The organism is Lactobacillus sp. W8172 (assembly GCF_016102055.1).
Classification (GTDB): Bacteria; Bacillota; Bacilli; order Lactobacillales; family Lactobacillaceae; genus Lactobacillus; species Lactobacillus apis_A.
This window is the reverse complement of record NZ_JACFPG010000006.1, coordinates 1-57523: the sequence shown is the minus strand read 5'-3', so window position 1 is coordinate 57523 and position 57523 is coordinate 1. Positions and strand designations below refer to the sequence as shown.

Annotated in this window: 59 protein-coding genes and 4 tRNA genes (1 of these 63 cut by a window edge); 50 read left to right on the top strand and 13 right to left on the bottom strand. The window is 36.9% G+C overall.

The genetic code is table 11. From position 1 onward, the window contains the following. The 3 genes in view from H3R21_RS07340 to H3R21_RS07330 are tightly spaced (at most 27 nt apart) and all read left to right on the top strand, a layout consistent with a single transcriptional unit that may run on beyond the window. Window positions 1-250 carry the final stretch of a PTS mannose/fructose/sorbose transporter subunit IIC gene (locus H3R21_RS07340; protein ID WP_046306072.1) on the top strand. It extends 557 nt beyond the left edge of the window, so 250 of the gene's 807 nt are visible here — the last part of the coding sequence; the start codon falls outside the window, past its left edge; it ends in the stop codon at window positions 248-250. A 27-nt stretch (window positions 251-277) separates the two neighbouring features. After that, a complete protein-coding gene (locus H3R21_RS07335; RefSeq protein WP_198184133.1) occupies window positions 278-1192 on the top strand; it encodes a PTS system mannose/fructose/sorbose family transporter subunit IID in 915 nt (304 codons plus the stop codon). A gap of 3 nt (window positions 1193-1195) precedes the next feature. Beyond that, entirely contained in the window at window positions 1196-1558 is a 363-nt protein-coding gene (locus H3R21_RS07330) for a DUF956 family protein (RefSeq protein WP_198184132.1), read from the top strand. 122 nt (window positions 1559-1680) lie between these two features. On the opposite strand, the gene H3R21_RS07325 is transcribed toward H3R21_RS07330, so the two are convergent. After that, window positions 1681-3051 carry an amino acid permease gene (locus H3R21_RS07325; RefSeq protein WP_198184130.1) on the bottom strand — a complete coding sequence of 457 codons (1371 nt, stop codon included), beginning with the start codon at window positions 3049-3051 and terminating at the stop codon, window positions 1681-1683. A 149-nt stretch (window positions 3052-3200) separates the two neighbouring features. Between H3R21_RS07325 and H3R21_RS07320 the strand changes: the two genes are divergently transcribed. Further along, window positions 3201-3752, top strand: a complete 552-nt coding sequence (locus H3R21_RS07320; protein ID WP_198184128.1) for a GNAT family N-acetyltransferase — start codon at window positions 3201-3203, stop codon at window positions 3750-3752. Between the two features lie 25 nt (window positions 3753-3777). On the opposite strand, the gene galE is transcribed toward H3R21_RS07320, so the two are convergent. Next, window positions 3778-4770 (bottom strand): UDP-glucose 4-epimerase GalE, encoded by a 993-nt coding sequence (gene galE / locus H3R21_RS07315; protein ID WP_198184126.1) that lies wholly within the window; start codon window positions 4768-4770, stop codon window positions 3778-3780. A gap of 136 nt (window positions 4771-4906) precedes the next feature. On the opposite strand from galE, the gene H3R21_RS07310 reads away from it, so the two are divergent. From H3R21_RS07310 to H3R21_RS07290, 5 genes are all read left to right on the top strand, one after another. Then, window positions 4907-5671: an NADPH-dependent oxidoreductase gene (locus H3R21_RS07310; protein ID WP_198184124.1), complete on the top strand. Its 765-nt coding sequence runs from the start codon at window positions 4907-4909 to the stop codon at window positions 5669-5671. A gap of 119 nt (window positions 5672-5790) precedes the next feature. Then, window positions 5791-5863: transfer RNA gene (locus H3R21_RS07305), tRNA-Thr, on the top strand. 454 nt (window positions 5864-6317) lie between these two features. Further along, the gene (locus H3R21_RS07300; protein WP_198184122.1) at window positions 6318-7190 is read left to right on the top strand and encodes a DNA/RNA non-specific endonuclease; all 873 of its coding nucleotides are present in this window, start codon (window positions 6318-6320) and stop codon (window positions 7188-7190) included. 562 nt (window positions 7191-7752) lie between these two features. Next, entirely contained in the window at window positions 7753-10116 is a 2364-nt protein-coding gene (locus H3R21_RS07295) for an alpha-L-rhamnosidase (RefSeq protein WP_232352363.1), read from the top strand. A gap of 171 nt (window positions 10117-10287) precedes the next feature. Continuing rightward, the gene (locus H3R21_RS07290; RefSeq protein WP_198184120.1) at window positions 10288-11034 is read left to right on the top strand and encodes a hypothetical protein; all 747 of its coding nucleotides are present in this window, start codon (window positions 10288-10290) and stop codon (window positions 11032-11034) included. Between the two features lie 77 nt (window positions 11035-11111). Here H3R21_RS07290 and H3R21_RS07285 read toward each other — a convergent pair whose 3' ends face one another. Next, a complete protein-coding gene (locus H3R21_RS07285; RefSeq protein ID WP_198184118.1) occupies window positions 11112-11876 on the bottom strand; it encodes a MerR family transcriptional regulator in 765 nt (254 codons plus the stop codon). 129 nt (window positions 11877-12005) lie between these two features. After that, window positions 12006-12968 (bottom strand): D-2-hydroxyacid dehydrogenase, encoded by a 963-nt coding sequence (locus tag H3R21_RS07280; protein WP_198184116.1) that lies wholly within the window; start codon window positions 12966-12968, stop codon window positions 12006-12008. Between the two features lie 262 nt (window positions 12969-13230). On the opposite strand from H3R21_RS07280, the gene H3R21_RS07275 reads away from it, so the two are divergent. The 5 genes from H3R21_RS07275 to H3R21_RS07255 all read left to right on the top strand — a co-directional run bounded on the left by H3R21_RS07275 (window position 13231) and on the right by H3R21_RS07255 (window position 19078). Beyond that, the gene (locus H3R21_RS07275) at window positions 13231-14061 is read left to right on the top strand and encodes a DUF6574 domain-containing protein (RefSeq protein WP_255524816.1); all 831 of its coding nucleotides are present in this window, start codon (window positions 13231-13233) and stop codon (window positions 14059-14061) included. A 21-nt stretch (window positions 14062-14082) separates the two neighbouring features. Further along, the gene (locus H3R21_RS07270; RefSeq protein ID WP_198184112.1) at window positions 14083-15477 is read left to right on the top strand and encodes a zinc ribbon domain-containing protein; all 1395 of its coding nucleotides are present in this window, start codon (window positions 14083-14085) and stop codon (window positions 15475-15477) included. A 219-nt stretch (window positions 15478-15696) separates the two neighbouring features. Next, window positions 15697-16776, top strand: coding sequence for an AEC family transporter (locus H3R21_RS07265; protein WP_198184110.1), 1080 nt, complete (start codon window positions 15697-15699; stop codon window positions 16774-16776). 14 nt (window positions 16777-16790) lie between these two features. Beyond that, window positions 16791-17789: an NAD(P)-dependent oxidoreductase gene (locus tag H3R21_RS07260; protein ID WP_198184108.1), complete on the top strand. Its 999-nt coding sequence runs from the start codon at window positions 16791-16793 to the stop codon at window positions 17787-17789. Window positions 17790-18415: 626 nt separating this feature from the next. After that, the gene (locus H3R21_RS07255) at window positions 18416-19078 is read left to right on the top strand and encodes a hypothetical protein (RefSeq protein ID WP_198184106.1); all 663 of its coding nucleotides are present in this window, start codon (window positions 18416-18418) and stop codon (window positions 19076-19078) included. A gap of 81 nt (window positions 19079-19159) precedes the next feature. Here H3R21_RS07255 and H3R21_RS07250 read toward each other — a convergent pair whose 3' ends face one another. Continuing rightward, window positions 19160-19879 carry a GntR family transcriptional regulator gene (locus tag H3R21_RS07250; RefSeq protein ID WP_198184104.1) on the bottom strand — a complete coding sequence of 240 codons (720 nt, stop codon included), beginning with the start codon at window positions 19877-19879 and terminating at the stop codon, window positions 19160-19162. A 184-nt stretch (window positions 19880-20063) separates the two neighbouring features. Between H3R21_RS07250 and H3R21_RS07245 the strand changes: the two genes are divergently transcribed. The 16 genes from H3R21_RS07245 (at window position 20064) to H3R21_RS07170 (ending at window position 32338) form a co-directional block, all read left to right on the top strand. Continuing rightward, window positions 20064-21059, top strand: coding sequence for a sugar isomerase (locus H3R21_RS07245; RefSeq protein ID WP_232352362.1), 996 nt, complete (start codon window positions 20064-20066; stop codon window positions 21057-21059). Window positions 21060-21317: 258 nt separating this feature from the next. Further along, window positions 21318-21740 (top strand): hypothetical protein, encoded by a 423-nt coding sequence (locus H3R21_RS07240; RefSeq protein ID WP_198184102.1) that lies wholly within the window; start codon window positions 21318-21320, stop codon window positions 21738-21740. Beyond that, window positions 21737-22207: a PTS sugar transporter subunit IIB gene (locus tag H3R21_RS07235; protein ID WP_046306099.1), complete on the top strand. Its 471-nt coding sequence runs from the start codon at window positions 21737-21739 to the stop codon at window positions 22205-22207. Before H3R21_RS07240 ends, H3R21_RS07235 begins: the two co-directional genes overlap by 4 nt. 17 nt (window positions 22208-22224) lie before the next feature. Beyond that, window positions 22225-23013 (top strand): PTS sugar transporter subunit IIC, encoded by a 789-nt coding sequence (locus H3R21_RS07230; RefSeq protein WP_046306101.1) that lies wholly within the window; start codon window positions 22225-22227, stop codon window positions 23011-23013. 9 nt (window positions 23014-23022) lie between these two features. After that, window positions 23023-23859, top strand: a complete 837-nt coding sequence (locus H3R21_RS07225; RefSeq protein ID WP_109715159.1) for a PTS system mannose/fructose/sorbose family transporter subunit IID — start codon at window positions 23023-23025, stop codon at window positions 23857-23859. A 54-nt stretch (window positions 23860-23913) separates the two neighbouring features. Further along, a complete protein-coding gene (locus H3R21_RS07220) occupies window positions 23914-24891 on the top strand; it encodes an SIS domain-containing protein (protein WP_198184100.1) in 978 nt (325 codons plus the stop codon). Window positions 24892-25003: 112 nt separating this feature from the next. Then, window positions 25004-25981: an SIS domain-containing protein gene (locus tag H3R21_RS07215; protein ID WP_198184098.1), complete on the top strand. Its 978-nt coding sequence runs from the start codon at window positions 25004-25006 to the stop codon at window positions 25979-25981. A 21-nt stretch (window positions 25982-26002) separates the two neighbouring features. Continuing rightward, window positions 26003-26707: a GntR family transcriptional regulator gene (locus H3R21_RS07210; RefSeq protein WP_198184096.1), complete on the top strand. Its 705-nt coding sequence runs from the start codon at window positions 26003-26005 to the stop codon at window positions 26705-26707. Between the two features lie 145 nt (window positions 26708-26852). Then, window positions 26853-27911: an SEC10/PgrA surface exclusion domain-containing protein gene (locus H3R21_RS07205; RefSeq protein ID WP_198184094.1), complete on the top strand. Its 1059-nt coding sequence runs from the start codon at window positions 26853-26855 to the stop codon at window positions 27909-27911. Between the two features lie 101 nt (window positions 27912-28012). Further along, a complete protein-coding gene (locus H3R21_RS07200) occupies window positions 28013-28528 on the top strand; it encodes a GNAT family N-acetyltransferase (protein WP_198184092.1) in 516 nt (171 codons plus the stop codon). A 117-nt stretch (window positions 28529-28645) separates the two neighbouring features. Further along, window positions 28646-28717 (top strand) — tRNA-Gln (locus H3R21_RS07195). Window positions 28718-28882: 165 nt separating this feature from the next. After that, window positions 28883-30064 carry an aminotransferase class I/II-fold pyridoxal phosphate-dependent enzyme gene (locus tag H3R21_RS07190; protein ID WP_198184090.1) on the top strand — a complete coding sequence of 394 codons (1182 nt, stop codon included), beginning with the start codon at window positions 28883-28885 and terminating at the stop codon, window positions 30062-30064. Window positions 30065-30126: 62 nt separating this feature from the next. Beyond that, a tRNA-Tyr gene (locus H3R21_RS07185) sits at window positions 30127-30208 on the top strand. Window positions 30209-30215: 7 nt separating this feature from the next. After that, a tRNA-Gln gene (locus tag H3R21_RS07180) sits at window positions 30216-30287 on the top strand. A 155-nt stretch (window positions 30288-30442) separates the two neighbouring features. Beyond that, window positions 30443-31558 (top strand): hypothetical protein, encoded by a 1116-nt coding sequence (locus H3R21_RS07175; protein ID WP_198184088.1) that lies wholly within the window; start codon window positions 30443-30445, stop codon window positions 31556-31558. Window positions 31559-31639: 81 nt separating this feature from the next. Continuing rightward, on the top strand, window positions 31640-32338 hold the full coding sequence (locus H3R21_RS07170; RefSeq protein ID WP_046306117.1) for a GntR family transcriptional regulator: 699 nt from the start codon (window positions 31640-31642) through the stop codon (window positions 32336-32338). Window positions 32339-32412: 74 nt separating this feature from the next. Here the strand turns inward: H3R21_RS07170 and tagD are convergent, their stop codons facing one another. Next, window positions 32413-32799 (bottom strand): glycerol-3-phosphate cytidylyltransferase, encoded by a 387-nt coding sequence (gene tagD, locus H3R21_RS07165; protein WP_109715167.1) that lies wholly within the window; start codon window positions 32797-32799, stop codon window positions 32413-32415. 125 nt (window positions 32800-32924) lie between these two features. On the opposite strand from tagD, the gene H3R21_RS07160 reads away from it, so the two are divergent. From H3R21_RS07160 to trxA, 10 genes are all read left to right on the top strand, one after another. Beyond that, window positions 32925-33656: a WecB/TagA/CpsF family glycosyltransferase gene (locus tag H3R21_RS07160; RefSeq protein ID WP_198184086.1), complete on the top strand. Its 732-nt coding sequence runs from the start codon at window positions 32925-32927 to the stop codon at window positions 33654-33656. Between the two features lie 2 nt (window positions 33657-33658). Continuing rightward, window positions 33659-34759, top strand: coding sequence for a glycosyltransferase (locus H3R21_RS07155; protein ID WP_198184084.1), 1101 nt, complete (start codon window positions 33659-33661; stop codon window positions 34757-34759). Between the two features lie 71 nt (window positions 34760-34830). Further along, on the top strand, window positions 34831-36309 hold the full coding sequence (locus H3R21_RS07150) for a nicotinate phosphoribosyltransferase (RefSeq protein ID WP_198184083.1): 1479 nt from the start codon (window positions 34831-34833) through the stop codon (window positions 36307-36309). Next, entirely contained in the window at window positions 36306-37139 is an 834-nt protein-coding gene (gene nadE, locus H3R21_RS07145) for an ammonia-dependent NAD(+) synthetase (RefSeq protein WP_198184081.1), read from the top strand. Before H3R21_RS07150 ends, nadE begins: the two co-directional genes overlap by 4 nt. Before the next feature lie 326 nt (window positions 37140-37465). Then, complete coding sequence (gene alaS, locus H3R21_RS07140; protein WP_198184074.1) at window positions 37466-40102, top strand: alanine--tRNA ligase; 2637 nt, start codon at window positions 37466-37468, stop codon at window positions 40100-40102. A 52-nt stretch (window positions 40103-40154) separates the two neighbouring features. After that, window positions 40155-40412 (top strand): IreB family regulatory phosphoprotein, encoded by a 258-nt coding sequence (locus tag H3R21_RS07135; RefSeq protein WP_046306129.1) that lies wholly within the window; start codon window positions 40155-40157, stop codon window positions 40410-40412. Then, a complete protein-coding gene (gene ruvX, locus H3R21_RS07130) occupies window positions 40412-40840 on the top strand; it encodes a Holliday junction resolvase RuvX (RefSeq protein WP_046306131.1) in 429 nt (142 codons plus the stop codon). The genes H3R21_RS07135 and ruvX overlap by 1 nt, the downstream gene beginning before the upstream one ends. Window position 40841: 1 nt before the next feature. Continuing rightward, entirely contained in the window at window positions 40842-41147 is a 306-nt protein-coding gene (locus tag H3R21_RS07125) for a DUF1292 domain-containing protein (RefSeq protein ID WP_074426375.1), read from the top strand. Window positions 41148-41200: 53 nt separating this feature from the next. Next, entirely contained in the window at window positions 41201-43561 is a 2361-nt protein-coding gene (locus H3R21_RS07120; RefSeq protein WP_198184072.1) for an endonuclease MutS2, read from the top strand. 83 nt (window positions 43562-43644) lie between these two features. Next, window positions 43645-43956: a thioredoxin gene (gene trxA, locus H3R21_RS07115; protein ID WP_198184063.1), complete on the top strand. Its 312-nt coding sequence runs from the start codon at window positions 43645-43647 to the stop codon at window positions 43954-43956. 91 nt (window positions 43957-44047) lie between these two features. On the opposite strand, the gene mscL is transcribed toward trxA, so the two are convergent. Then, the gene (gene mscL, locus H3R21_RS07110) at window positions 44048-44422 is read right to left on the bottom strand and encodes a large-conductance mechanosensitive channel protein MscL (protein ID WP_074426378.1); all 375 of its coding nucleotides are present in this window, start codon (window positions 44420-44422) and stop codon (window positions 44048-44050) included. Between the two features lie 71 nt (window positions 44423-44493). Continuing rightward, the gene (locus H3R21_RS07105) at window positions 44494-44901 is read right to left on the bottom strand and encodes a YslB family protein (RefSeq protein ID WP_046306141.1); all 408 of its coding nucleotides are present in this window, start codon (window positions 44899-44901) and stop codon (window positions 44494-44496) included. A gap of 79 nt (window positions 44902-44980) precedes the next feature. Between H3R21_RS07105 and murI the strand changes: the two genes are divergently transcribed. After that, window positions 44981-45769: a glutamate racemase gene (gene murI, locus H3R21_RS07100; protein ID WP_198184061.1), complete on the top strand. Its 789-nt coding sequence runs from the start codon at window positions 44981-44983 to the stop codon at window positions 45767-45769. A gap of 12 nt (window positions 45770-45781) precedes the next feature. Continuing rightward, window positions 45782-46396: an XTP/dITP diphosphatase gene (locus H3R21_RS07095; protein ID WP_198184059.1), complete on the top strand. Its 615-nt coding sequence runs from the start codon at window positions 45782-45784 to the stop codon at window positions 46394-46396. A gap of 63 nt (window positions 46397-46459) precedes the next feature. Here the strand turns inward: H3R21_RS07095 and H3R21_RS07090 are convergent, their stop codons facing one another. Beyond that, window positions 46460-47275, bottom strand: coding sequence for a mechanosensitive ion channel family protein (locus H3R21_RS07090; RefSeq protein ID WP_198184057.1), 816 nt, complete (start codon window positions 47273-47275; stop codon window positions 46460-46462). A gap of 113 nt (window positions 47276-47388) precedes the next feature. Here H3R21_RS07090 and H3R21_RS07085 point away from each other — a divergent pair, with 113 nt between their 5' ends. Together H3R21_RS07085 and H3R21_RS07080 are read left to right on the top strand one after the other, a co-directional pair. Further along, window positions 47389-47820 carry a DUF948 domain-containing protein gene (locus tag H3R21_RS07085; protein WP_046306148.1) on the top strand — a complete coding sequence of 144 codons (432 nt, stop codon included), beginning with the start codon at window positions 47389-47391 and terminating at the stop codon, window positions 47818-47820. Between the two features lie 18 nt (window positions 47821-47838). Continuing rightward, window positions 47839-48216, top strand: coding sequence for a DUF1269 domain-containing protein (locus H3R21_RS07080; RefSeq protein ID WP_187158685.1), 378 nt, complete (start codon window positions 47839-47841; stop codon window positions 48214-48216). Window positions 48217-48289: 73 nt separating this feature from the next. Here H3R21_RS07080 and H3R21_RS07075 read toward each other — a convergent pair whose 3' ends face one another. Next, a complete protein-coding gene (locus H3R21_RS07075; protein WP_198184055.1) occupies window positions 48290-49396 on the bottom strand; it encodes an aminopeptidase P family protein in 1107 nt (368 codons plus the stop codon). A gap of 146 nt (window positions 49397-49542) precedes the next feature. Between H3R21_RS07075 and H3R21_RS07070 the strand changes: the two genes are divergently transcribed. Beyond that, window positions 49543-50544 carry a substrate-binding domain-containing protein gene (locus H3R21_RS07070; RefSeq protein WP_046306153.1) on the top strand — a complete coding sequence of 334 codons (1002 nt, stop codon included), beginning with the start codon at window positions 49543-49545 and terminating at the stop codon, window positions 50542-50544. A gap of 49 nt (window positions 50545-50593) precedes the next feature. Here the strand turns inward: H3R21_RS07070 and H3R21_RS07065 are convergent, their stop codons facing one another. Then, window positions 50594-51964 carry a glycerophosphodiester phosphodiesterase gene (locus H3R21_RS07065; protein ID WP_198184053.1) on the bottom strand — a complete coding sequence of 457 codons (1371 nt, stop codon included), beginning with the start codon at window positions 51962-51964 and terminating at the stop codon, window positions 50594-50596. 83 nt (window positions 51965-52047) lie between these two features. Here H3R21_RS07065 and H3R21_RS07060 point away from each other — a divergent pair, with 83 nt between their 5' ends. The 5 genes from H3R21_RS07060 to H3R21_RS07040 are packed head-to-tail and all read left to right on the top strand — an operon-like array spanning window position 52048 to window position 55729. Next, window positions 52048-52380 (top strand): hypothetical protein, encoded by a 333-nt coding sequence (locus H3R21_RS07060; RefSeq protein WP_074426388.1) that lies wholly within the window; start codon window positions 52048-52050, stop codon window positions 52378-52380. 10 nt (window positions 52381-52390) lie between these two features. Next, window positions 52391-53791, top strand: coding sequence for a bifunctional UDP-sugar hydrolase/5'-nucleotidase (locus tag H3R21_RS07055; protein ID WP_198184051.1), 1401 nt, complete (start codon window positions 52391-52393; stop codon window positions 53789-53791). Then, window positions 53766-54347: a YutD family protein gene (locus H3R21_RS07050; protein ID WP_198184049.1), complete on the top strand. Its 582-nt coding sequence runs from the start codon at window positions 53766-53768 to the stop codon at window positions 54345-54347. The genes H3R21_RS07055 and H3R21_RS07050 overlap by 26 nt, the downstream gene beginning before the upstream one ends. After that, entirely contained in the window at window positions 54348-55124 is a 777-nt protein-coding gene (locus tag H3R21_RS07045; RefSeq protein WP_198184047.1) for a TIGR01457 family HAD-type hydrolase, read from the top strand. Next, a complete protein-coding gene (locus H3R21_RS07040; protein ID WP_074426392.1) occupies window positions 55121-55729 on the top strand; it encodes a TIGR01906 family membrane protein in 609 nt (202 codons plus the stop codon). The genes H3R21_RS07045 and H3R21_RS07040 overlap by 4 nt, the downstream gene beginning before the upstream one ends. Window positions 55730-55741: 12 nt before the next feature. On the opposite strand, the gene H3R21_RS07035 is transcribed toward H3R21_RS07040, so the two are convergent. Together H3R21_RS07035 and H3R21_RS07030 are read right to left on the bottom strand one after the other, a co-directional pair. Next, entirely contained in the window at window positions 55742-56392 is a 651-nt protein-coding gene (locus H3R21_RS07035; protein WP_198184045.1) for a VTT domain-containing protein, read from the bottom strand. 11 nt (window positions 56393-56403) lie between these two features. Then, entirely contained in the window at window positions 56404-57405 is a 1002-nt protein-coding gene (locus H3R21_RS07030; RefSeq protein WP_198184043.1) for an NAD(P)/FAD-dependent oxidoreductase, read from the bottom strand. Between the last annotated feature and the right edge of the window lie 118 nt (window positions 57406-57523).

The window sequence follows — 57523 nt, the reverse complement described above, 5'->3', positions numbered from 1 at the left end:
TGCTATGGTCGTAGCTGTTGGTTATGCAATGGTTATTAACATGATGGCTAGCCGTGAAGTTTGGCCATTCTTTGCAATTGGTTTTGCTTTAGCTGCTATCAAGGACCTAACTTTAATTGCATTAGGTGCAATTGGTTTGGCTCTTGCCGTAATGTACTTAGCTCTTGAATCTAAGGGTGGTAATGGCAACAAGAGTTCAGATAATGAAGGTACCGGCGATCCACTCGGCGATATCATTGACGACTATTAAAGTGATATTTAAGAGGAGGATTTTATTATGGCTGATCAAAAAATCAAATTAAGTAAAGCCGACCGCTTCAACGTGATGTGGCACTCACAATTTTTACAAGCATCATGGAACTATGAAAGAATGCAGAACGGTGGTTTTGCATATTCATTAATTCCTGCATTAAGAAGGCTATATCCAAACAAGGATGATATGTCTGCAGCACTTGAACGTCACTTAGTTTTCTTCAACGTTCACCCTTACCTAGTTTCACCAATTTTAGGTGTTACGCTTGCTTTGGAAGAAGACAAAGCAAACGGTGCTGAAGTTCAGGACGAAGCTATTCAAGGTGTTAAGGTCGGAATGATGGGACCTTTGGCTGGTGTCGGTGACCCAGTATTTTGGTATACAGTTCGTCCAATCCTTGGCGCTTTGGGAGCATCAATGGCTATCCAAGGCAACCTTTTAGGACCTATTTTGTTCTTTGTACTTTGGAATGTCATCAGAATTGCCTTTATGTGGTACACACAAGAATTTGGTTACAAAGCAGGTTCTGCAATTACTAATGATGTATCTGGTGGTCTTTTACAAAAGGTTACTCGTGGCGCTTCAATGATGGGTATGTTTGTCCTTGGTTCGCTAATTGAGCGTTGGGTAAACATTCAATTCACACCAGTAGTTTCAAAAACACCGCTTCAAAAGGGCGCGTACATTGACTGGAATTCGATTCCTGCTGGTGCAAAGGGAATTCAACAGGCATTGATCGATCAAAGTAACGGATTGTCGCTTACTAAATTCAAGGTAACCACTTTACAAAACAACTTGGATACCTTGATTCCTGGTTTGGCAGGTTTGCTGTTAACTTTCTTATGTATGTGGCTATTGAAGAAGAAAGTTTCACCAATCGTTATTATTATCGCTATCTTTGTTGTTGGTGTTCTACTACACGTTTTACACATAATTTAAAAAATGGTTGAATCACAGAATACCAAAGTAGATTTGACGACTGACGCTACGTGGTTTCGGGCAGTTGCTTCATATGGCAACATCATGGTTGGAAATAAAGCAATTGAATTTTATAATGATCGCAATCTTTCTGACTATGTCCAAATACCGTGGAATGAAGTTACTTATGTAGTGGCCGACGTTCATTTTAAAGGAAAGTATATTCCGCGATTTGAAGTTAGAACTCGCGCTAGTGGAACATTTATTTTTACTACTAAAAATAATAAAAAGACATTACGGGCAATCCGTAACTATGTTCCGGCTGATCATATGCGACAGGCATTGAGTCTATGGCAAAATTTAAAGCGAAGATTTACACGTAATTAAAAAAGTTCCTAAGTAGATATCTACTTAGGAACTTTTTCTATTGGTTTTTAGTAAATGAGTTAATTTTATCCTCAATCCCTAAATAATCATGAATTTTATCATGTAATGAAGTTACTGCTGTTTCAGCACGCTTTTTCTTTTTGCCATATTTTGGCTACAGTGGATAAGAGAATAAAGATCAAAATTGCCGCAATCATTGATACACGATTATTTGGCAAGATGAGTAATAAAATAATCATCATGATAAAAAACAGTAAGGTTAAATAATCCAAATAGGGAAATCCTGGCATTTTAAAATCACCTAATTTGGCCTCTTGAGTCTGTTTGCGATACGCAATATGAGTTAAGAGCATTAAGCACCAGATGATAATAAACATGCTGGTAGAAGTAGAAAAAATGAAATTAAAAGCCTGGTTGCCAATTAAGATAATGACAAAGGGTGCAAGAGCCATTAGACAGGCGGATAAAATCAAACCGTTTTGAGGTAATTGTCTTCTTAAATGACCAAAGGTCTTGTTCCACTTGCCTTTTCCATTAAAGGTAACAGAAAAAAGTAATCGTCCCGCACTATACAAAATACTATTGGTTGATGAAACGGCCGCAGAAATCACAACGAAATTAATGATTGAGCCTGCGTTACGAATTCCAGTTGCTGCAAGAGTCTGTACAAAAGGACTGGAACTAGTTGAAACCTTATTCCAAGGAATAACAATTAGAATTGCAACAATTGCTAAAACATAAAACAAAATAATTCGTAGTGGAACTTCATTAATTGCTTTCTTAATTGTGACTTTAGGATTTTGTGCTTCGGCTGCCGTCAGGCCAACTAATTCAACACCAACGAAACTAAAAATTACCATTTGAAATCCAGCAAAAAAGCCGGAACTTCCTTTAGCAAAGAAGCCACCATTATTAGTTAAATTCGCGAAAGTTACTGGTCCAAAACTGGTTTTTCCACCAGTAACGGCCAAATAAGCTACCAAAATTACAAAAGCAATCACAGTAACAATTTTGATGATTGCAAAACTAAACTCTAGATTTCCAAATAGGCGAGCAGAAAGTAAGTTAATAAAAAGCAGGATAGCAATTGTAACCAGACCTGGAATCCAGGTTGCCAAATGTGGGAACCAATATTGAAAATAGATTCCTAAAGCTGTCATTTCAGCCATTCCTAGCGTGACCCAACTAATCCAATACAGGTAACCGGAAATAAAACCGATATTTTTACCTAAATATTTTTGAATAAAATCAATGTAGGTGTGCTTAGATAGGTCAGAGACAATTAATTCACCTAGAGCCCGCATCAATAAAAATAAAAAAATACCGACAATCATGTAAATTAAAATGACGCTTGGACTGGCCATTCTAATACTGTTGCCGACACCCAAAAATAACCCCGTGCCAATTGTACCGCCTAGTGCAATTAACTGAATATGGGCATTGGTTAAGGTTCGTTCATAACCAGAACTATTATTTTCGTTTTCGTCATCCATCTAATCACTCCAAATTCTAGATATGTATTTTTATACTACAATAATCGATTATAGCACTAGTTTAACTACCTTGAATTATTAGTATTAAAAAAAGATGAAAACAGTAGTATCATGGAATAAAATAGATAGGTAAAAGGAGTGTTATGGAAATGTTTGCAATTGCTAAGTTTTTGTTTGCTGGCCAAAAAATAGAGTTAGTTTTACCTGAAATAAGGCATGCACAAGCGCTATATGAAATTATTGTTCACGATCGGGTAGAACTGGCACGCTTTTTACCATGGGCTGATAAAATTAACGTAGTTGAAGATGAAATAGATTTTATTAAGCAAATGCGTAGGGAAACCGCAGAGTATAAGAAACTTGCTTTAGTAGTTTTAGTTAACGGCGATGCGGCTGGAATGTTTGACCTCCATAATATTAAATTGAAAAATCAAAGTGCGGAAATAGGCTATTGGTTGGGGCAAGCGTATCAGAAGAAAGGAATTATGACTCAAGCAGTTAAAAAGCTGGTTGAAGTATCCTTTAATCAATTAGGATTGCATCGACTTAGCCTATTGGCTGACCATGAAAACAGGGCTAGTTGCGCAATAGCGGAAAGACTTAATTTTGCCCATATAGCATTATTACCAGATGAAGTAAAATATCATGGTGAGTTTCGAGATATGGAGTTGTATACCTTAATAAACAAAAACAGCTTATAGTAGCTATATACTATAAGCCGTTTTATTACTTGTCTTCGTAGCCATTGGGATGTTTTTGGTGCCACTGCCAAGCACTTTCAATGGCCTCTTCTGCACTTTCATGTTGCGGTTGCCAGTTTAAGACGGATCTTGCCTTGTCAGAATTAGCGATTAAACTGTCGGGATCTCCGGCTCGTCGTGGTCCGATTGTATAAGGAATATCTATTCCGGTAACACTACGAGCTGCTTGTAAAATTTCAAGATTTGAATAGCCATGCGCGGTTCCCAAATTGAAAACATCTGAATGACCAGTTTTCATTAAATATTGAAGCGCTAAGATATGAGCATCGATTAAGTCGTTTATTTCAACGTAATCGCGCACGTTAGTACCATCCTTAGTATCGTAATCATCACCAAAAATAGTAAATTTTCCGTCTCCAGTAATAGCACTACGTAGAATATTAGGGATTAAGTGCGTCTCAGGTCCGTGATCTTCACCGTAATTACCGTCTGTTGAAGCTCCTGCAACGTTAAAGTAGCGAAGAGCAACAGACCTAATACCCTCAGATTTATCTGCCCAGTGCATGATTTTTTCCATCATTGCTTTGGTATCACCATAAGGATTGATTGGATTTAGAGGTGAATCTTCTGTAATTGGTAACTTCTTGGGAATGCCATAAGTTGCAGCACTTGATGAAAAGACAAGATACTTAACTTGTGCATCTTTCATAGCTTCCAAAAGGGCAATCATACCGGAAACATTATTATCGTAGTATTTAAGTGGCTTTTTAACAGATTCAGGTACAAGTGAGTAGGCAGCAAAGTGCATCACTGCATCAATTTTTTCTTCGCGTAAAATCTGACTGACTAAGAATTTATCTTCGATATCACCTTGATAAAGCTTTGCCTTGGGATTAACAGCTTTTCGATGGCCTGTGTAGAGTGCGTCAAGGACAACAACTTCATAGCCTTGTTCAACTAAATGCTTGACGGCAATTGAACCAATGTAGCCGGCCCCGCCAATAACTAATACACGCATAATTTCCTCCATTAATATTTTTATAGACAGTTAAATTCTAGCATAGTGCAAGAGAGGTTGCTGAAATATTTCTGCTATAATGTTTTATATAGCAAAGTAAAAAGTTAGTCAAAATAGTATGGAAAGAAGTAGTCAAATGATTCATAATGCAACAATTGATCAACAAGTCAATCATCGATCGATTCGTAAATTTAAAGATCAACAATTAACTGAGGAGCAGTTAGCGACTTTATACACAGTTTTTCAACATACTGCGACAAGTTTATTTATGCAAAATGCAACTCTTTTACATATTACTGATGAAACTAAACGAGCAAAAATTAGAGAATTGTGCGGGCAAAAATATGTTGGTGCACAAGGAGATCTCTTTATTTTTGTAGTTGATTTATACCGAAATCAACAAATTCGGCAGCAGTTAGGTAAGGATGATGGCCGCCTACACACTACTGACATCTTCTTCCAGGGGTTGGATGATACACTGCTTGCCTGGCAAAATGTGGCTAATGCTGTGGAAAGCATGGGCTTAGGTTACGTGCCACTTGGGACAATTAATGATCATCCATTGGCGATGCTAGATGTATTAGACTTGCCTAAATTGACTTTTCCGGCGTTAGGGATGCAAGTGGGTGTACCTGACCAAGATCCACAATTAAAACCACGTTTGCCACTAGAATTTACTACTTTTGAAAATGATTATCCGCGTGATTTTGCTGTGGATAATTTGAAAGACTACGATCAAGTTGTCACAACTTATTATGATTTGCGTGATACAAATAAGAGAATTGATTCATTTACCAAACAAATTACGGGAGAAAAGGTAAATACAAAGGCAATTGACCGTGATGAGTTACCCGAACTTTTACACAAGCAAGAATTGTGCTTAGACTGGAAGTTAAACTAGAACTTGATTTTTGTGGAAAAGTTACCAGCAGCTTGCGTAGTCCACTCTAAATAAGAAAAGTCGTGCATTCAATTGCACGGCTTTTCTTGTTCTGGTATAATTTATACGTTGTAAAAAGCGCTGATTTAGCTCAGTTGGTAGAGCGTTTCCCTCGTAAAGAAAAGGTCGCCAGTTCGATTCTGGCAATCAGCATATTATTATATAGTTAAATTTGATGAGTCTTGATTACTAGCGTTTTATGTTAGTAGTTGAGACTTTTTATTTAGAATTCGTGGACAAAAATGGCACACGTTTACAAACAGTATGCCAATTTTTTTGATATAAAAATTTAGCAGCTAATATTAACATAGTCAAGGCTTGTAGTGTTAAATATCATGCTTTCAACACTACATATAGTATTGCACTGAGATTATTTTGTGATATATTGTGGTTACCAAGTAACAGGATAGGCTACTGTGTACGTATTATTAATGTAGAGATTATTTATGATGCACTAAATTTATAAATCAACCGTATTAATCGCTTGGTACCTTGGCTAGCTATCCATAATTATTTTTTAATACAATATAATCATAAATTATATATACTATGAAAGGCGTACTATAAAAAGTAAAGTGTGCAGAGTTTAAAAGGAGAAGTGGGAATAATGAAATACAGAAAACTTTTGGCAACATTCTTAGCTGCGATTGGATTAATAGCAGGATATCAAACAGCAAATGATGCAACTATAAAAATTGTTGCGGCTGAATCCGAACAGGTGACCAAGGCCAGCAAACCAAAACGATTAAAGATATCACCTAACAAAACACAAGCGGCATTTATAAAGCCGTGGTCATATCAAGAGGAAAGAAAACTAAGTTTGTTGGACTTAGATAATTTAGGTCGTGCTCAAGGTAGTCATATTCAAGTAAAACGCTCAGAATTGCCTACGGAACCCCGTGCGCCAAGGCTAACTGTTAATCCAAGCGGTTGGCATAATTATAAAATTGAAACTACTAAGAATGGCAAACCATATACTGCCTGGGCTTTTAACAGAGGGCATTTAGTTGGTTACCAATTTTCAGGTTTAAATGATGAAAAACGTAACTTAATTACAGAAACGGCTTACTTGAATCAAGGGTCTACTACTGGTATGGATGATACTAATTCAAAGGCCATGCTCTATTATGAAAATCTTTTACGCAAGTGGATTAATGAGCATCCCCAAAGTAAACTCGACTATGCTGTAATTCCTTTATATTATCAAGATGAATTAGTTGCCCGTAAGGTGCTATTAAGCTTTGTTGGCGTTACTCCGGCAAATCGACAAACTAAGATTAAGTTGCCTATAAGTGGACTAAAAATGAAGGGTAAAGTAACTCAAGTAATTTTAGATAATGACTCTCCGCTGCTAGACATAGATTATCTTACTGGTGCTGCTACAGTTCTTAATAGTGAAAAATACTCACGCCGCGAAGCTGTTCGACAAGAAAAATTGCGTCGTGCGGAAGAAAGTAACGACACTAATTTTGAAAACTAGAAGTGCTTTTGAAATAGACTTAGAATTCAAATAACTAAAGGGTCCATTTAGAGTACTTTGCAGTGTCTTGTTAGATATTGGTAGTAAAAATAAAATCCGCAATCATATAAAATAATAAATTCTTATAGTGGCAGAAATAAAAAGCAAGTTTTGAAATGGTCCCCGAATTTGGGGGCTATTTTTATGGCTAAATTATCTACGCAAGATAAAATTGAAATCTATCAGCTTTGGTAGGAGGACTGCTTTCAATCACCTTTCCTGGAAAAGTATCTGAACAAAATATTTAAAGACAAAATAATTGTCGGTGGGTACATTACTTTGGGAGTTACTTTCTTACTGGGAAGAATTGCAAATAACCTTATTTTAATTGGTATCGTCGCTGTCCTTTCACATAAATATGAATTCCATAGGGTGGTTTATAACCCTGTATTATTAAATTTGCTTCACATTAAAGTTCTTTTACTTTTGGGTGTGTATGTTGCTTTATAATTGGTATTATTTGTATACTGTCAAATCTAGGTAAAGAAGTTATGTCTAATTCTGTAAAAGAGGGCTAGTAGAAATGATTAAGAACAGTGAAAATAAATGGTTAGGAAAATGGATAAGTTCAGATTTTGCTGAGGTTAGTAAAGAGCCAGAGTTTTCTTTGGCTAAAATGTTTAGTGGTAAAGAAGCACCGATTCCACTGCCTGTTGATGAAAGACTACATGCGCCAATAGTTTTTAAGAAAATTTTTAATATAGAAAAAGCTATTAATTCTGCAAAACTAGAGATTACTGCACAGGGTTTGTATCAAGTATATTTAAATGGTCGAAAAGTTGGTGATGCCATTTTTACTCCCGATTATACGCAATACCAAGAATATTTACTATATCAAACATATGACACAAAAGATTTATTAGTCAGTGGGCAAAACGTGTTGACAGTAGTTGTAGCAGATGGGTGGTATGCAGGTAGAATAGCTATTTCTGGAGAAAGTTGTCAGTTTGGTGATCGATTAGCTTTATTGGCAGACCTAACCGTTGAATATAAAGATCACAGCTATTTAAAAATTGGTACTGATTCGTCTTTTACTGTTGGTACCGGAAAGTGGCGCTATACAGATGTCGTTATCGGTGAAAAGCAAGATCTGCGCATTAAAAATTGGCTAGCTACTGATACTCCTTTTGCTAAGGGGGCAGAAGTGATTGATGCAGATTATGAGCGCCTATCCCCACAATTTGGTCCGATGGTAAAACGAATGCAAACTTTAAAAGTAAAAAAGATTTGGCAAGAAGAAAACAAGCTAGTAGTTGATTTCGGTCAAGTCATAACGGGACGGATTCGGATAACAGCAACTTTTAAAAAGGATGTTGACATTAAGATTGAGCATTCTGAAACCTTAGATCAAGATGGTCGTTTCTTTAAAAATATTATTGGTCGTAATAAGGATCAAGAAGATCATGTGATTGGAAATGGTAAATTGTCAACTTTTGAGCCTGATTTTACATATCATGGCTTCAGATATATTAGGATTACTGGCCTTGAGCAAGCAGATATTCAAGATTTAAATGCCATAGTTATTTTTAGTAACATGAAGAGAACTGGTGAAATAAGTACTTCTAACCAGCAAATAAATCGTTTACTACAAAATATTAAATGGAGTCAGCAGGGAAACATGTTGTCTATTCCAACTGACTGCCCGCAGCGTGAACGTGCTGGTTGGACTGGAGATATGCAAGTCTTTGCACCAGCTTCTACTTTTTACTACAACACGGAAAATTTGATCCGTCGCTGGCTAAAAAACGTTCGGATTGATCAGCAAAAAGACGGGGAAATTATTGATTACTCACCAGCTCCAGCTAGTTTTTATCAAAGCACGTTGGATTTTAAAGGCAGCCTAAGTTCAGCTGGTTGGGGCGATGCAATTATAATGGTACCGTGGGCTTTATATCAAAGATATGGTCATAAAGAGATTTTGACCGAAAATTATGCTGCCATGAAGAAGTGGCATAATTATAGCGTCAAAAGTGCTGCCGGCGATAAGAGTGGCATTAATCGCTACATTTGGGACACTACATTTCATTATGGTGACTGGATGCTCCCAAGTATGATGATTGGAGATCCTAATCCAATGAAAACTGCTACAGCAACTAAAGATGTGGTTGCTACCGCTTTTCTGGCTCATTCTGCGGATCTTCTTGCTAAAATAAGTAATGTTTTAGGTGAAAATGGTGACGAATATACTGCCTATGCCAATAAAGTTAAGCAAGCATTTGTTGAAAAATTTGTCAAAGAGGGAAGATTAACCAGTGACTATCAGGGATGTTACGTTCTGGCCTTAGCATTTGATATGATTAGTGATACTAATACGAGAAAAAAACTGCTAAGTAGATTAGTGGAATTAATTCATAATAATCATGATTGCTTAGATACTGGGTTCGTATCTGTTCCTTACTTGCTGGATGTATTAGTTAATAATGGAGAAACTGATTTGGCCAGAAAGGTCTTTCTCCAAAACAAATGTCCGTCTTGGTTATATGAAGTTGATCATGGTGCAACAACTATTTGGGAATCATGGGCAGGAATTCAGCCAGATGGCAAAACAGGAACATTTTCGTTCAATCACTATGCAATGGGCTGTGTCCTTGACTGGTTTATCAGAAAAGTTATTGGTTTAAATGAGATTAAGCCCGGATTTAAGGAAGTAGAAATTAAGCCTCAGATAAAAGGTATTGTTGATGACTTCCAAATGAAATATTTGAGTGAAAATGGCTTGTTTACAATAAAATTATTGAATGGTAAATATGAATTTACTATTCCTGAGGGTTGTACAGCTATAGTGTATCTTCCAGATTCTGCTGGCTTTTTAAGGAAATACACCAAAGCCCAAACTCAAAATACCGGAATTATTGTAAAATCAGGTACTTATCAATGGGAATACTAAAGCAATAAATAAAGAATTGAAGTTATTCAAGAACATCATTCCATTAGAGCATCCACGTTTTAATTACACCGTACTATCCTGTGGATGAAGAAAAATATTTGGATAAGTATCTAAAAGCTTTGAAAAGTTAGCAAATATTAACTGGTTGTAAAGAAATGAGGTTAACAATATATGTCTGATGTAATTCTTGAAAAAGCAAGACTAATTTATCAAAAGTATCAGAATGGTGAACTTGGTGATACTAGTCTGCCAGAGGATACTAATCCAGGCCTTGATTCTAGTTCGAATGAGAATGTACTTTATTTCACTTTGCCAATGGCTTTAAATTCTCAAAGAAATTCTTATACTCTGTGGGAAAGTGCCCTAAAAACATATGAAGATTCTGAAACGAATTTTGTCTTTTCACCTAATAAGGTTATAAATGCTGACTATGAAGAAGTGCAGAAAGCCCTAACCAAGTATAGACTTGTACTGCAAAGGAATAAGCAAACCAATATCTGGCTTAAACTGTGTCAGACATTCACTGATTTATCTGATGGTAATATTATCAATTTTGCCAGAAATTTAGATGATGATGTGAATAAAATCAGATACTTTATGCAAAAAGAGGCTAAGAAAAAATTTCCTTATCTGTCTGGAACCAAGCTGTGTAATTATTGGCTGTATGTTCTTAGCAATTACACTGCAATTCCTTTGAAAAACACTAACGATATATACATCGCTGCTGATCGTCATATAATCAGAGCTAGTTACAAATTTGGTTTGATTACTAAAGAACAAATGGAAAGCTCAAAAGTACAAACTTATGTTATTGATGCCTGGGCGAAAGAACTGCAGGGAACTGAATTTGTCCCAACAGACCTGCAAAATCCATTGTGGCTATGGAGCAGAAACGGTTTTAAGAATTTAGAATCCTGACTGATAATAGAAAATAAGGGTAATGTAAGCTTGAAGCCTTCATTACCCTTGTTTTTTCTTGTTCTTAACTTGATGAATTATGCATAGTAATCAATGATTGCTTTCAGCGTTTTCGCAGCTTCAGGATTGCCAGTGCCTTCTTCATAGTATTTACTAAAATGTTCGTCACATATGTACATCTTGGCGAGATTCTTGTGTGCCTCTGCAGAATATTGGTCTTTTGGCCATAATGTTAGTAAATATTCTTTGTGTAAATCAAACAGATGTTTAGCAGCAGGTTGCTTGATATCAGTAGTACTAGCCAAATTTTTTAGTTCAGTTAAAATTTCAGCAGATAATTCTTTAAAATGTGAAAATTCATTTTCTGATAGAGAATTGAACTTTTGATTGCTGCGATCTATTTGGGCGTCGCCATACTTTTCTCTAATTTCTGTACCGTATTGCTTTTCGTTATTCTTAATTACCTCTTTTTTTAGTGTGGCAAATTTTTCAGTGTCTGTCATTTGTGTTTCTCCTTTCATTGTTGCAAGTGTCTTGTCCAAATTCTTAATCAAATCATCCAGATATTGTTGCTCTGCAACTAATTTGCTACGCTGACTTCGTAAAACTTGATATTGAGTTTCTGGTGAAGTTTGCATAACTTTTTTAATTTGCTCTAGTGGCAGGTCAAATAGCTTTAAGAACAGTATTTTTTGAAGTTGATCAACTTCAGTTTCTTCGTAGTAGCGATAATTATTTACGGGGTCTCTGCGCGCTTTTAAAAGTCCCTGTTTATCGTAGTACCGTAAAGTTCGAGTTGAAATGTCAGCTAGTTTTGCTAGTTCATTGATAGAATATGACATGGTTAAAAATCTCCTCACTTGCAAAATCAAGTATATTGGTTGACGTAACGTCAAGGTCAAGCACGGAATTGATTTTTCATCAATAAAAAACCAGTATTCTGATTAGAATACTGGTTTTTGTTATGGCGTCTAGTTTACTACATTTAGTTTTTCGCCATTTAAAAAGGCCTGAAGATTATCAACGACGATTCCTAAAAGACGATTGCGGGTCTCGCGAGGTGCCCATGCAATATGAGGGGTAATGTAGCAGTTTTTAGCAGAAAGAAGTGGACTGTCAGTTGGAATTGGTTCTTTTTGGACGACATCAACTCCGGCAGCAGCAATCTTGCTATCATTTAACGCATCTGCAACATCTTTTTCACTGATTAATCCGCCACGTGCTGTATTAATCAAGATAACGCCGTCTTTCATTTGACTAATCGCTTTTTGATTTATCATTTCTGTGGTTTCTGGAGTTTGCGGAACGTGTAGGCTAATAATGTCAGATTGTTGGTATAGCTCTTCCAGGCTGACTTGTTTTACATAATTAGGTAAATCTGTTTTAGGACGGTGATTATAAAAGATGATGTTCATAGAAAAAGCATGACCAATTTCGGCTACTTTTTTTGCAATACTACCAAATCCAATTAAGCCAAGGGTCTTACCCTGCAATTCCATTAATGGTTTAGCCCAAAATGTGAAGTCAGGATTGCTACTCCAGCGGCCATCATGCACAAGTTGATTGTGTAGTCCCACGTGGCTGGTAATTTCAAGTAGTAGGGCAAAAGTAAATTGAGCAACTGCATCAGTGCCGTATGTAGGAATATTGGTTACAGGGATGTTAGCTTTTGTTGCAGCTTCAGTGTCAATTACATTGTAGCCTGTTGCAGTTACACCAATATATTTGAGATTAGGAGCAGTAGAAATCACATGCTCGTCAAGGGGAGTTTTATTGGTCAAAACGATTTCGGCATCACCAATTCGCTTTAAAATTTCATTATCGTCATTTACTGGAGTTCGATCATAAAAGGTGCAGTCACCCAATTCTTTGAGAGGCGACCAGTCAAGATCACCAGGATTTAACGCATAGCTATCTAAGTTTACAATTTTCATTTCTCAAACCTCTTTAATTATCAATAATACATATTTTACTATAATCTGCTCAAGTAAAATTAATTTTGCAACTAAATTGACAGCGTTTTTAGATAATTTTACAATTGATTAGTATGACACTTTTATTGCTGTGCTTATATGTATCTTTTTACTTTAAAAAACTGTGGGAGAATTTTGGAGTATAAGATAGTTAACTAAAAACATGCAGTTATTAAAGTGGCGAATAAGTATATGTTGTTACTGAATATAGAAGGAGTTAGTAATGAAAAAATGTCCTAAGTGTGGCGCTCTAATGGAAAAGAACGTCAACTTTTGTACGAAATGTGGTGCAGATTTGCGTAATGTTGATCTGGGTCAAAAAACTAAGCAAACCAACACTGAGCCTGCTAAAGTTGAAACCGCACCGGTAGATGAAGTGCAGACACAAATACCCTCTACTGGTCGTTTCCAACATTACTGGCAATGGTTAGTTGAATCTTGGCAAAAACCAGCGCAAAATAATTTACCAACTGAAAGTTGGTATGGCTGGGTAACTATTTTAGTTGAAGATCTTCTTTTTATTTTAGGGTTATACTTTTTGGCTAAGGCACTTATTACTGGTGCAATTGGCCTTGCTAGCAGCTTTGGGGTTAGTACTCGGGGTTGGGGAAACTATGACCTTTCTTTTAATATCGTTTTCAGAGTATTTATTATTATTTTAGTTTTTGAAGCGATCATAATCTTAGCGCATTTTGCTGCATATAAATTTGTCTATAATGGTCATCCTAATCTTTTTGCTTTTGTAAATACCAGCACACATGCAAGTAATTTAAACTTGATTCTTACTGCAATCTTCTTTTTATTAATGCTCTTAGGTCTTAATAGTATTAGGTTCTCTTTGTTCCTAATTCTTTTAATGATAGTGATATTCTTTATTGGGCAAGAAGTAACTTTATTAGCACACGAGGGTGCAGTACGAGATAAAGTTTATGGAATGTTAATTGCTTTTGGTATCATTTTTGTTTGCACCATAATTGTTAATTCGATTATTTATAATTCGGTTCTGCGCGTGATTATTAACGAATTCATGTCCGGAATCAATGGCGCAATGTAGTTTATGGATGGTGTGAGAAAAATGAGTGAATCTGAATTTTGTCCCAACTGTGGCAAGTTAATTAAGCCTAATGATGAATTTTGTCCTAACTGTGGCGCTAGGATAGCTGCCAAAAAAAAGAGCAGACAGGAATATCGTGCTAAGGAAGGTACCCAAAAGAGCACAAGTTTGCCTAAAAATGAGCTTGCGACAACAGTCAATCATCAACCGATGAAAAAGAAGAATAAAATTATCTTTTCATGTCTTGGCATCTTAGTCGTAGCATTTATTGCCTTTTATGCTTGGGGCTCTAACCATTACCAACGTCAAAATCAGGTTGATCAAATTACAGCATATTTGAAAAATCCACATGAAAATATGGCGCAATATGTGACTGCAGATAATCCAGCAGTTCATGTGACAAACGCTGCCTTAAAACCAACTCAGAGTTATTATTTTAGCCACAGTAAAGCCGCTGACCAGATGGGGGAGGCACTTAAATATAGTGATAACTATGATAATGTTTCGCTCGTACAGTCGGGACGCTATTTATTGTTTTTCCCTAAATACACATTAAAGTTTGAAACTTTTTCGCCACAGATTAAAACAAACCACGCTAATTCGACTATTTATGTTAATGGTAAAAAGGTTGGCGGCGTTAATGGTAGTGGGGAAGAGTATTATAAAAAGACGGATCCACTTTTCCCAGGTAAGTACCATATAACTGTTAAGTCAGTTGCTTCAGGACATAACTTAGCAGCTGAAAAGACAGCCAATATTTTTTCTAATGATGCCATTAACATGAACATTAAGACAGTTAACTTCATGATTAAAAGTGTTGCAGGTGCTGACATTTATATCAATGATAAAAAAGCTGGCACTGTTGGTAAAGATGGGACAAAGGACTTTAAGGACTATCCTGCTACTGATGATATGAAAATCTATGTGGTTATCAAAGTTGGTGGTCACGAAATCAAGTCAAAGGTGATTGACTACGATGAACTTGGCTTTGACGATGATGATGACAGTAGCAGTAATGTAATTAAGCCGGAATGGCCTGGCTTAATCAGCCAAGATGATGCGGAAAGTATGCTACAAAATGCATTTAATTCGCCAGATGAGGATGATTTTGTTGGTGGAGCAGAAAACAAGGGATATCAAGAACTTCATGGTCAAGTTGGTAACTTTAACGATGATGATGATATTATTGAATACGATATGGAATGTAATGTCGTTTCGGTATCACCTGCTCCAGGAAATTGCAGTAATGTGGTTTACAAAATAACTTATACTTTTGAACATGATGATTATGAGCATAAGCAAGTAATGTTATATTCAGGCGCTGTCTTCCACCAAGATGGGGATGAGAGTGATTCACAAAAGATCAAGTCAATTGGTAGCGGTAAGATTATTAGTGATAAGAAATATAACAATTAAATACGTACGAAGAAGGGGCAGACCTAGTTTCTGTCCTTTTTGGTTGTTGATAGTTCTGCTATTCACATGCTTGATATACGGTTAGGTGTTTTTTGTTTTGCTGCTTTATCAGCGATATTAAGGGCTGGAATTGAATTAATTACCTTGATATTGTTGCAAACGTCACAAATGAAATGTAAGATAGATTGTGAAGAATGTAATTAACAGGAGGACCTAATAATGAATATTGCGAAAGCAATAAATGTGACTTTTTCTAATCCCGCAATAATGAGTTCTATAACCTCGACAATTTTTATCATTTTGTTGGGCTTTTATCTCCGTAAGCGTAATATTTTTACTGAACAGTTTGGAAAAATATTGTCTAAGGTGGTTTTAAGCGTTGCATTACCAGCTTTGGCTTTTAACTCATTTATGCAGCCAATCAATAATGAGACTTTTACTCAGGGGATAAATGTTTTAATTTGGGGAATAGTAATTTATATTATTTTGATTTTTACTACGCCAATTTCATATGCTAAATATCCACAAGACAAGCGTGATGTATTAGCAATTTTGACAACCTTCGGTTCAACTACCTTTTTTGGTATTCCGATTGTTGGAGCCGTATTTGGTGCAAAGGGCATTATGTATAGTTCAATCTTTAATATTGGCTATCGCATCTTTTTGTATTCGTACGCTTACATCAAAATGTCAGGTCTAAAAATGAAGGCCAGCAATATTAAAAAAATGTTTGTTAATCCGGTCGTAATTGCTACCTTTTTAGGGTTAGTGCTGTGGCTAGCACAAAACTACATGCCACAAGTTTCTGTTCGTCAGGCAGTTAATGGTGTGATTAATCCTGAAGCACCAATGATAAAGGTGGCTTTCTATCGAATCGATCAAACTGCAATTTGGCTATATAAACCAATGCAATATTTAGCTAACCTAGCTTCTCCACTTGCATGGCTATCAATTGGTTCAACTTTAGGTTCAACTTCATTTAAACAAGCTGCATCTAATAAAACGTCATGGTACTATAGTTTCAATAAAGTTATTTTAGTTCCATTGATTAATTTGGCTCTATTATTAATATTAAATGTAACTAATATTTTGCCGATAAGCTATGTAGCACTAGGTACAATTATCATTATGATGGCTACACCAACAGCAGCAGTTGTTTCATCTTACGCAATTAGTTTTGACCGTGAAGCTGTTTTATCATCAGATGCTTCTTTTGTCTCAACAATTCTAGCTGTTGCGGCAATGCCATTTTGGATTGCATTTCTTGGTGTTTTTAGTCAAAGCGGTATATTTGGTTAATAAGGAGGATTTCAATGTTCAAAATTGTTGCATATGGTGTGCGAGAAAACGAAGTAGAGTATTTTAAAAAATTAAATAAATATGATTATGATTTACAACTGGAATCAGAATTATTAACACATGAAAATATTGAAACTGCCAAGGGTGCTGATGCGGTTTTGCTCAGAGCAAATTGTGAGGCGGACGATATTAATTTGGCAAAGCTAAATGAGTGGGGTATCAAGTATGTTTTCACTCGAACAGTTGGCTATAATCATATTGATTTAAAGGCAGCCGCTAAATATGGGATGGAAGTTGCACGAGTTCCTGCATATTCACCATATGCAGTAGCTGAGCTAGCAATGACATTAGGAATGATGCTTTTTCGGCATACGGCTTTGGCAACAAGCATGACTGAACAAGGTAATTTTAGTGTTGCAACTGCAACTTTTTCAGGTGAAGTTCATTCCAGTACTGTTGGAATTGTTGGCACTGGTCGAATTGGTGCCACTGAAGCTCAACTATATAGTGGCATGGGGGCTAAAGTATTGGGCTATGATCCTTATCCTAGTGATTTTGCAAAGCAATATGTTACTTTCGTTAGTCAGGATGAGCTATTAGAGAAGTCTGATATCGTTTCAGTTCACGTTCCTTATTTTCCTGGGAAAAATGATAATTTAATTGATAAGGGATTTCTAGCTAAAATGAAAGAAACCGCTGTTCTTGTTAACACTGCACGTAGTGAATTAGCGGATTATGCCGCAATCATTTCTGCAATTAAATCCGGGCATATTGCAGGGTTTGCAAGCGATGTTTTACCAAATGAAGCAGAAGTTTTGGGGCACAACTTTAAGGGCAAAATTAAAGATGAAACAACTAAAGCGCTAGTTAATTTATATCCAAAAGTTCTACTAACCCCACATATTGGTTCATATACCAGTCCAGCTTTAACTGACATGATTGCAGTTAGCTATGATAATTTCCATCAAGCTTTAGAGACTGGCAAAACAGACAACGACGTTAAATTAAGCTAAGATAAATATTCAAATTCCATAGTAAATTTTGCTTCAAAAAAAATAAAAGTGTAGGGCTTGTAGTGTCCTACACTTTTTTAACTAATCCGCAATCTTTTTTGCCTCATCGAGAGCCTTCATAATAGAAGGATTTTTTGAATGGCAATCTTTAATCATTTGGATATCTTCGTCACTTAATGTAACAGTATATTTGCTCATGATTATTGTCCTTTCTGCAAAAAACTTATCTTAACTATAGCACTTTTAGTGCTAAATTTAATTAATAATGGCGAAAAAACAAGAGATAGCACTGATAAGATAGCGATTGTTATTTTTCAATCATGTTTCAAAAGCAACCAAAATAAATTCTAATTGCTAAATACAAACATTAGTTCTTGTAAATAGCAAATATAAGTAAATCTAGCATTATAAGTGGTTTTCACACAGTTACTAATTCGGAAAAATTCTATTACAAATGTGACAAGTATTTTTATTTGGGTAATTATTTCTTAAAAAGCGAGTGATACTTCTGTTATGGTTCTGCAATTTTTAGGATGTAGGATATAGAACATCAAAGCGAAAGTCACTTTTGTGCTTTCAATTTGAGATAGAAAAAAGATCGGGTTTTTTTATAAGGAGAGATTTTTTTGAAGGTAAAATCTATCTTGGCTAAAACAGCAGCAGTAGCAGCAATGTCAATTTCTGGTGTAGCATTAATGAACAGCACCAATACAGACACGGTTCAAGCTGCAACGGTAGAAAATGATGCAGAAGTTGTAACTGTAAATTATGTAGATGGCAATTCTATCCGCGTTTGGAACAGCTACAAGCATCCTGAAGCTACTGGACAAATTTTGCCAAGTAATTCTTCCTGGAAAGTTATTAAAACTGCTTATGACAAAGATGGTCATAAATGGTACGACCTAGGTAAGAATCAATGGGTAAAAGCTAAGTACGTTAACAAAGGTTATTACCCAGAAAATGCTTCGGGTCAAGAAGCAGTAGTTGCAGATGATAATTCAGCTAATGCGGAAGATACAAGTGTAAACTACAGTGCAAATGTGCAAAATTATGTAAACCCAGCCGGCTCAGAATCTGAGGCTAAGGCATGGATTGCGAGTCGGGAATCCGGCGGCTCATACAGTGCACAAAATGGCCAATATATTGGCAAATATCAACTATCAGCTTCCTACCTTAATGGAGATTACTCCGCTGCTAACCAAGAACGTGTTGCTAATAATTATGTTGCGCAACGTTATGGTTCATGGGCAGCCGCTAAGGCATTCTGGCAAGCAAATGGCTGGTACTAATAATTCCGCTAAAAATATAAATAACAATTTAACAAAAAAGAAGAGCTAGTTTAATTACTAGCTCTTTTTTTGTATTTGAAATTAATGGTCAATTGCATAGGTCAACTTATCACTGCGAAGTATTTGTGAGGTGATGTGTAAGGGTTGGCCCTTTTCGTCATAAACAAAGTCTTTAATTAGCATTAAAGGTGAGTTCTGGTCAACATTAAGTAGAACTGATTCTTCCTTAGTTGCAAATGCTATTTTAAAAGTCTTCCTACCTGTACTAGGTATTGTTGCAAATTGTTCCTTTAACAACTGATATAAAGGGCGATTAAGGTCAGCGCTTTTTAGTTGGTCAAATTTGGGTGGCAACCAAATCCACTCAAGGCAAAAAGGCACGTCATCAATATATCGGAGTCGATTGATTGTAATCAATTGTTCTGTATCATCTAAATGGAAAAAGGCTCGTTGTTCATCGGTGCCATAAGTTTTTTCTATACTAATTAGACGCGTTGCCATGTTTTTACCAGCACGTTCAACACTGTCAGTTAGACTAGAAAACTGATGCTTTTTTGTTTTGATCTCGTTTCGGTTGTCAGAAACGTATGTACCTTTTCCAGGTAATTTAATCAAAATGTTTTGATCTGTGAGCAATTTTAACGCTTTACGGACTGTAGTACGGCTAACTGCAAATTCTTCACGTAGTTCTGCTTCTGAAGGGATGCTACTGCCAACTTGATATTGCTGGTTATTAATACGCTCTTTGATAATATTTGCCAAACTAACATAAAGTGGTAGATGCTCTGCTTTTTTTAACATAAATACCTGTCCTTAAATTTTGCTTTCTCTAATTATAGCAAAAACCCTTTAAAATAAACATCTTTCCAACTTTACTCCTTCATTTTTTAATACCTGTATCAAAATATTAACTTTACTTTTTAAATAAAGCGCTTTATTATGAAGTTATTTAGATACATGTATCATTTTTTAAAGGAGAAAATACATGAAAGTACAAGAAGAAGTTTTGCAAATAGTCAAGCGAGCAGTTAACAGACTAGAAAAGCAAGGTGGGGTGAAACAAGTAGTCTGGATTGGAGCAGGTGGCTCATTTGGCGGTTTTTATGGTGCACACTATTTTATGCAACAAGAATCCAGTCAATTGTATTCAACAATGTGCACGAGCGGAGAATTCATTTATGCTGCTCCAAAGAATATTGATAAAAATACTCTGGTAGTACTTTGCTCTATGAGAGGAACAATTGAAACAATTGAAGCCGCGAAAGTTGCACGAGATTCCGGCGCGACAACAATTGCTCTGTATGTTGATGAATCAGAGCTTGTAGAAGTAACAGACTTTAAAATTAAATATGAGAGCTTGGCGCTTGATGAAAGTAGACTAGACCGAGTAAACGGCAGTATTGGTCTTTGCATAGCAATGAACGTGCTTAACGAGGTAGAAGGCTATGAAAATTATGATTTGGCAATGAGTTCATTTGACTTGCTTGATCCAATTTACCGTAAGGCCGTTGTATATACCACGCCACTGGCTAAAGAGTGGGCTGAATTAAATAAAAATCAGAAAACAATATATGTAATTGCGAGTGGACCAGCACTTGGTGCGGCTTATGTTTTCTCAATTTGTAATTTAGAAGAGATGCTGCAATTAGATTCACCAACTGTACACAGCTATGAGTACTTTAACGGTCCGTTTGAAGTTACCGACAAAAATAGATCAATTTTTCAATTATTGGCTACTGGAAAAACCAGACCTGAAGATGAAAGAGCTCTGAGGTTTGAGCAAAGATTTGGTGGGAAAAAGCTATATGTTTTAGACGGTAAAGAAATAGGTTTAGATGACCTTAAGCCGGAAGTATCACCGTATTTTAATCACTCCATTTTCTCGTCAGTTCTTAATAACGTATATATGCGTGAATTATCATATACAACTCATAAGAGTTATGAGACACGCAGATATATGTGGAAAGAAGAATACAAATAATCAATTTGTTAAAAACAACTGTTTGACATTAAGTCCCACTAAAGCCACGTACGCAAGGATAATAACATAAAATTTAAATTATCATACAAAGCAAATGATAACGCTTTAAACTGAAAATAATGTAAAAATAATTTAATTATTTTTAAATAAAGCCTTTACATAAATTGGTCAATATAATATTATACAAGTGTACGTGTTAATACATCTTATATTTATGGGAAGCTGTATAACATTGTCCATGATTAGGGGTGAAAGAAAGTGAAAATAATTTTAGTTAGCCATGGAAAACTGGCAAAAGGTATGAAAGACACAGTTGAAATGATTGCCGGTCAACAAGAAAACCTTGAAGCATATGAAGCTTATGAAAATGGGACCAGTGATGACAGTTTTATCAATGATCTTAAAAATTCACTTGCTTCAAGCAAGAACGATGATGTGATTGTCGTAACGGATGTTTTAGGGGGATCAGTTAATAATGAGGCCACACAATTACTGAAGGATCATCCGAACTTAACAATTCTAACTGGAATGAATTTACCTCTGATTATTACATTAGTTACGACAGTCAATTCAGGAATTTCAGATGAAAAGGTTTCAGAAGCGATTGATGAAGGAAAGAAAGGAGTTTTGTCTGTTAATAAGTTAATGACTGAAGAAGATGATGAAGGAGATTTATTATGATTAAAGTAATAAGAGTTGATCACAGATTATTACACGGTCAAGTTGTATTTTCTTGGACAAAGTTTGCCAATATTGAGCGAGTAATTGTCATTGATACTGCAACCGCAAACGATGATTTTAAGAAAATGTCGTTGAAATTGGCTAAGCCTGAGGATATTAAGTTGAACGTGTTTAGTGTTGACGCAGCAATTGAAAAAATTGATCGAATTAAAGCGCTCGACGATAACATTATGTTGCTTTTTGAAAATGTAACAGAACTGAGTAAATTTATTGATGCTTATGGTCCAGTTGAAGAAATTAACTATGGTTTGATTCCTTCAAAAGATGGAGCTAAAAGATTTAGCAATGCAATTTACTTGTTGCCTGAGGAAGTTGAATTAACTAAGAAAATGTGCGACCAAGGTATCAAGATTTCAATGCAACAGGTCCCTTCGTCTAATAAGGAGCTTCTAAATAATCTTATTTAGAAAGAAAGGTATAAAAAATGTTTTGGAAAGCGTTAATTGTCGGACTGATTGGTGTTTTTGCCATGTTCGACTCCAGATTATTAGGACGTGAAAACTTTGAGCAGCCACTGATTGTTAGTACTTTAGTAGGACTAGCCTTAGGTGATCCAGCAAAGGGATTAATGGTTGGTGCAACCTTGCAATTGGTTTCAATGGGAATCGTTGCTGTAGGTGCAGCTACACCACCAGATATGGTGTTAGGCTCAGTTGTTGCTTCTGCTTTCGCGATTCTGTCCAACACGAGTGCTCAAGCAGCGTTGACGGTTGCTTTACCAGTTGCCGTATTAGGCCAAATGATTGGTATTGTCGTTAGAATGCTGTTTTCTTCCTTTAACCAGTTAGCAAATAAAGCAATCGATGCTGGGAAGTTCAAGAAAGCTCGTAGCTACCACATTGTATACGGTCCAATTATTTATGCCCTGCTCTACTTTGTGCCAATCTTCTTGGCAATTTTCTTAGGAACAAATGCAGTTTCGAGCTTCGTTAAATTGATTCCAGCTTGGTTGACAAATGGTTTGACCCTAGCAAGTAAGATTTTGCCAGCATATGGATTTGCACTATTAATGTCAACGATGATTGATAAGAAAAATGCAGTTTACCTATTTCTTGGTTTCTTCATTGCCGCATACGGCAAGATGTCAGTAATCAGTGTTGCAATTTTTGCAGTTATTTTAGTTGTTATCCTAAACAAGTTTATGTCTGGGAATGACAATAATAACTCTCAACCATCATCTAGTGACAGCTTAGATGACTTAGAAGAATTATAGGAGACAAAAATGGCTGAACAAAAACATACAGATAAACAATTACGTCATAAGTTCTCGCAATTCTTTTGGAGAGCATGGGCAATTCAGACTTCATGGAACTATGAAAGTCAAATGAATATGGGTTTTATGTACGGTATGGCACCAACAATTGATGAGATTTATGGTGAAAATCCTGACACTCCAGAAAAATTGCAGAAGAAAAAGGATGCATACCATCGTCACATGGCCTTCTTCAACTGTACGCCACAGTTAACCTCATTTGTTTTGGGATTATCGTCGGCGATGGAAGAAGAGTATGCAGCTAACCCAGATACTTTTGATCCTGAATCAATTAACAGTGTTAAGACTTCATTGATGGGACCATTGTCAGGAATTGGTGATTCACTCTTTCAAGGGACGATTAAAATTATTGCTTTTGGTTTAGGAATCAACATGGCACAACAGGGTAACCTGTTTGGCCCAATCTTGGCAATGATTATCTCCATTATCCCTTCAGCAATAGTTACTTACTGGGGTGGTAAGTGGGGTTACCTACAAGGTAAGAAGAACATTCAAAAATTGATTAGTAACGGTACAATCAACCGAATCATGTCATTAATGAATGTGATTGGATTAATGGTTATTGGAGCGATGATTGCGACAATGATTGGAATTACAACTCCAATTAAGTTTGGCAAGAGTTTTGTTTTACAGACTACATTGGATTCAATCTTCCCGCAAATGCTTCCATTAGCCTTTACATTCGGCATGTTTTACCTAATCAAAAAGAAGGTAAATACTGCTTGGATTATGGTCATCTGTATTGTGGGCGGTATCTTACTTAGTGTATTGGGGATATTTAGTTAATTTATTGGTAATTAGTAATTTTAGAGAATAATATTTAAGGAGAAAAAATTTATTATGGATTTTGGAAAAGTTAAAGCAATTGTTGAAGACATTAAGTCAAAGCAACCAGAAATTGATCGTGTAATGTTCGTTGGTTGTGGTGCCTCAATGGCAGATTTGTATCCTGGCTATTACTTTGTTGCTCATGAGAGTACTAAGTTATTGTCATCAATTCAAACTGCTAATGAATTTAATTACGACACGCCAAAAGGAGTAGGTGACCACACTATCGTTATCACAGCTTCTTTAGGTGGTAGCACACCAGAGTCAGTTGCTGCAACTAAGAAAGCTAGAGAACTTGGTGCCCATGTTGTTACCTTGTCAATGGCTGAAGATTCACCAATCATTAAAGAAACTGAATATAAAGTTGTTCACGGTTTCCAAGAAAATTATGCTGCTAAGACTGAAAAGATGACATATTGCTTGGCTTTGGCAATTGAAATTGTTAAAGAATTTGAAGGCTATGAATTTTACGATGAAGCCTTAGCTGCCTTTGCTGGCATGCCAGACTTGATTCAAAATGCAGTTAAATCAGTTGGTCCAGCTGCTAAAGAATTTGGTGAAAAGTACAAAAATGAGAAGACAATTTATGTGTTGAGTAGTGGTGCTTCACTTGGTGTTGCATATTCAACTGCTTCATTCCTCTTCATGGAAATGCAATGGATTGCAGCTCCAACTGTTCACTCTGGTGAATACTTCCACGGCCCATTTGAATTAACAGAGCAAGATGCGCCATACTTGCTATTTATGAATGATGGTAAGACACGTCATTTAGATGCTAGAGCATTAACTTTCTTACAAAGATTTGATGCACAAATCGCAAATATTGACGCTAAAGATTACGGCTTAAACGAAATTGCTAGTGAAAATGTCATTGATTACTTTAACCCAATGATTCATACAGGTGTAATGCGTGTCTTTGCTGAAGAATTAGCCAAGGCAAGAAAGCACCCATTGACTAAGCGTCGCTACATGTGGAAACTTACTTATTAATTAAAACAATAATTATCGAAAAGGATCCTATTTTAAAAATAGAATCCTTTTTTTCTTTTCTAAGGGTTTAATACTTATCCTACAGTTAATAAAATGAGAGGACATTTTTAAGATGGAAATTAATAAGGTAAACAAAGCCGTCAAGTTAGCAGCAAATCATCATCAAGGTAAAATAACCAGTATTTACTTTACTGCATGTGGTGGTTCGCTTGTTGATTTTTATGTTTCAAAGTACTTTTTAGAAGCAGAAGCCAAAACAATAACTACTGGTTGGTATAATTCAAGTGAGTTCGTAAATGTTCCACCGGCAAAGTTGGGTGAAGATTCGATTGTATTTATTTGCTCGCATAGTGGTAATACACCAGAAACGGTGGAAGCAGCCAAAATTGCTCAAGAAAAAGGTGCATTTACAATTGGTTTGACTTTTAATAAAAATGCCAATTTACTAAATTATTCGAATGCTAAAATTATTTATGAATGGGGTAATGAGGAAGAAGTCGTCAACAACCCGATGGCAATTACACTAGATGCAACAGTAAAATTGCTGCAAAACTTTGAAGACTATCAATATGCTGCTGATTTTGACGATGGTCTTAAGAAAATTGATACTGTGATTTCAAGAGCAATCAGACAGGTACAACCGAGAACAAAGAAGTTTGCACAAGTTTATCAAAATGAGACAATGTTCTATGTTTTGGGAAGTGGACCGTCTTTCGGACATGCGTATGGATTCTCTATCTGTTCATTAATGGAAATGCAATGGTTAAACTCTTCTGCCATTCATTCTGGTGAATATTTCCATGGTCCTTTCGAAGTTACTGATAAGAATCTTCCTTATATTTTATTAAAAAGTTTAGGTAGAACGCGTGTATTAGATGAACGTGCCGAACGCTTTTTAGCAAAGTATGCGCAAAAAGTAGAAGTTGTTGATGCTAAAGAACTTGGTTTGGATTTAATTGACGATAAAGTTTCAGAGTACTTTAGTCCGATTTTGTTTTATACTGTTCTATGTGAATATAGAGCTAAATTGGCTGCTGTCCATGATCATTCATTAGACGTAAGAAGATACATGGGCAAGGTGGAATATTAATATAGGTAGTGGTGACTTTAAGTGAAGGAAACGGGTTCTTTATACTCTCAAGTGATGGAGAAGATAAGACAGAAAATCATTAGTGGGGAATATCCAGTTAATAGTAAATTGCCAAATGAGTTTGATTTAAGTGAGCAGTTTGATGTTAGTCGTGTTACTTTAAGAAAAGCAATTAAAGGCTTAGCTGATGATGGGTTGGTCGAAAAGATTCAAGGGGTTGGAACTTTTGTCCGGCAGCCGCAGAAAGTTAAACGCATTGTTAGCTCTTCGGCCGTAGAGAGTTTTTCAGAAATAGCCGAAAAAGAGGGCTTTAAAGCTAGTGTTGAAGTAGTCAAGGTCAAGGAAGTAGAAACACCAAGTGAATTAAAGGATGTCCTTGAAAGCCGTAGAGCATTGTTTATTGAGCGAGTCCATTTGGTCAATGAAGAACCGATTATGCTTGAATGTAATTATTTTCCCTTACCTCGTTTTAAAAAGTTAAAGGACGAAGATTTACATAAATCTTTGTATCAAATATTGCGTGAAAAATATCAAATCAATAAATTGAATTCACGTGACATGATTATTAGCGTAGCTTTAGCAAGCTTGAGTGAAGCAAAGCTTTTAAAAAAATCGATTGGTTTTCCCTTACTACTTTTGCAAGTCTGTGTTGAAGATGAGAATCATCAGGTAGTTCATGCTGGTCAGCAATATGTTATTTCTGATCGATATGAATTCCATGTGTAGTAAAAGGTAAGCTTTTTAATTGGTAATTGTAAAAAACGTAAAAAGTTGATGAAGGAAATAAAGTGGTAATAACGTATAATTAGTTTTAGAATTAAACATAAACCATAAAGAGCCGTTAGGTAAAGAATACTCTTGAGGAAGATAAATGAAGAAAAGTAAACTTGCCCTTGTCGCGATTAACCTTATTTTTTTAGTAACTGTTCCAGTACTTGAATTGACTGAGTCAGATCAGGTGGCAGCAGCTACTGTTAAAGGCTATGTTAAAACTAGAAGCAATAAAAAAGTGCGCTTATACACGATTAAAGGCAAGCACTCTAATTTTTATGCAAGTCCAAAGTATCGTTATCCATATAGTTCGAAAAAGAAAATTGGCAAGCAAAAGCGTGTAGCATACAAGATTGGCAATAATTCTCACTGGATTTTAGCCAAAGATGCAACTGTAATAAAACAGCAAAGTCCTAAAAAATATGTTCAAGCCCAGCTCCAAATGCCAGTAGGATATACCAAGCTAGAGCTGTTACAAGCTTATCAGGGCAATCCTAGTCAGGCTTTTATCAATGCTTCCATTAAAGGGATGAAAACTAATAGCTTTAGTCGCATTAGTGCGGCTGAAAATGAAGAAGATAACCATAACATGGTAGACTTGGCTAAGCCAACACCAGAACAAATTGATACTTTAACCACTTTTTCACTAGGCTTAATTAATCAGGCTAGAAGCCAACTAGGTCTCAATTTGTGGCAAGATAGCGTTGGTGCACGAAAACTAGCGCGTGATATAGCAATCCAATATACTGAAAACAATAAAACAATCAAGGACAGCCATTACGTTACTGGAATAGTTAAAGCATGTAAGTCCAATGGACTAAACCTTGATGATAACTATGTCGAGGACATGGCGGGTTTTTATAATCCCGATAGAACAATGTCAATGACAGAATTAAAGAAAAGCGTTTATTTTGGCTTGAAACAAATGATCTTTGGCTATACAGGTAGTGGTGAAGAGGGTCGAAATGATCGCAGCAATTATCAAGAATGGGAACATGCAGGCGACCTATTTAATACTCAAGGTTCTTTACATGATGGTGATTATAACTATTATGGTTTTAGCCTTTCCCATAATAATGATATTTGTTCAATGCATTTTATCAGTGTTCCAACTTATATTGTAAAAAATAATACGTATGATACTGGCTTTAAGCCATAATGAATTTGTAAAGAAGATAGTCGAAATTTGACTATCTTTTTTGTTAGCAAATAATAAAAAATGCTAAAATTAATTATCTTGAATAAAGTGAGGGATAGAAAATGCCAACTTACATTAAATTAGCGCAAAAAAGCGACTTGCCAGAAATAATGAAGATAATTGATGAAGCTAAGCAATTGATGAAAAATGATGGTATTCCTCAGTGGCAAGAAGGAAAGCCTAATGAAGCAATATTATCTGATGATGTTGAAAAAGAACGTGCATATTGCTTAATGGTTGATCACGATATTGTCGGAATTGCTGCTTTAATGACGACGCCTGAACCGACTTACAAGCAAATTGAAGGTGAATGGAACGATGACGTTGATAAATATGCGACAATTCACCGCATTACGATTTCGACTAAGTTCCGTGGCCAGCATCTAGGTAAGATTTTTATGTCCAACTTAATTTCTCGTGGAATGGTGCTTGGAATACATAATTTTAGAATCGATACACATGCAGTCAATAAGAGAATGCAAGGCTTAATCAAAGCTACCGGCTTTGAAGAACGTGGAGTCATTTATATTGATCAAACCGAAAATGGTGCTAGAAACGCATATGAATTAAATCTGTAGTTTTAGTAAAGTTAATAAGGTAATTACGGACATAAAAAATAATTTTCCCTCTTGACTTACTAACAACATTTTTCTATACTATTAAATGTTGAGCGAACAAGTAAAAGCTCAAAGGAATGGGTTATAGCCAAGTGGTAAGGCACTAGTTTTTGGTACTAGTATGCGCTGGTTCGAATCCAGCTAACCCAATTGTTCTTACGAACACCCAACCCAAATAAAGACAGTTCAGTTAATCATGAGCTGTCTTTTTTATTATAAAAAATTAATAGCAAATTAAATAAATATGGTAGAAAAATAATTTTGTTAACTGTATAATTTTAAAAAAGCAAGAAAACAGAAGTTAGGGTGAAACATATGGTTAACTTAATTAATTACACCAAAAAAGGTCTAGCAGATCTTCCTTCAAATCCAATTTTGAAGTTTTCCGATTACGCAAGTAAGATTCCCGATGTTATCAAGTTCACTTTGGGTGAGCCTGATTTTGACACACCGGAGCACATCAAGCAAGCAACTATCAAGAGTGTTACTGATAATCACTCGCACTATGCTCCATCAAATGGAACAATTGGTTTGCGCAAAGCTGCAGCTAACTTTTTGGCTGAAAAATATGGTCAAAAGTATGATCCAGAAACTGAGGTTTTAGTTACTACTGGTGTTTCTGAATCAATTTTTGACACAGTTTTAGCGTGTCTTAATCAAGGCGACGTGATGGTTGTGCCTACTCCTGTTTTTCCACTTTATATGTCTGATGCCAATATTATTAATGAAGGGGTAGAAATTGTTAAAGTTGATACTTCAGACGATGGCTTCAAGTTAACACCAGAAAAATTGCAGGCTGTGCTTGATCAGTATGGGGAGCGTGTTCGGATGCTGGTGATGAACTATCCTACTAATCCAACAGGGGTAACATATACTCAAGACGAGCTTGATGCATTAGCTGATGTGATTCGAGATAAGCCAATCTTTGCCTTGTGTGATGAAATTTACAGTGAACTTTGCTATGATGGTCCGCACGCTTCAATGGAGAAATCATTGCATGACCAAGTCATTGTAATGAATGGTGTCTCGAAGGCATGGGCAATGACCGGATACCGGATTGGAATTGTTTGTGCCCCAAAGGGTGTTTTGGAACAAATCGCTAAAGTGCACCAAGCAATCGTAACAACAGAACCAACACCAATGCAGGATGCGGCTGAAGAAGCATTTAAAAATGGTATGGATGATTCCAAGCCAATGAAAGAAGAATTCCAAAAGCGGCGTGACGTTTTATACAAAGGCTTAACTGAGATTGGCTTTGAATGTGCAAAACCAGAAGGTGCCTTTTACATCTTTGCTAAAATTCCGGAAGGATTAGAGCAAGACGACAACAAATTTATTTATGATTTGGTTGATAAAGCTCATGTCGCTGTCACAAGTGGTTCGTGCTTTGCAAAAGGCGGTGAAGGTTATATTCGTTTCTCATATGCAGTTGCCATGGCAGAGATTGAGGAAGGCCTGAAGCGAATTGCAAAATATGTTGAAGAATATAAGAAGTAAAATAGCATAATTTTTGCTTGCAATTACGCATGTTTTTAGATAAGATAATTAACGTGCGTAACGGAGGAGTAGCGAAGTGGCTAAACGCGGCGGTCTGTAAAACCGCTCTCTCTGAGTTCGGCGGTTCGAATCCACCCTCCTCCATTATCAGTGGGTTATAGCCAAGTGGTAAGGCACTAGTTTTTGGTACTAGTATGCGCTGGTTCGAATCCAGCTAACCCAATTTAAGATTACAAACTAAAGGCAGCTGTTGATAGTTGCCTTTTTACTTTCTTTTGTTGACTGTTTAACATACAATTTTCATGCAAGAATAATGACTTGGCACTGAAAAAGAGTAGGATGATAGCTAGTTTGCTTTTTAACTAAGAAGGGAATTTTATGTCGAGACTAGTTAAAGTTGGAGCTGGAGGTAGTGAAATCGGCTGGCACGAAGCTTTAAAAGATTTACGTGCAGATGATGTATTACTTCTAGGACCGGGCTTTTATGAATTACCACAGGATACCCTGTTTTCAGACATTACAGTTAAGGGAACTGGTAGTTTGCCAGAAGATACGACAATTCTTGGTGATGTTAACATTGCGGCTGATAGTCAGTTTGTTAACTTAGAGAATTTATGCATCAATACTAATACAGATTCAAACAGTTTATTTGTGCCCGCTGAAGCAAACACTTATTTAACATTACGCAATTGTATAATTAAAGGTTACGGCAATGACACGGCAGCCATTGCGGCTAACGGTAAGGTGACCTTAGAACTGTATTCGACTATGATTTTAAATGGCTCACTATCTATTTTTGCAAATGCCGATTTTCGCTTAGAAATGAATGATTCTTCAATTGAACATGTTTCGGAAGAATTTGGAACTTTGGCACTTGAGGGACACGGTACTGCTATTATTAACAACTCTCGTATTCATGGTAGCATTGATACTTTTACAAAGACAAATGCGGAAATTGATTTAAATAATTCCGTTACAAACTCAATGCTGCTTCAGGGAGAAGTTTGGCTGAATATGTTGAACAGTAAAGTCGTATCCGATGATGATACCTCGATGTATATTACTGATAAAACGTGGGCTAACATCATTGGTTCCGACTTTAATGGCGGAATTTATCTTGATAAAACACCGCATGTGATTATTCAAAACAGCCAACTTAACCGAATGATCGCAGTTAATGATGCAGAAATAACAATGATTAATTCTATTGTAGTTAATCATGCTGACTTTCAAGATAAGGCAAAGTGTTCGGCACGCAGAGTGACTTTTAATGGCGGGGCTGAGTACCAATACTTTTTAGCACTTGGCGATCAAGCTTTTTTTGAAGGTCATGACCTGATTTTTAATTCTAACGGGGCCGATTTGGCAGTGAAAGATGCAGCCAGAATGCATGCCAGTGTGATTGCCAGCAGTGATGACTCAATTGCTGTTGAATGCAGTCAAGGGGCTAGCGTACAACTTTTGGGTATGAAGTGGACCAACAAGAAAAAATAGCATCAAAAAATTAATTTGATTTAGCTCGGCTAAAATAGACCAATTTGGAATATAATATGGTCATACATGGAGGTGTGATAATTGGAAGAACCAATGTACATCAAAATTCATAATCAAATAAAACGTGAAATTGAGAATCACGTATACAAAGTCGGTAGCAGAATTCCAGCCGAACGACAATTGGCGCAAAAATTTGGCGTTTCGCGAATGACTTTACGACAAGCAATCAAGACCCTTGAGGATGAAGGTATTCTAGAACAGCGCATTGGGAGCGGAACTTATGTGGCTAACCAAAAAGTTCAGGAAAAAATGTCTGGTATCATGTCCTTTACCGATATAACTCATGCTAACGGACAAACACCCTCAAGTAAGCTGATTTCATATCGAATTGGTAAGCCGTCATTGTCAGAAACTGAACGTCTCGACTTGGCTCCTAACCAAGAGGTCTTGCGAATGGAGCGTATTCGCTATGCCGATGATGTGCCTATTTGTTATGAGGTTGTAACTATACCACAGAGCCTGATTGCGAAAATGTCCAAGGCAGATATTTCATCGCACCTCTACCAAACGTTAGAAAAAAATGGTTATAAAATAGGTCGAGTAACAGAACATATTTCTGCTGCGATTGCTAATGAAAACTCTGCTCGTTTACTTGATGCCAAAAAAGGCGAGGCACTGATTACACGTCTGCAAGTAACTGAGCTCTCTACGGGATTACCTTTTGAATATACCAGGGCCAGCTATGTAGCTGATCGCTTCGAATTTACTTTTTCTAAATAAAAACTCTGAACTGCTTTAATTATGATATGCCGCACAAATTTGGGGGTCATATCATTAGCTTAGTTCAGAGTTTTTTATTTTAAATCTTGTTTGATTTTAGTAGAAGAGATTCCAGGTGTACGAGGTAAATAAACGACGTCACAATATGATTTGAGAAAATCAAATTTACCTTTCCAGTCATTACCCATTACAAAAGTGTCAATATCATACTTTTGAATGTCAGTGATTTTTTGGTCCCAGTCTTGTTCTGGAATAACTTCGTCAACGTAACGAATAGCTTCTAAAATAAACTTTCGTTCGGCGTAATTGTTGTATGATTCTTTATGTTTTTGCAGCTCATTGAATTCATCGGTCGAAAGACCGACGATCAGGTAGTCACCTAGCTCACGAGCGCGCTTTAGTAAGCGAACATGACCGTAGTGCAATAAATCAAAAGTGCCATAAGTGATAACTTTTTTCATTTGTAGTGTTACTCCTCTTACTTCGACAACTAAATATTATCATATTTATAGAAAAGGTAAAACATAGTCCGAAATACCAAATTGTCTGCTAAAATAAGGTAAATTAATCGCAGGAGGAAACTAACATGAGTAAAGTAAGCGTTTTAGGCGTTGACTTTGATAATAAGAGTTTCAAGCAATTTCAGAATGAACTTATCGGTCGGATTAATACTCACCAATCTACCTTTGTAGTAACTGCAAATCCAGAAATTGTCATGTCAGCGAACGAAAATCCCGAATTTATGAAGATTTTGAATTATGATGCGGATTATGTCACTCCTGATGGAATTGGCGTGGTTAAAGCCGCTAAAATACTGGGAACACCATTAAAAGAACGAGTAACAGGCTATGATTTATTTTCTTGGCTAATGAAATTGGCTAACGAACGTAGCCTAAGGGTTTACTTAATTGGGGCTAAACCTAAGGTAATACACGCAATTCAAACTAAAATTGCGCGTGAATATTCTGATATCCAGCTGGTTGGTGCAGAAGACGGCTACTTTAAAGATGATTTAGAAGTAGTCGCATACCAAATTGAGCGTGCTGAACCAGATTTGGTTTTTGCAGCCCTAGGATCACCTCGACAAGAACAACTGCTTGATATTTTGCGTAAAAACCTATTACCTGCTTTGATGATGGGCGTAGGTGGTAGTTTTGATGTCTTTTCTGGAATGGTTAAACGGGCACCTCAATTCTGGCAAAAAGCGCACTTGGAATGGTTTTACCGTTTGCTAAAAGAGCCATCACGTTATAAAAGAATGGGAAAGATTCCTAAATTTATGGTAGAAGTTTATAAGTCTAAAAAGGACCGAAGATAAGCATGAAAGTTTTGCATGTTAATGCTGGCCTCGAATCTGGTGGCGGGTTAACGCACATTATTAACTTATTAACTGAAGCTAAGCTGCAAGGTAAAGATTTTACTTTATTATGTTTAGCAGAAGGGCCGGTGGCCCAAGCTGCAAGGGAGGCAAAGTTAAATTGTCATGTACTAGGCTCAAGCAGTCGCTACGATTTGACCGCTCTCAGGCGCTTAGCGACTTTTATCAACGAAGGCAATTATCAAATTGTGCACACTCATGGTGCGCGTGCCAATCTTTTTATGGCGCTAATTAAACGCCGAATTACTGCTAAATGGTGCGTAACGGTTCACTCTGATCCATATTTAGATTTTGAGGGAAGAGGACTAGGAGGTAAAGTTTTTACCAAAACTAATGTTAAGGCAATCAAGGCAGCAGATTGCGTATTTGCGGTAACGCAGAAATTTGCTAATTTACTCACAGAACAAGCTCATGTTGATGGAAAGAAAGTTCACGTCATTTATAACGGAACTTTTTTCCATCAAGATAGTGACATCCCAGCTAAGTATGAACACCCACATTTTAATATTGTTAATGTTGCGCGAGCTGAAAAAGTTAAGGGTCAAGAATTGCTGCTAAAGGCTTTAAAAAAGCTGGATAATCAAAATGTTCATCTATATCTTGCTGGTGATGGTACACAGCTAGATAACTTGAGGGCTTTAACACAAAAATTGGATTTGGGCTCACAGGTAAACTTTCAAGGCTTTATGACACATAAGCAATTGAAGCATCTTTATCGCCGCATGGATCTGGCTGTTTTAACATCGTATTCGGAGAGTTTTCCACTCGTTTTGTTAGAGGCTAGTGACAACTTGCTACCACTTCTTTCAACAGCAGTCGGCGATATTAAAAAGATGATTCCGGATGAACAACACGGCTTTATTGCCGAAGTCGGGAGTGTTGATTCAATTACCAACGCTTTAAAAAGTGCTGTCGCTATGCCACCAGCTGAGCTTAGACAAATGGCTGAGCATGAAAAGAAATATGTTGCGGCTAACTTTTCTCTGGCACAACAATTAGCAAGTATTGAAAAAGTTTATCAAACACTGCTAGCAGTGCATTAAATTGTTTAAACTGGGATAAGTGGTTATAATTAAGAATAAAAAAATTATTGTAATCAAGTTAAGAGGACACAATGTTTTACCAAGAACTAGACCAAGATGATTCTTTAACCCTGCATACTGATTTGTACGAAATCAATATGATGTATACCTACTTTAAAAAGGGTATTTCCGAACGTAATGCTGTTTTTGAAGTATATTATCGTGAAGAACCATTTGGCAATGGCTATTCAGTTTTTGCGGGCTTAGAACACGTAATACTATATTTAAATAATCTGAAATTCAAAGAAAGTGATCTCGAGTATCTAAAAAATGAAGTAGGATATGATGATGACTTTATTGACTACCTGCGCAATCTGAAAATGAAATTGACAGTGCGTTCAATGAGTGAAGGTGAAATTGTTTTTGCCAATGAGCCGCTTCTTCAAGTAGAGGGACCGCTTGCTCAATGTCAATTGGTTGAAACAGCAATTTTAAATATTATCAACTATCAAACATTATTGGCCACCAAGGCAGCAAGAGTGAAATTGGCTGTTCAAGGCGATGGCGTAATGGAATTTGGTACGCGTCGTGCACAAGAAACAGATGCTGCAATTTGGGGAACTAGAGCTGCATATATTGGCGGCTTTGACTCCACTAGTAATGTCCGTGCAGGGAAACTGTTTGGTATTCCTGTTTCTGGGACACACGCACATTCACTTGTTGAAGCTTTTGGCAGTGAATATGAAGCATTTAAGGCATATGCCGAAACGCATCATGATTGTGTTTTCCTAGTTGATACGTATGACACAGTCAGAAGTGGTGTTCCTAATGCCATTCGAGTAGCAAATGAAATGGGCGACAAAATTAATTTCCAGGGTGTTCGAATTGACTCTGGAGATATGGCCTACATTTCAAAACAGGTCCGTCATGAGCTAGATGATGCGGGCTACACGGACGCAAAAATTTATGCTTCAAACGATTTGGACGAGACAACTATCACTAGTTTGAAAATGCAAGGTGCCAAAATTGACGTTTGGGGAATCGGTACTAAGTACATTACCGCTTATGATCAGCCTGCACTCGGTGCTGTTTACAAGTTAGTATCAATTGAAGACGACAGTCACCAAATGCGTGATACACTGAAAATATCTTCAAATGCAATTAAGGTTTCTACGCCTGGTAAAAAGCAAGTTTGGCGTATTTCTGCTAATACCGCTAAAAAAAATGAGGGTGATTGGGTTGCACGTGCTGGAGTTGATCCAAGAAAATTTGATTCACTTTACATGTTCCACCCGCAATATAACTACATTAATAAAGTTGTAACTGACTATACTGCTGAGCCACTGCTTAAAGATATTTTTAGAGACGGTAAGTTAGTATACAGGCAACCTAAATTGATTGAAATAAAACGGTTCTGTGCTGCTAACTTAGACGGCTTGTGGGATGAATATAAACGTAGCCTAAATCCACAGGAATACCCAGTTGACCTCTCACAAGATCTATATGACAGTAAAATGAACTTAATTCAAGATATTCGTAATCATATTAATGAAGGAGAACTAGGTAAATGAGACCAGTGCAAAAAGAAATAATTGCCTATGAACATGTTTTACCAGAAATTGATCCAAAAAAAGAAATTAGACGATCCGTTGACTTTCTCAAGGATTATTTAAAAGCCAATCCATTTTTAAAATCTTATGTTTTGGGAATTTCGGGCGGACAAGATTCAACCTTAACTGGTAAATTATGCCAGATGGCAATTACCGAAATGCGAGAAGAAACTGGCGATAATTCATATCAATTTATTGCAGTGCGCTTGCCATATGGTGTTCAAGCTGATGCCCAAGATGCAGCTGACGCGGTGGCGTTCCAAAAACCAGATCAGGATTTGATTGTTAATATTAAGCCTGCTGTTGATGCAATGGTTGCTAGCTTAAATGAAGCTGGACAAGAAATAACTGATTTTAATAAGGGCAACATTAAAGCGCGTGAACGGATGGTTGTGCAGTATGGCATAGCTGGTGCTAATAATGGTGCTGTTGTTGGAACTGATCACGCAGCTGAAAACTTTAGTGGTTTTTACACAAAATATGGTGACGGTGCGGCTGATCTTACGCCTCTTTTCCGTTTGGACAAGCGACAAGGTAAACAAATGCTCAAAGAACTTGGTTGTCCTGAGCATTTATACTTAAAGACTCCTACAGCTGATCTGGAAGAAGACCAACCAAGTCTCCCTGATGAAACAGCTTTGGGAGTAACGTATCAAGAAGTTGATGATTACCTTGAAGGACGAGAAGTGTCAGACGAGGCCGCTGAAAAAATTGAGGCACTCTGGCGAAAGAGTGAGCATAAGCGCCGCATGCCAGTTTCGGTATTTGATGATTTTTATAAGCACAAATAAAAAGTGATCTAAAAATAACAAGATTAATTTGCAAACTCAGTATGTGAATGAGCTTCTAGATCTTCCTATTATGCATTGACAAAGATTGTGCAAGTAGTACAATTACTGTTAACTTAAGATATGTTTTTTAAATTAACAGTTCAAAGAGAGAGCTAATTGGTGAGAAGGGCTTACTGTTATTTAAAAAATGCTCCTTATAGATTTAACGAATAAAAATAATTAAGAGGTAACAAACACTGTTGCAATTGAGGTGGTACCGCGTTTTAAAGCGTCCTTGAATTTGGCAACGGTGTTTTTATTTTTGGATAAAAAAGGGAGAGATATTAATGAAGAAATTAACAAGTTCGGAATTTAGACAAATGTTTTTGGACTTCTTCGAACAACACGGTCACATGGTGATGCCAAGTCAATCACTAATTCCGCAAGATGATCCAACACTACTTTGGATTAACTCTGGTGTTGCAACAATGAAGAAATATTTTGATGGTTCTGTTGTACCTAAAAATCATCGAATTACTAGTTCACAAAAATCAATTAGAACTAATGATATTGAAAACGTAGGTAAAACAGCACGTCACCAAACCTTCTTTGAAATGCTTGGTAACTTTTCAGTTGGTGATTACTTTAAAAAAGAGGCTATTTCTTGGGCTTGGGAATTTTTGACTAGTCCAGAATGGCTTGATTTGGATAAAGAAAAGCTTTACTGCACGGTTTACCCTAAAGATACTGAAGCACATGAAATTTGGCTTGAAGTTGGCATGCCTGAAGACCATATTGTTAAATTAGAAGAAAACTTCTGGGACATTGGTGAAGGTCCTTGTGGTCCTGACTCCGAAATCTTCTATGATCGTGGTCAAGAAAATAATGACGTGGCAGAAGATGATCCAGAGAACTTCCCTGGTGGTGAAAATGCGCGTTATCTAGAAATTTGGAACATTGTGTTCTCCCAATACAACCACTTGGCAAATGGTGAATATGTTGATCAACCGCATAAAAACATTGATACAGGAATGGGACTAGAGCGTGTACTGTCAATTTTACAAGACGCGCCAACTAACTTTGAAACTGACTTATTCTTGCCGATCATCCACGAAACAGAAAAGATAACTGCAAATAAGAAATATGGCGAAAACGCAGCAGACACTACTGCCTTCAAGATAATTGCCGATCACGTTCGAACAGTCAGTTTTGCTATTGCTGATGGGGCATTACCATCAAATACTGGACGTGGCTACGTTCTACGCCGGTTAATTCGTCGTGCTGATTTAAATGGTCAACGCTTAGGTATTAAAGGTTCATTTCTTTATAAATTAGTACCTGTTGTTGGTAAGATTATGGAAAGCCATTATCCAGAAGTTACTGATCAGAAGGACTTTATTGCTAAAGTAATTAAGAACGAAGAAGAAAGATTCCAATTAACTCTTGATTCCGGTTTAACTCTACTTGATGACTTAATTGAAAAGGCTAAGAAGTCTGACGATAAAACAATTTCAGGAAAAGATGCATTTAAGTTATTCGATACTTACGGTTTTCCTTACGAATTAACTTTTGAAACTGCACAAGATGCAGGATTAGAAGTTGATAAAAAGGGCTTTGACGCTGAAATGAAAGCTCAAAAAGAACGTGCACGTAAAGCACGTGGTGATTTACAATCAATGGGTGCACAAGATGAAACTTTAATGAACCTAAAAGATAAATCTGAGTTTGAGTACGGCGTATACGAAGACAATGCAAAATTGATTGATATTCTTGTTGATGACCAACTAGTTGATCGTGCTGATGGTGATCATGCAGTCTTAATCTTTGATAAGACTCCATTTTACGCTGAACGAGGCGGTCAGGTAGCCGATCACGGTAATATTTACAATCGTGAAGGTGAATTAGTTGCTCAAGTAACTGACGTACAACACGCACCAAATGATCAAAACATGCACTTTGTTGATGTTGTTTTGCCACTAGAAAAGGGTGAAGAATACACCTTAAAGATTGACCGTGTTCGTCGTGAAGGTTTACGTCATTCACATACAGCTACGCACTTATTGCACGCTGCTTTAAGAAGCGTGTTAGGTGAGCATACTCATCAAGCCGGAAGTTTGGTAGAACCTGATTTCTTACGTTTTGACTTTACTGCTATTGAGCCAATGACCGCTAAAGAAATTAAATCGGTTGAAAACTTAGTTAACCAAAAGATCTGGGAAGCAATTGAAGTTAAAACGACTATTACTGATCCAGAAAAAGGAAAAGACATGGGCGCTTTAGCCTTATTCGATGGTAAATATGGTGACAAAGTCCGCGTTGTTCAAATAGATGACTTCTCAATTGAATTCTGTGGTGGTACCCACTGTGCTAATACCAATCAAATTGGTGTCTTCAAGATTATTTCCGAGTCAGCAATTGGTGCGGGAATGAGAAGAATTGAAGCAGTGATGTCCAAAAAGGCATATGAATACCTATCAAACCGTTCCGAATTATTGGACGAAATTCAAGCAGAAGTAAAATCAACTAAGCCTGAAGATATTCTTGATAAAGTTGGTAGTCTAGAACAAGAGCTGCATGATAGCCAAAAACAAGTTGAAGACTTGAACTCTCAAATTAATCAAGTTAAGGCTGGTTCAATTTTTAATAACGTCGAACAAGCTGGTAATTTATCAATTATTGCGCAAAAAGTTGATGTTAACGGTATGAATGACTTACGTGAACTGGCTGATACCTGGAAGAGTGAGAACAAGTCAGACGTTCTAGTTTTAGCTGCAGGTAAAGATGGTAAGGCCAACATGATTATTAGTCTAAATGACAAGGCGCTAGATGCAGGTCTCAAAGCAGGTGACCTAATTAAACAAGTTGCCCCAACCTTTGGTGGCGGCGGTGGTGGTCGTCCAAACATGGCTCAAGCAGGTGGTAAAAAACCTGAAGGTCTTGAAGATGCTATCAAACAAGTGATTTCAATCGTCACAGAAAATTAAGTGTTTGAGTTTAACGTGTTTTTCAAGTAAAATTATGCTAGGAGGAATGATTATGAGTTCGCTAGATAAGACAATGCATTTTGACTTTAATGAAAATAAAGGCAAGAATGTCTATGACACTCTCCAAGAGGTATATAATGCCCTTGAAGAAAAAGGATACAATCCGGTTAACCAGATTGTCGGTTACTTACTGTCTGGCGATCCGGCATATATTCCACGGCATAATGACGCACGTAATTTGATTTTAAAACATGAACGTGATGAAATAATTGAAGAGCTTGTAAAAAGTTATCTTGGTAAAAATAAATAATGCGCTTGCTTGGTTTGGATGTCGGTTCAAAGACAGTCGGAGTGGCAGTTAGTGATGAATTGGGAATAACCGCCCAAAAAGTTACAACCATTCAGATTGATGAAGATCGGTTTAATTTTGGGATGCGTCCTTTAAAGAAAATCGTTCGTGAATATAATCCGTCCGGTTTTGTGCTAGGATTGCCTAAGAATATGGACGGTTCATCTGGTACTTCTGTTAAAAGAAGTAAGGCATATGGTCAAAGATTGCAAGAAAAGTTTGGTTTGCCAATTTATTATTCAGATGAACGCTTGACCACAGTTGAATCCCAGCGTGTACTGGTTGATGAAGCTGAAATTCATGACCGCCATAAACGTAAAGAAGTTATTGACCAAATGGCCGCGGTTTTAATTCTGCAAAATTATTTAGACCTAAATCGAAAGGATTAATATGACACAAGAAATACAAGGCGATGATCGCCAATTAACTTTAGTTGATGAAAATGGTAATGAGGAGTTATACGAAGTTTTATTCACTTTTCATTCAGACGATTATGACAAGTCTTACATTTTACTTTATCCAGCTTCGACGGATGAAGACGAAGAAATCGAAGTCCTTGCATTCAGTTTTGATGCTGACGCTGATGGAGATGTAACCAGCAACGATTTGCATGAAATTGAAGCAGATGATGAATGGGATATGGTTCAGGGTGTACTCAATACTTTCTTGGACGATGACCGTTTAAACGGTGAATAAATGAAAAAGACTGGCGAAGCCAGCCTTTTTTTATTAATAGAGATTTTAAACAGATGAATAATAAAATATTAGAAACACTAGAATTTGCAAAAATCACTGAGAAATTGCAAAAAATGGCGATTACGGCTCCAGCTAAAAAAATGGCGGCTAAGCTTTTGCCAAGTGCTGATTTTACTCAAGTTGAAAGAGAACTAAGTCAAACACTAACCGGTGCAAACTTGTTGCGCATAAAAGGGCAGATGCCGCTAACTGACTTCATGGATGTTACGCCAAGTACGAAACGTTTGCGAATTAAGGCTAATTTGAATGCTCATGAATTAGGCAACTTGCTATTAGTACTGACTCTGGCTAATGACATTAATAACTTTGTGGCTGATGTAGATGAAGAAGAACTTGATTTGTCGGCCATTGAAACTATTTTAGCAGAGTTAGATGTACCAGATACCTTATTCAATCAGTTAAAAAAGGCGCTTGATTATGACGGTGAAATTCTTGATAGTGCCTCCACTAAGTTGGCACAGCTACGTCATGAACTAAAAAATAATGACCGTGAAATCAAGAATCGAATGGATGCTTACATTAAGGGGAGCAGTAGCAAGTATTTGTCTGAACAAATTGTGACAATCAGAGATGAGCGCTACGTTATTCCAGTTAAGCAAGAATACCGAAATAAGTTTGGCGGTGTAGTTCATGATCAAAGTGCCAGTGGACAAACACTATTTATTGAGCCTAGCAGCGTCCTGAACTTAAATAATCAACAACAAAACTTGCTTGCGGAAGAAAGACGTGAAATTGAACGCATTTTACGTAATCTTTCTGATTTAGCACGCGAAGAGGTTGATCAAATTGATACTATTTTTTCTGCAATTGTTCAGTTAGACTTCATTCAGGCTAAGGCAAGGCTTGCTCATGAAATGAAAGCGACCGAGCCTAAATTAACGCAGGACCACTCACTTTCATTTATTAAAGCGAGACACCCTTTAATTGATCCTGAAAAAGTTGTGGCTAATGATATCCGTTTGGGCGAAGAATTTGACACAATTTTAATAACGGGACCGAACACAGGTGGTAAGACAATCACTTTGAAAACTGTTGGTTTGTTGCAGTTAATGGCACAAGCAGGCCTATTTATTCCAGCTGCTGAGGGCAGTAAAGCAGCAGTTTTTCGTGATATTTGTGCCGATATTGGTGATGAACAGTCAATTGAGCAATCGCTCAGTACCTTTTCATCCCACATTAATGGCATCATTGATATTATGAAAAATGTCGATGATCAAACTTTGGTTTTAATTGATGAAATTGGTGCGGGAACTGATCCAGAAGAAGGAGCCAGTTTAGCAATCAGCATTTTAGACTTTTTGCGCAAAAAGCAGGCTAAAATTATTGTAACCACACACTATCCGGAGCTGAAACTGTATGGCTATAACCGACCAAAAGTTACTAATGCTTCAATGGAATTTGATTTGAAGACCTTATCGCCGACTTATCGGCTGCAAATTGGGATTCCTGGCCACAGTAATGCCTTTGCAATTGCGCGAAGACTAGGAATGCGCGAAGATGTAGTCAAAAGCGCTGAAAGCCTCATGTCAGATGATAATGCCGACATTAATCAAATGATTGAAGAATTGACTAAGCAGACTAAGGCAGCAACAGATGCTCGCAATCATTTAGTGACAAGTCTTGATCGTAGCAAAAAGCTTGAGCTTAAACTGCAGCAAGCACTTGACTGGTACAATCAACGCGTCCAAAAGCAACTCGAATTTGCTCAGGAACGTGCTAATGAAGTTGTCGCAAAGAGCCGTAAAAAAGCCGAAAAGATTATCGAACAGCTTGAAAATCAGCAAGGCAATGTAAAACAGAATGAGCTGATTGAGGCTAAAAGTGAATTTAACCAGCTTGAAAAGCAGAATGAAAATCTGGCGCATAATCGTGTTTTACAAAAAGAAAAACGCCGTCACCATGTCAATGTTGGCGATAAGGTTAAGGTGTTGTCATATGGCCAGACTGGTACAATAACCAAAAAGATGTCAGAGCATGAGTATGAAGTACAAATGGGCATTATTAAGGTTAAAGTCAGTGACCGTGACATTGAAAAAGTTGGTGTGGATAATGAAACAAAGAAGCATTCAACCAAGCTAGTCCGCGCTACTGGTGCTAATCGTCGCAGTAATGCACGCAGTGAATTAGACTTGCGTGGACAGCGCTATGATGAAGCTATGACTAATCTTGATCGTTATATTGATTCAGTTTTACTGGCTGGACTTGATGTAGTGACGATTATTCATGGTATCGGAACCGGTGCTATTAGAAAGGGCGTTTGGCAATACTTAAAGGCAAGTAGACATGTCAAAAGTTTTAATTACGCTCCCGCAAACGAAGGTGGCAACGGAGCAACGATTGTTCACTTGAAGTAGTGTGTTTAACTTGTAAAAAGTAAGTTACATGCTATAATTAAATTACTTATGAAGAGCTACAACTATTTAGGGAGGTTTTACTCATGGTTGAAGAACTTACAGATCAAAACTTTGAAGAAGAAACTAAAGACGGCGTTGTCCTAACTGACTTTTGGGCAACATGGTGTGGTCCTTGCAAGATGCAATCACCAGTTATTGATGAATTAGCTGAAGAGCGTCAAGATGTTAAATTCACCAAGATGGATGTTGATGAAAATAAAGATACACCAAGTTCTTTAGGTGTAATGGCAATTCCAACTTTAATCATCAAAAAAAATGGTGAAATAGTTGATCGTTTGACAGGTTACACACCTAAGGCAAAGCTTGATCAAATTTTGAATCAATACACAGATTAAAAGTATAGGAAAAACCTTCTGCAATTAGCAAAAGGTTTTTTGAATGTTCTAACTTGAATGTTCTAACTTGGGAAGTGACGAACGATCACTATTAGTTGTTTCTAGCTTGTAAAAGATCACGAATTTGTTTTAAGTAATCTTCTGAAGTAGGTTGAGCTGGTTTTTGCTCAGCAGGTTTAGGTCTAGTTACCTTGTTGACTGCTTTAACAAGCAGGAAGACGATAAAGGCGATAATTAAGAAATTAATCACCGTATTGATAAATGCACCATATTTAAATGTTGCACCACCAACTTTCAAAACTAAGTTGGATAAGTCGATTCGCCCGATAAATAGACCGATAAGTGGATTGATTAGGTTGGATACTAATGAATTTACAATATTGGTGAATGCACCGCCGATGATAACCCCGACTGCTAAATCAATTACATTGCCACGTTCAATAAATTGCTTAAATTCTTTCAGCATAATTTTTCCTCCATTCTCACTTTAATCATAGAGCAAAGATGGCAAGAAACTCAATTAAACTGCTTTTTAATTTAATCAAATTTGGCTGCTATGTGAACTAAATTATTTTTGTGATCAATTTCTAATTCGCATTCAGTTGTACGGCCAGTTTCTTTTTCAACTGCCTCCGCAATGATTCCCGCTTCAAGTGAAAACTCTTGGCTGTCACTATTAAGCCGGTCGGTAACGCTTTGACCTGCTAATTCAAAATCAATTTCTGTTCTGCGTTCCTTTATTTTAGTTAAAGTGCCAAATTCAGTTGTTTCAAAGAAACTATTTACATCTTCAAAGGAAGCTAAATCATATTTACGAGCGATTCTTTTGCCGCCCCAATATAAAATTTCTTCGCTCGTTTCACCCAAAATAGTTGGTAAAAGAAAGTCGCGATATAACTGATTAACAAAATATACGTGTTCACTTTGTTGCTGATTGTCTTGCATTAAGAATTCATCCCTTTTATTTTCTTATATTTTACCTTAAAATTGATTGAAATAGAAAAAAATAAGGGGATTTTATATTATGGATAATCGGCCAATCGGGTTGTTAGATTCTGGTGTTGGCGGTTTAACGGTAGTTAAAAAAATTATTGCGCAAATGCCAAATGAAGCAACAGTTTTTATTGGTGATAATGCACATATTCCATATGGTGATAAAACAAAAGAAGAAATCACTGAATTAACGAGACAAAGTGTTGAATTTTTATTGAGTAAAAATGTTAAATTGATTATTTTTGCCTGTAATACTGCAACTAAGGTTGCACTAGATGTTATCCAAAATGAAACTAACACTAAGCTGATTGGTGTGATTAAATCTGGCAGCATCGCTGCAATACGTGCGACTAAAAATAAGCATATTGCTGTTGTCGGAACTCAAATGACGGCGACCTCGCACGCTTACAAAAAAGAAATTATGGCTCTTGATCCTACAATTGAAGTTACAGAATTAGCTGCTCCTAAGTTAGTGCCACTAATCGAAAATAATGCTACACCAGCGGACATTTTGCCTGTTTTAACGGAAACACTAGAACCATTACAAAAGAAGAGTTTTGATACGTTAATCTTGGGCTGTACCCATTATCCAATTATTCAAAAGCAATTTGCACAGTGTTTACCTAATAACGTGCAATTAATTAACCCTGCTGATGAGATCGCCAGATATGCAGAAGAATTATTGCAGACTGAAGGAGCAACATGCGAACGGCCAAATTTGGGCAAGCATGAGTACTTTACAACTGGGGATGTCAAAAGAGTAAATAAATTGGGAGCGCAAATTCTCGCTGATCCTAATTTCAACGCAATTCAAGTATAAAAGGGACAAAGAATGAAAGAAATTTTATTTGCTACAACTAATCAAGGAAAAGTGAGAGAGCTTCAAGAGGCCTTCAAACAGGCTAAGATTGACGTTCAAATCAAGACTAATGCAGATTTAAAGCATCCACCTGTCGTTGAAGAATACGGAACGACTTTTGAGCAAAATGCGAAGCTAAAAGCACATGCTTTGGCCGAATTTAGTAACATGATTACGATTGCTGATGATTCTGGCTTGATGGTTGATGCACTTGATGGTGCACCTGGAGTACGATCAGCACGTTTTGCTGGTGAAGAGCACAATGATCAAAAAAATAATGCTAAATTGTTAGTTGAGCTCGGTGGAGTTCCATCAGAAAAGAGAACGGCCAAATTTAATACAACAATTGTGGCATCCTATCCGGGCGAATTTGAACATGACTTAGTTGTTTCTGGACAGTGCGCGGGTCGAATTCTGGTGGCACCAGAAGGTGAAGATGGTTTTGGTTACGATCCACTTTTTTATGTGCCAGAAAAAGGAAAAACTTTTGCACAGATGACGGTTGCTGAAAAAAATGGACTATCACATCGTGGTCGAGCAATCCAAAAGCTGCTTGAGAAATTTCCGACTTGGTTAGCCCAATTTTAAACAAAAAAGGTTAATTACACTAAAGTATGCCGTTTATTATGAACTTAATGTAATTAGCCTTTTTTATTGCGCTAAATTGATGTTATGTGCCTGTAAAGTTTTTAAATACTCAGATAAATAGCGGTCTTGTACTGCTTTTTCATTGCCTGGCTTAACTTGAAAATGAATAACATATTTCACGGTTTGTGCAGTTTGAGAAGTAACCCCAACAATTAATGGTTTTTGAATAAGTGCTTTTTCTTTGCCCTCATTTTGTGAGTTAACCTGATTGATTAACTCTCGAACATAATTGAAGTCATTATCAACTTTTAACTGCAGTTCAATATCAAGGCCAATACCACCGTGTGCAAGATTCTGAACAATTGAGATGTTACGATTGGGAATATAGATGATAGAGCCATCGGTTCCTTTGAGTCTAGTAGTTCTAAGACCCAGTTGAATCACTACACCTGTTTGATTGTTTATTTGAACAAGGTCTCCCACGTCAAATTGATCTTCACTTAAAATAAAGAAGCCATTGACGAGGTCACTAACAAAGCCTTGTGCGCCCATCCCTAATGCAAGTGAGAAAATACCAGCGCTTGCGAGCAAGGTGCCAATTGGAACACCCAGAATTGATAAAACTGCAAACAGGTAAAAGAAAATCACAGTGTATGAAAAAATACTGTTAATTAAGGCAGCAACAGTCTTAGAGCGCTTGTTTTGAGGCTTTTTACTGTTTTTCCAATAATGACTAATTATTTTTTTGCCAAAATGAGAAATCAAGAAGAAGATAATTGTGGAGATGGCAAGCTGCCAGACTATAGTCAGCACTTGGGTACCAATCTGGTCCCAATTAAATTTTAAATTTCTTTGATTTAGTTGAAATGTCGGTTTCATGGTTTTCCGCCTTTCTTATATGCATATTAATCATAGCAAAATATTACATATAGATTGAGATTGAAGCATTTTAATGCTAGACTTTTTTTAAGGTATAGAATTGGAGGTAGAAGATGGAGAATATATCTTATGGTGAAGTAGCAGGGTTAATTGCCGCTGTGGCATTATTAGTTTTGATACTTTTCACAATTCCTGTACTTATCCACGCTGCAAAAGCAGCAAAGCAAGCGAATCAAACAATCAAAGCTGCCAACGAATCACTTGAACAAATCTCAAAGGATGTTGATGTTTTGGCCCATCAAACAAGTGACTTGCTTGATAAGACCAATGTGCTTTTAGCAGATGTCAATGTTAAGATGGAGACTTTGGATCCTGTTGTCAAGGCCGCTGCTGATTTAGGTGAAAGTGTCTCAGATGTGAACGCCTCTTCACGTAAGATGGCAAAGCGGGTTAGCAACTTTCATTTAAATAGTGGTAACGGGTTCGTATCTTCTGCTTTATCGTCAATGTTTGCGCGTAGGAAACGTCGCAAGGGTAAAGAATAGAAAAAGGAGTTTTTTACAATGAAGAAATTTTCAAACTTTGTTTTAGGTGCAATCATTGGTGGTGCAGCAGGTTTTCTAGCTGGCTCATTATTAGTTAGTGATGAACAAATCGATGATTTGAAGAAAAAAGTTAAGGACAATGACACTGTTCAAGACCTTAAGAAGAAATATGACAATGGTACTGAAGTCGTAAAAAATCAATTAGCTTCATTCCCAAAGAATGTTGAAGATGATTCTGAATTGAAAGATTTTGATGATATCGTGATTGACAACTCTTCAGACGATGATCCAATGTTAGCTGATAAAGCTGAGGATTCAGTAAGTGATTTACACAATGCTGAAGCACCTGAGAGACCAGATGCTTTTCCTAAAGAGGATCCTTTAGCAAGACCATAATTAAAATTGCTTAATAAAAAATGCACTAGCAGGAAGTTAAATTCTGTTAGTGCATTTTTAGTTCTTGTAAATACTAATCACTAAGTGGGATGTATTTAAGTTCCTTGCTGGTATGGGTAAATGGTTCATAACCGTCTTTAGTTACAACACCGCAGTCCTCGATTCTAACACCAGCAACACCTGGAAGGTAAATTCCTGGTTCAATCGAGAAGCACATGCCTTCCTCAATTACCAAGTCATTACCACCCACAATTGAAGGGTACTCGTGGACGTCTTTACCAATTCCGTGACCCAAACGGTGAATGAAGTATTCGCCGTAGCCAGCCTTTGTAATGATGTCACGCGCAACTCCATCTAATTCAGAAGCGGTCATTCCGGGTTTAACTGCATCAATTGCAGCTTGCTGTGCTTCACGATCAATTTCATAGATTTCTTTAGCTTTAGCACTTGGTTCACCGTAGGCAACTGTTCTGCTGGCGTCTGATGCGTAGCCGTTATGCATAGTTCCAAGGTCGAATAAAACGAGTTCATTGGGTTGAACTTTATTCATTGTTGGACCTAAGTGTGGATTAGCTGCATTTGCTCCCGTTTGAACAATTGTTTCAAAACTTTCGTGCATAACACCTTTTTGCACCTTTAATTGATATTCAATTTGTCCAGCAATATAGCGTTCGGTTACGCCAGTTTTAATTGCGTTAAAACCAATCTCAAAAGCAAAATCGGCTTCGCGTCCAGCGGCCTGTAATTGTTTAACTTCTTCTGGCGTTTTGTATAGTCGAATTTTAGCAATAAAGTTTGAAACATCGCCATCAAAATTTGCGTCTGTAAATTGTTCATGCATCAGTTGGAAATGTGCTACAGACAAATTATTTTTCTCTAGTGCCCATTTTTGGTATTCTGAAGTCCTACCTTTAATTTTATCTGCAATTACTGCCCATGGGTCTTCTGAATCAAGGTAGCCGAAGACATCACCATCCCAAGCAGAATTTTTAGCTTCTTCAACATTTAAGGCCGGAACGAAAACAAATGGATCGCTATCTTTGAATGCTAGAAAAGCAAAGATACGCTCGTGTGGTTCCATGTCGTAGCCGGTAAAGTAAGCAATTGTAGTTGGATTGGAAATATAGGCAACATCATTGCCAGATGATTGCAGCCATTCTTGTAATTTGTTTAAATTCATAAACTTTTCCTTTCATATCAAGTAATTAATTATGAAAAGTATATCATGTTATAGCAATGAAAAAATGAAAGAATAGCTGTAAACGTTTGCATTTTTTTGGAAATCATGATAAATTTGTTAGGAGTATTCAAGATAGGGGATTAGAGATGCGTAAACAAGATATTACAATTTATGACGTTGCTCGCGAAGCTAAAGTGTCGATGGCGACCGTTTCACGAGTAGTTAATGGCAATACCAATGTTCGTAAAGATACGCGTGAGCGTGTATTAAAGGTGATCAACCGGCTGCACTACCAACCAAATGCAGTGGCGCAAGGGCTTGCCTCTAAACGAACAACAACGGTTGGATTAATCGTTCCAGATTTAACTAACCTTTACTTTGCTGAGCTTTCAAAGGGAATCGATGATATCGCATTACTGTACAAGTATAATATCATTATTACTAGTATTGAAAACCGCTTAATGAAGGAAGATCAAGCAATTCAAGGTTTATTGAACAAGCAAGTTGATGGCATAATTTACATGTCAGATAATTTGCCGGAGGAAGCGGCAGAAGCTTTCAAGCGTACAGATACACCGGTTGTTTTAGCTGGTACTAAAAGTAATCACCAAGAGTTTCCGTCAGTTGCAATTGACTACATGAAGGCTGACACAGAGTCATTAAACTTACTTTATAACGATGGTAAGAAGAACTTAGCGCTTGTATTAGATGATCCAGATACGGTCGTAAATGCAGAAAACCGCATTCCAGCATATAAGAAGTTCATGGCTGATCATAACCTGGGTGAAGGGCACATTTATAGCAATATTAAAGATCATTCTGATGGCTATAATCTGTATTCCCAATTGCGTCAGGATGGCATTGATGGTGTAATCGTTACCCGAGATATTACCGCTGTCGGCATTTTAAATGCCGCAACTGATGCAGGTACAAAGATTCCTGAAGAAATGGAAATTGTAACTGCTAGCGCAACACAGATTGCTTCTGTCGTTAGACCAGCACTGACAGCCATTCGTCAACCACTTTATGATATTGGTGCTGTGGCAATGAGATTGCTAACTAAGCTAATGAACAATGAAGAAATTGACAAAAAGCAAATTGAATTGCCATATGAATTGTTGAAAAAGCAAAGCACGGCAAATAAATAATAAACAAAAAATCGATTCATTATTTAAGTGAATCGATTTTTTGCTACTTTCAATTATTTAACTTCCAAGTTGCTCTAATTTGTTGGGTAAAGTTTAGAGTTTTTGGCGCTTGTAAAGGCAGATATCCCAGTAGAGCGATATTAGTGTAGCGATTAATTCTAGGTAGTTTGTTGTAATTGTACCAACTAGTTCCGTCAAAAAAACCGTAGAAAAGAATATCGCGAGCCTTAACCCAACCTAAAGAGGTATGCAGCCACATGCTTTTTGGACTGCCATTAAAGTTCTGAATTTTATACAAAGTACTAATTGGCATTTCTTTTTTTGTTTTTGCTTGATTTTCAGGTAAGCGATAAATCGGTACTTTGTGTTGGGGCTTGGCCAGTATTTGTTTGTCTTGGTACGGAGCAACGTCCCGTGGCTTTAAATCAAGGTTAACAAACTCGGCGGAAATGAAGGTTTGATTGTCAATTTGATAGTAGAGTTGATTGTGGGCACGGACGCCGTACATTACTTCCAATTTTTGCCCAGGTTTAACATACTTCTTTTGTTTAACTCTGACGTATGGATTCATCATTGTCGCTGTTTTTTCTTTACCAAAATAGATGCCGTTACGATGAATTTCGTATTTCTTAGTGCCTTGCTTAGCCAGCTTGTATTTAAAACCAGTACTTGGAAAGTTGGTTACAACACCATCTATATTTTTATTAATCAGCCAATGCCATAATTCAGGTGATTCATCCATTTCTGCCCAAACATAAACTTGTTTGTTGATGCGGTGAAGCCAGTGAATTAGCCAAGAGTGATTCAAAATTAAGTCCGACGAAACATTGACCGCATCGACTTGCGGTAAATTACTAAAATTGATTCGTTTAAGGCTACCGACAAGTAAAATTAGGTATGCGTCTGGCATGATTTTCCGAAAGTGAAATAAGCTGGCTGCAGAAAAAGAGTGAATCATAACCCTTTTTTCCATATGATATTTTTTAATTGTTGCAGCAATTTCATCTTCTAGTTGGTAAGACGGATCAGTTGAGTGATCAATTTTGGTTTCTAAAACAAATTTGGTATTTGGCTTTTTTTGGTAGTGTTCAAATAACTCATCCAGACTTATCACATGTTCGCCATTATCATATGTTAATTGGCTGAGTGCCTGCCAAGTATTTTGTGATACAATTGCATGTGTATGAGTAACTCGATACAAATCGTCATCATGTGAGACGACCAGCTGACCATCTGCTGAAAGATGAAGGTCGAGTTCAACGTAATCAGCACCTGAATTAAAGGCGGAATCATCGCTCTGGATAGTTTCTTCAGGATATTTCGTGGGATCGCCGCGGTGCCCGACAACAGTAAAACCACTACTTGTCAAAAAGATTATGGTAAGAAAAATAGCCGTAAATACATGGCTTTTACGTTTCATGTGTACACCTCTATTGTTTATTACGATAGCATGGTTACACATTTTTTGCTATATTTAACAGTTTAATTTTAGGGATAATTTAGATGAAGCAAGAGTATGAAGAATTAGATTTAATCGAAGAAATCACACGCAATGATGGTAGTAAATATTTTGAAATTTCCAACATTGATCAAAATGGGATAGCTGAACTGGCGGTTGATCATGGAAATATAAAAAATGTGCGAATCTTGCAACTAAATATTCCACGTACTAAAGCGTTAATTACTTATGAGGAGTATATTAACAAAAACTACCACCTTGAAACATTAACCAATGAGGATGATTGGAAAAATCCTGATTGGGTTGAATGGGATAAGCCCAAGGGTAAAGTTTTGGATGCGTACGAAATGATTTTGAAATCGAATCAGATCGGTTAGGGGATAAGAGATGGAAAAACTTCGTATTTTACATACTAATGATTTGCACTCACATTTTGAAAACTTTCCTAAAATCGGTCGTTATCTGAAAAAGGCGCAACAAGATAAGACTGTCGACCAGGTGCTAACGTTTGATGCTGGTGACTTCATGGATAGATCCCATCCATTAACTGATGCAACTTATGGTCAAGCTAATATTAAATTGATGAATTCGTTTAATTACGATGCCATCACAATTGGCAACAATGAGGGAATATCGAACTCGCATGAAGTAGTTGAGCACCTTTTTGATCATGCCAATTTTCCTGTAGTTCTTGCTAACTTACGTGAAGAAGATGAATCAATGCCGCATTGGGCGGTTCAAGATAAAATTCTGACAACCAAAAAAGGCACAAGAATTGCATTAATTGGTTTAACGGCTGCTTATCCCTTATCTTATGAACCTAATCATTGGCACGTTAAAATGCTAAAAGATGCGATGGATGAAGTTCTACCCAAAATTGAAGGAAAATATGATGTTTTAATCCTATTGACACATGTCGGTCTTAATATGGATTCCTTTTTGGCCCATAATTATCCACAAATTGATTTAATTATTGGTGGTCATACGCATGATTTGTTACCACATGGCAGAAATGTAAATGGTGTTTGGATTACTCAAACTGGTAAATGGGGTCATTATGTAGGAAATATTCATGTGGAAATTGACGACAAGCACCATATCCAAAGAATCTCACCACATGTTGTAGCTACAAGTTCGATGAGAGAACATGATGATGATCAAAAAACCATTTTAGGTTACCAAGAACGTGGAAAAGAAATCCTAAGCCAAGAGAAAGTTGCAGATTTACCAGAAAAATATGATGGTGACCGTGAGGCAGCAATTGATATTTCTCTAGATGCGATTGCTGATTTTGCTGGAACAGATCTTGCAATGTTAAGCACTGGCTTGTTTTTAGAACCCTTTAAAAAAGGCATCATAACTAAGTATGATTTGCAAAAAATATTACCTCATTCAATGCATGTTGTGCGTTCAATATTAAAAGGTAGTGACCTATGGCGCCTTGTAATGGAAATTGAAAAAAATCGCCATTACCTTGATCATTTTCCACTTCAAGGGATGAGTTTTCGGGGAAAAGTATTTGGTCAAATGCACTATCGCGGAATAAAGTTTGATCCACTAAGCAAAGCCGTTTTTGTTGGGGGGAAGGAAATAAACCCAGCAAAAGAATATCAAATTGCTGTTTTGGACCACTATGTTTTGGTGCCTTTTTTCCCTACGCTTGCAATTGTGGGGGACAATCAATTTTTATTTCCACAATTTTTGCGTGAAGTAATTGGTGATTATTTAGCAAAAAAATATCCGATAATAGGAGGTGAAACTAATGGCGGACCAAAAGAGCCAAATTGATGAGCCAAAAAAAGAAAATAAGTTTGAGGAACAGCAGCCGCTTCGTCATCCACTTGCTGCGGTCAAAATAGTTGGCAAGCAAATCAAAATTAACAAGCAACTGTATCAAGTACTTGTGGATAAACAAGAAGCGCTCGATACTGAACTTTTAAGTAAAAAATATGACCCTTATTTAGATCAATATGATTATATTGTGGGTGATGTTTCGAGCGAACACCTGCGCCTAAAAGGCTTTTTTAAAGATAAAGTACAAACGGCAATTGACCGCAAGGAACAGACAATTGCTGATTATTTGATGGAATACTGTAATCCTGGTGGTGGCTATTTTATTTTGCAACTGGTGAGCCCAGTGCATCACTACCGAAATACTAAGTTTAAAAGACGTACCAGTGTAACCCGCTATAAGAAGCAAACTGCGCCTAACAATAAGACTGCTACTTTTAAAAAGTATAAAAAGAGTGCGTCACGCATCAAAAAGCCAAAAACAGTTACAGTGAAAAAGGCACAAGCTAATAATCATACTTTTGTAATCAAAAAGAGGAAAGGTAGCAATTAAGTGAAAGATTATCAATTGTTTTTAATTGATCTGGATGGAACAATCTATCGCGGAAAAGAGACTATTGCATCTGGTGTAAGATTTGTTCATAGACTTGAGGCAGCTGGCAAAAATTATCTTTTTTTGACTAATAATACAACGCGTACACCGCAAATGGTTGTAGATAAGTTGGCTGGGCATGGAGTAATGACAGATACTTCACATGTGTATACGCCTTGCATGGCGACCACTAGTTATTTGCTAAATGAAAAAGAGACTGATAGTGGCAAAATTGGTGTTTATTTAATTGGCCAAATTGGTTTATGGCATGAATTCCTAAGCCACCCTGAATTTGAAATCAAGGAAGAGAAGCCAGATTACGTAGTGGTAGGGATGGACACTGATTTGACTTACCACAAAATTCAAGTTGCTACTAACGCAATTAGAAATGGCGCGAAGTTTATTGGGACAAATGCTGATGTCAATTTGCCGAGTGAAAATGGCTTATTACCTGGAAACGGTTCGCAGTGTGCGATGATCGCTACGGCAACTGGAGTAGAGCCACTGTTCATTGGGAAGCCTTCCGAAATTATCATTGAACGTGTTTTGCAAAAAATGGGTTGTTCAAAAGAAGACGCACTAATTGTGGGTGATAATTATGATACAGATATCAAAGCTGGATTTAACAGTAAAGTGGACCAACTGCTAGTTACAACGGGCATTACTCAGCCAGAAGATATTGCAGATAAAAAGCAACCAACAATTTTAGTTGACGACTTGGATAAGGTTAAACTATGAAAAAAAGCAATCCCATTTTAGCCGTAATGTTTCATTTCATATTCGGCATTACTAGTAGTGTTGTTGGTGCAATAATTGCAAGCTGGCCCTTACTACTTGTTTTTGTCATTGTTCAAAAGACTTATAAAACTGTCAACCTATCAGTTGGGCAAGTAATTCATAACTATAATCAACTGATGGGTTATTTGGTTTGGCCATTTAAGCAGCATTTGCATATGAGCAATTTCCCAACTTCAGTAATGGCGGCGCAACACTTTGCGGAAGTAAAGAGACTGTTTATTTTAGCGGTTTTTGCGTTTTTGTGCTGCCTAATAATTTTCTTAATTACTAAAAACAAAAAAAGCAAAGCACTTAAACTTGATAAAGTTTGGGCTTTACTCTTTTTACTTTTACCAATTGTTGTATTACCGTTTGCTTTAACTAACTTTGACGATTTCTTTATTACTTTTCACCATTTATTTTTTGCCGGTAGTAACACTTGGTTATTTGATCCATCAACCGATCCAATTATTAACGTACTTACAGAAGGCTTTTTTGCGTCATGCTTTGCAGTGGGCGGAATTATTTATGAATTATATTTTGTAAATCAATTATTGAAAAAATAAAAAGGAGTTCCATTAATGGAGCTCTTTTTTTTGTGTCATTCGTTTTTTTAAGCCAACAAATAAAATTGGTAAAACTGAAATAAGTATGATTGCTAGAATTAACATTGAGAAATGATCTTTAACAAATGGGATGTTGCCGAATAAGGCACCAATAATTGTAAAGAGTCCACTCCAGATAATGCCGCCGATAATATTGTAAACGGCAAACGTACCGTAGTGCATTTTACTACCACCAGAGATAAAAGGAACAAATGTCCTAATAAAGGGGATAAACCTACCAATTACAATTGTGATTGAGCCATGCTGTTCGAAAAATCGCTCGGCTGCTTCACGATTTTTTTGATTAATTAGCCTATTAAACCAGGAATGTTTCGCTCCGGCTTTGACCGAACGTGCCCCGATTTCATAGTTACATGCATCACCGAGTATTGCAGCTAGTAAAACTGCAAAATACACAAGCCAAATATTGAGGTGATATTTTGGATTGACTGCCATTGAACTAGCGGCGAAAATCAATGAATCACCTGGCAAAAAAGGGAAAATGACTAATCCAGTTTCAATAAAAATAATGGCAAATATAATCAAGTATGTCCAGCTGCCAAACTGGTTGACTATTTCAATCAGATGGTGATCAATGTGAAGAATAAAATTGATTATTGTCATATATGTTGCTCCTAAATACTGGTTGAATGAATCGTTAAAGTCTTTTCGGGAAACAGTGCACGCATAATTGTAGTTACTGCAATCTGTGCTTCGCCAAATCCAAGACCGATGACCGGAACTTTGCCGGGATAAGCTGCTACATCGCCAATCGCATAAATGCCAGGGATGTTAGCTCCCATTTCACGCGAAACTTTAATATGGCCATCTTCAAGGTCAACACCCCATTTGCGGACAATACTATTATTCGCGCGAAAGCCATAAGCAACGACTATTTGATCGAACTGCTTTTGTAATAACTCAGTTTGACCGACCTGCTTAAGTCCGATATCAAGTTGATTATTTCGTATTGCAATCGTTTTAGGAAGATAAGGAGTGAGAACTTGAACATTTTTTAAACTTTTGAGTTCTTGCAATGTTGATTCTAAACCGCGGAAATCTGCCCTTCGATGAATTAAATTGATTTTAGTTCCGGGTTGTTTTGCTAATTCAAGTGCCCAGTCAAGTGCAGAATCTCCGCCACCAAAAACGCCGATTGATTTTCCAGCAAAGTGACTCGGGTCTTTAACAAAGTAATGGACACGCTTTTCAATGGTTTCATCCATCTTCAGCGGGAACTTTTTGGGAGAAAATGAACCTGTTCCAGTGGCGATAATAATACTCTTTACTTGAAAATCATTATCGATAATAAATCCTTGATCATTCTTTTCAATTGATGTTACTCGATGGTTCAATTGAAAAGTAGTCTTATCCTTGGCGGAATCAATTAAGTGATCAGTTAATTCCTGACCAGATATTTTTCCAAAAACAGGAATATCAAATATTTCCTTAAAAGGATATAGAAGTTTTGGTTGTCCCCCAATTTCTTTTAAAGCTTCAAAAGTAACTGTTTTTAATCCATGTAGGTGTGCAAAACTAGCGCAGAACAATCCTATTGGTCCAGCACCAATAATTGCTGTATCAAATTTTTTGATTTTTAAAACCCCCTGTAAACGCTGATATAATAACTTTAACATGATTGAAAAAGATAATCATCAGGAATAAATCGAAAAAAGTACTTGCCAAAAAGAGAAATAGTTGCTAGTATTAATAACTGTCGTCAGGACACAGGGCACAACAGCTCGAGCGATTGAA

What these genes read in the sequence shown, in the direction of transcription:
- H3R21_RS07245 (WP_232352362.1), top strand. Translation starts at nt 20,064, where the DNA reads ATGAAAGTACAAGAAGAAGTTTTGCAAATAGTCAAGCGAGCAGTTAAC.
- H3R21_RS07320 (WP_198184128.1), top strand. Translation starts at nt 3,201, where the DNA reads ATGTTTGCAATTGCTAAGTTTTTGTTTGCTGGCCAAAAAATAGAGTTA.
- H3R21_RS07090 (WP_198184057.1), bottom strand. Translation starts at nt 47,275, where the DNA reads ATGAAACCGACATTTCAACTAAATCAAAGAAATTTAAAATTTAATTGG.
- H3R21_RS07055 (WP_198184051.1), top strand. Translation starts at nt 52,391, where the DNA reads ATGGAAAAACTTCGTATTTTACATACTAATGATTTGCACTCACATTTT.
- H3R21_RS07230 (WP_046306101.1), top strand. Translation starts at nt 22,225, where the DNA reads ATGTTTTGGAAAGCGTTAATTGTCGGACTGATTGGTGTTTTTGCCATG.
- H3R21_RS07335 (WP_198184133.1), top strand. Translation starts at nt 278, where the DNA reads ATGGCTGATCAAAAAATCAAATTAAGTAAAGCCGACCGCTTCAACGTG.
- trxA (WP_198184063.1), top strand. Translation starts at nt 43,645, where the DNA reads ATGGTTGAAGAACTTACAGATCAAAACTTTGAAGAAGAAACTAAAGAC.
- H3R21_RS07280 (WP_198184116.1), bottom strand. Translation starts at nt 12,968, where the DNA reads ATGAAAATTGTAAACTTAGATAGCTATGCGTTAAATCCTGGTGATCTT.
- H3R21_RS07200 (WP_198184092.1), top strand. Translation starts at nt 28,013, where the DNA reads ATGCCAACTTACATTAAATTAGCGCAAAAAAGCGACTTGCCAGAAATA.
- murI (WP_198184061.1), top strand. Translation starts at nt 44,981, where the DNA reads ATGGATAATCGGCCAATCGGGTTGTTAGATTCTGGTGTTGGCGGTTTA.
- H3R21_RS07095 (WP_198184059.1), top strand. Translation starts at nt 45,782, where the DNA reads ATGAAAGAAATTTTATTTGCTACAACTAATCAAGGAAAAGTGAGAGAG.
- H3R21_RS07030 (WP_198184043.1), bottom strand. Translation starts at nt 57,405, where the DNA reads ATGTTAAAGTTATTATATCAGCGTTTACAGGGGGTTTTAAAAATCAAA.
- H3R21_RS07150 (WP_198184083.1), top strand. Translation starts at nt 34,831, where the DNA reads ATGTTTTACCAAGAACTAGACCAAGATGATTCTTTAACCCTGCATACT.
- H3R21_RS07325 (WP_198184130.1), bottom strand. Translation starts at nt 3,051, where the DNA reads ATGGATGACGAAAACGAAAATAATAGTTCTGGTTATGAACGAACCTTA.
- H3R21_RS07260 (WP_198184108.1), top strand. Translation starts at nt 16,791, where the DNA reads ATGTTCAAAATTGTTGCATATGGTGTGCGAGAAAACGAAGTAGAGTAT.
- galE (WP_198184126.1), bottom strand. Translation starts at nt 4,770, where the DNA reads ATGCGTGTATTAGTTATTGGCGGGGCCGGCTACATTGGTTCAATTGCC.
- H3R21_RS07035 (WP_198184045.1), bottom strand. Translation starts at nt 56,392, where the DNA reads ATGACAATAATCAATTTTATTCTTCACATTGATCACCATCTGATTGAA.
- H3R21_RS07330 (WP_198184132.1), top strand. Translation starts at nt 1,196, where the DNA reads ATGGTTGAATCACAGAATACCAAAGTAGATTTGACGACTGACGCTACG.
- H3R21_RS07235 (WP_046306099.1), top strand. Translation starts at nt 21,737, where the DNA reads ATGATTAAAGTAATAAGAGTTGATCACAGATTATTACACGGTCAAGTT.
- H3R21_RS07060 (WP_074426388.1), top strand. Translation starts at nt 52,048, where the DNA reads ATGAAGCAAGAGTATGAAGAATTAGATTTAATCGAAGAAATCACACGC.
- H3R21_RS07265 (WP_198184110.1), top strand. Translation starts at nt 15,697, where the DNA reads ATGAATATTGCGAAAGCAATAAATGTGACTTTTTCTAATCCCGCAATA.
- mscL (WP_074426378.1), bottom strand. Translation starts at nt 44,422, where the DNA reads ATGCTGAAAGAATTTAAGCAATTTATTGAACGTGGCAATGTAATTGAT.
- H3R21_RS07105 (WP_046306141.1), bottom strand. Translation starts at nt 44,901, where the DNA reads ATGCAAGACAATCAGCAACAAAGTGAACACGTATATTTTGTTAATCAG.
- H3R21_RS07285 (WP_198184118.1), bottom strand. Translation starts at nt 11,876, where the DNA reads ATGTCATATTCTATCAATGAACTAGCAAAACTAGCTGACATTTCAACT.
- H3R21_RS07220 (WP_198184100.1), top strand. Translation starts at nt 23,914, where the DNA reads ATGGATTTTGGAAAAGTTAAAGCAATTGTTGAAGACATTAAGTCAAAG.
- H3R21_RS07270 (WP_198184112.1), top strand. Translation starts at nt 14,083, where the DNA reads ATGAGTGAATCTGAATTTTGTCCCAACTGTGGCAAGTTAATTAAGCCT.
- H3R21_RS07135 (WP_046306129.1), top strand. Translation starts at nt 40,155, where the DNA reads ATGAGTTCGCTAGATAAGACAATGCATTTTGACTTTAATGAAAATAAA.
- H3R21_RS07275 (WP_255524816.1), top strand. Translation starts at nt 13,231, where the DNA reads ATGAAAAAATGTCCTAAGTGTGGCGCTCTAATGGAAAAGAACGTCAAC.
- H3R21_RS07205 (WP_198184094.1), top strand. Translation starts at nt 26,853, where the DNA reads ATGAAGAAAAGTAAACTTGCCCTTGTCGCGATTAACCTTATTTTTTTA.
- tagD (WP_109715167.1), bottom strand. Translation starts at nt 32,799, where the DNA reads ATGAAAAAAGTTATCACTTATGGCACTTTTGATTTATTGCACTACGGT.
- H3R21_RS07075 (WP_198184055.1), bottom strand. Translation starts at nt 49,396, where the DNA reads ATGAATTTAAACAAATTACAAGAATGGCTGCAATCATCTGGCAATGAT.
- alaS (WP_198184074.1), top strand. Translation starts at nt 37,466, where the DNA reads ATGAAGAAATTAACAAGTTCGGAATTTAGACAAATGTTTTTGGACTTC.
- H3R21_RS07190 (WP_198184090.1), top strand. Translation starts at nt 28,883, where the DNA reads ATGGTTAACTTAATTAATTACACCAAAAAAGGTCTAGCAGATCTTCCT.
- H3R21_RS07065 (WP_198184053.1), bottom strand. Translation starts at nt 51,964, where the DNA reads ATGAAACGTAAAAGCCATGTATTTACGGCTATTTTTCTTACCATAATC.
- H3R21_RS07085 (WP_046306148.1), top strand. Translation starts at nt 47,389, where the DNA reads ATGGAGAATATATCTTATGGTGAAGTAGCAGGGTTAATTGCCGCTGTG.
- H3R21_RS07080 (WP_187158685.1), top strand. Translation starts at nt 47,839, where the DNA reads ATGAAGAAATTTTCAAACTTTGTTTTAGGTGCAATCATTGGTGGTGCA.
- H3R21_RS07050 (WP_198184049.1), top strand. Translation starts at nt 53,766, where the DNA reads ATGGCGGACCAAAAGAGCCAAATTGATGAGCCAAAAAAAGAAAATAAG.
- H3R21_RS07215 (WP_198184098.1), top strand. Translation starts at nt 25,004, where the DNA reads ATGGAAATTAATAAGGTAAACAAAGCCGTCAAGTTAGCAGCAAATCAT.
- H3R21_RS07295 (WP_232352363.1), top strand. Translation starts at nt 7,753, where the DNA reads ATGATTAAGAACAGTGAAAATAAATGGTTAGGAAAATGGATAAGTTCA.
- H3R21_RS07070 (WP_046306153.1), top strand. Translation starts at nt 49,543, where the DNA reads ATGCGTAAACAAGATATTACAATTTATGACGTTGCTCGCGAAGCTAAA.
- nadE (WP_198184081.1), top strand. Translation starts at nt 36,306, where the DNA reads ATGAGACCAGTGCAAAAAGAAATAATTGCCTATGAACATGTTTTACCA.
- H3R21_RS07120 (WP_198184072.1), top strand. Translation starts at nt 41,201, where the DNA reads ATGAATAATAAAATATTAGAAACACTAGAATTTGCAAAAATCACTGAG.
- H3R21_RS07040 (WP_074426392.1), top strand. Translation starts at nt 55,121, where the DNA reads ATGAAAAAAAGCAATCCCATTTTAGCCGTAATGTTTCATTTCATATTC.
- ruvX (WP_046306131.1), top strand. Translation starts at nt 40,412, where the DNA reads ATGCGCTTGCTTGGTTTGGATGTCGGTTCAAAGACAGTCGGAGTGGCA.
- H3R21_RS07175 (WP_198184088.1), top strand. Translation starts at nt 30,443, where the DNA reads ATGTCGAGACTAGTTAAAGTTGGAGCTGGAGGTAGTGAAATCGGCTGG.
- H3R21_RS07300 (WP_198184122.1), top strand. Translation starts at nt 6,318, where the DNA reads ATGAAATACAGAAAACTTTTGGCAACATTCTTAGCTGCGATTGGATTA.
- H3R21_RS07160 (WP_198184086.1), top strand. Translation starts at nt 32,925, where the DNA reads ATGAGTAAAGTAAGCGTTTTAGGCGTTGACTTTGATAATAAGAGTTTC.
- H3R21_RS07290 (WP_198184120.1), top strand. Translation starts at nt 10,288, where the DNA reads ATGTCTGATGTAATTCTTGAAAAAGCAAGACTAATTTATCAAAAGTAT.
- H3R21_RS07310 (WP_198184124.1), top strand. Translation starts at nt 4,907, where the DNA reads ATGATTCATAATGCAACAATTGATCAACAAGTCAATCATCGATCGATT.
- H3R21_RS07225 (WP_109715159.1), top strand. Translation starts at nt 23,023, where the DNA reads ATGGCTGAACAAAAACATACAGATAAACAATTACGTCATAAGTTCTCG.
- H3R21_RS07155 (WP_198184084.1), top strand. Translation starts at nt 33,659, where the DNA reads ATGAAAGTTTTGCATGTTAATGCTGGCCTCGAATCTGGTGGCGGGTTA.
- H3R21_RS07250 (WP_198184104.1), bottom strand. Translation starts at nt 19,879, where the DNA reads ATGTTAAAAAAAGCAGAGCATCTACCACTTTATGTTAGTTTGGCAAAT.
- H3R21_RS07125 (WP_074426375.1), top strand. Translation starts at nt 40,842, where the DNA reads ATGACACAAGAAATACAAGGCGATGATCGCCAATTAACTTTAGTTGAT.